Source organism: Rhizobium lusitanum (assembly GCF_014189535.1).
In the GTDB taxonomy this organism is placed as follows: Bacteria; Pseudomonadota; Alphaproteobacteria; order Rhizobiales; family Rhizobiaceae; genus Rhizobium; species Rhizobium lusitanum_C.
The window spans coordinates 801,185-857,521 of sequence record NZ_CP050307.1; the positions used below are offsets into that span (position 1 = coordinate 801,185).

Genomic DNA, 56,337 nt, shown 5'->3' on the forward strand with positions numbered 1-56,337 from the left:
GACATCGGAGAAAGAGGTGCGTGATGGTTAGATTCATTCATCGGAACATGGCGCTCGTCGTGGCGCCGATCATGACGGCAATTGCCATAGTGTCGTACAATGTGCTGAACCTTTTGGTGAGGCATCACCATACAGCAATGCACGACATCTACCACGTTGTCGGTGCACTCTTTGTCTTCGGCGCCTTTTACGGCGTGATTCGTTACATGCAGGCTTTGCCTGACGAAGACGAATAGAATTCAAAGAACCACCGGAGCGGAGCCTCATCACAATCGGCTGGGGCCGTTGCCTGATCTTCGGCCCCCATCCCAATGATCATCTTTGCAGCATGGATATATTGCGCCGTTCAGGCTTCGCGGCCCGAACGAATAACCAAGGATATTGATACGTGGCTGATGTTTGTACGCAGGGTGTGGATACGGGGTTTGTTGCCCTGGGCTATGCGAAGATCGCACTTCTTGGTGTTGTGCAGGGTCTGACCGAACTGCTGCCAGTTTCCTCCACCGCCCATATGCGACTTGTCCCGGCTCTGCTCGGCTGGCAGGATCCCGGTTCGGCATTCTCGGCGGCTATGCAGCTTGCAGCGCTCGCCGCGATCATCTCCTATTTCTGGAGTGACGTTCGCTACGTGACCTTTGGCTCGATCGATGCGATCCGGCAGAGGGATTGGCGGTCGCCCGCGATACGGCTCGCGATTGCCATTGTCATCGCGACGATCCCAATCGGCGTCGCCGGCTTGCTGCTATCGTCGTCCCTGAATGCCTGCGGCACCTCTCTCCGCAGCCTCTGGGTTATCGGGATCGCCTGTCTCGTCATGGGCCTTCTTCTGGCCGCCGCGGAACTCTACAGCCGGCACAGGAAGGACATGGAGCAAATGACCTTGCTCGATGCGCTGTTTGTCGGCATCACCCAGGTCGGCGCTCTCATCCCCGGCGTATCGCGCTCCGGCTCGACGCTGACTGGAGCGTTGTTTCTTGGCTTGAAGCGCGAAGAGGCCGCCCGGTTCTCTTTTCTGCTCGGGCTGCCGGCAATCGCCTTGGCCGGACTAAAGGAACTGTTGACGCTGTATAAGGCGCATATTCCGATGGAGGCATGGTCGGTGCTGCTCGTCGGGCTGCTCGTCGGCTGCATCTCGTCCTTCGTGGCGATCTGGGGCCTGATGCGTTTCCTGGAGCGGTTCTCCACCTGGCCCTTCGTGATCTATCGCGTCGTGCTGGGCGTCGTCATCCTCTTTGGCGTGTTTGCCTTGGGCTGGAGCTAAGCGGGCTCTTTTGCGCTATTCGACCGGTTCGCCGCCTGCTATGTGGCCCAACAGATAAGACATAGCGACGGGATCAAGACGATGGAAGTAAGAGACAGCAACGGAGCAGTGCTTGCCGACGGCGACAACGTGACCCTGATCAAGGATCTGAAGGTCAAGGGGACGTCTGTGACCTTGAAGCGCGGTACGCTAATCAAGGGCATCCGTCTCACCGGCAACGAAGACGAGATCGAATGCCGAGCTGAGAAGATCAAGGATCTGGTTCTCAGAACTGAGTTTCTGAAGAAGGCATGATGTGGTGCCATTGCCATTTTCGTAGAAACGGCAATGGCTTGCAGATGACGGTGACAGCGAAGCTTTAGTGACGCTACCCGAAGACCAGCCCGCCATCCACGATCAGGTTCTGGCCGGTTACCGCTCGCGCCCAGGGGCTTGCGAAAAAGAGGACGGCATCCGCGGCCTCTTCCGGTGTCGTTACACGGCGCAAGGGTGTGTTGGCGGCAATGAGATCGAACACAGCTTCCGGCGTGGCGCTGCTGGCATCGGTGGTGCGGAGCAGGCCACCCGACACCATGTTGACCGTAATGCCCTGTGGCCCGAGTTCGGCGGCGGCCGTTCGTGTCAGTGAGAGCAGGGCAGCCTTGGCGGCTGTGTAGTCATGATAGGGCACGACAGGGTTCTGGAAGAGGTTTGTGCCGATGGTGACGACGCGGCCGAAGCCAGCTTTCGCCATGGAAGGGCGCGCGGCCTGAATGAGATTGAGCGCACCTTGCAGGGCGGTGTCGAGTTGCGCGGCTACTGCCGTCCAGCTCAATGCATCAAGCTTCGGGCGGGCATCGCCGTTGAAGCTGAAATCGGCAAGCGCATTGTGGACGATTGTCGTCGGTGCGCCGAAATGGGCGGTGACTTCTTCCACCAGCCTTTCCGTTTCGTCTCGGCTGCGGATATCCGCCTGAAACGCTTGGGCATGGTCGCCGAGCCGGGCGGCAAGCGCCTCGGCGGGCTCGCGGCTGGTGCGATAATTGATGGCGACCTTCGCACCTTCGCGGGCGAAGGCTGCTGCGATCGCAGCGCCGAAGCCACGGCCGGCGCCGGAGACGATGACGATCTGCTGGTTAAGAGGCAGGCTCATTTCGGTTGTCCTTCTGTGTCTGGCCATAGCGCGTGAAAATGCTGAACCGGCCCGTGGCCGCTACCAACCGAAAGCGTTCCGGCCGCGGCAACGGCGCCTGCGAGGTACTGCTTGGCGGTGGCGACGGCTTCCGTCAGCGTCGCGCCCTTGGCGATCTCGGCGGCCAGGGCACTCGAGAGGGTGCAGCCGGTTCCGTGCGTGTTCTTGGTCGGAACGCGGCTGGCTTCGAACCACATCAGGCCTTCCGGACTTGCCAGCACATCAGGGCTTTCATCGCTATCGAGATGTCCTCCCTTGATCAGAACGGCCAGTGGCCCGAGTTTTGCCAGAGCTTGTGCCTGCCGCGCCATCGTCTCGCGATCTTCGGCGACCGGTTCGTGCAGAAGAGCCGCCGCCTCGGGCAAATTGGGTGTCAGCAGCGTTGCGAGCGGAAGAAGCCGCTGGGTCAGAATGTTAACGGCGTCGGCGGCGAGCAGCGCGGCACCTCCCTTGGCAATCATCACCGGATCAAGGACGATCGGAATGCCTCGATGCGGGGCGAGTGCCTCAACGACGGCCTCTGCGATGCCCGCATTCGCGATCATGCCGATCTTTACGGCGTCAACGCGGATATCGGCAAAGATCGCCTCGATCTGATCGGCGACGAATTGCGGCGGGACAGGATGAACGCAGGACACACCTTGGGTGTTCTGGGCCGTCAACGCAGTCAGCACCGCCATCCCATAGACGCCGCGTGCCGAAAACGCCTTCAGATCCGCCTGGATACCGGCGCCGCCGGACGGGTCGGAGCCGGCGATGGAAAGAACGTTGCGGATCATTGGCGTGCCTCCCTGATAGCTCTCGCGATTTCGGCGGCTGCGGCCTGCGGATCCGAGGTGCCGCAGATGGCGGAAACGAGGGCGATGCCGTCAGCACCGGCCAAAAGGGCGTCTGCCGCATGCACGGCCTTCAAGCCGCCAATCGCAACGGACGGAACGGGGCAGAGATCGATCATGCGGGCAAGGCCTGCAAAACCGATCGGCTGCTTGTGGTCGGGCTTTGTCGGTGTCGCGAAAACGGGACCGATCCCGGCATAGTCCACGAGGTCAGGATCAATGGCGGCAGCAAGCGCCTCTGTTTCCACCGAAAGGCCGAGGATCATATCGGGGCCGATCAGTCGGCGGGCGGTAAGGGCGTCCATGTCGTCCTGGCCGATATGCAAGCCGTCGGCGCCGATCGCGATTGCCGCCTCGATGTCGTCGTTGACGATAAGGCGCGCGCCGGTGCCCGCCAGAGCCTGCTTCAGCACGAGGCCGGTTTCGATCATGCTTGCGGTCGAAGCTTGCTTGTCGCGCAGTTGCACGATGGTGGCGCCACCGGCGACTGCGGCGCGTGCGGTTTCCACCATGCCGATACCGGCGCAGAGCACCGGGTCGAGCACGAGGTAAAGAGAGAGATCGAAGTGCTTCATAGCGAGATGATCCTAGCTTCGCTGTCGATCGCCTTTTCATCGAGCCCGGCCAGTGTATCGAGGAAACGCCATGAAAACGAACCGGGTCCGTCAGCTTCGCGGCCTGCTTGCTCGCCCGCCACTGCGAAGACGGCCAGTGCCGCGACCGTTGCGGCGAACGGTTGATCCGGTCTTGTCGCCGCGAAGGCGCCAACGAGGCAGGTCAGCGAGCAACCAAGCGCGGTCACCTGCGGCATGAGCGGCGAGCCGCCCTCTATGCGGCTGGCCTTGTTTCCGTCGGTGACGAAATCCGTGGCGCCGGTGACTGCAACGACCGTGTGATGCTTTTGGGCAAGCAGGACGGCGGCTTCCTCTGCCAGTTCGACAGGATCCCGGCTATCAACGCCCTGGCCACGGCTGGTGCCGCCGGCAAGCGCAATGATTTCCGAGGCATTGCCCCGAATGACCGTCGGATGCAGATCCAGCAACCCGGCGACTGCCTTTCGCCGGAAGGACGTGGCGTAGTGGGCGACGGGATCGAGAACCCAAGGCTTGCCCGCTTTGTTTGCCGCCTGCGCCGCTGATGTCATGCCGGCGAGCCAGCCGCTGGAAAGCGTGCCGATATTGATCGTCAACGCGCCGGAGATGGCGGCGAATTCGCCGGCTTCCTCCTCCGCATGCACCATCGCGGGAGAGGCACCGGCGGCGAGCATCACATTGGCGGCGATGTTCATCGCGACGAAATTGGTGATGCATTGCACCAGCGGCGGGTTTGCCCGCATGGCCGTTAACAGAGTGCCGGGAGTGGTCGGGTCTTGCATGTCGCCCTTTCGGGCGGGGCGAGACGCGAAGGGAGACGACGCAGCGTGCCGAGACCCCGAGCGACTCCCTCCGCCAGCATGATCTGGTTCAGGTTCAAAGGGTGCTTCTCAGCCCGTCATCGACGGACGCCCCTGTCTCTCATCACCGTCTTTTTCGCAGAGAACGGCTGCGCTGTCACCAGAAAATCGTCGGCCGTATCGTAATCGAGGTGAGCCAAAGCGAGCGGACACCGCGAGGCAGCTCCGCAACCCATGCATCAGTTGCATGGGTGCATTGAGACCTTAGCTATACAATCAACGAGGGTTTCGCACTACATCACTCTCATCGGAGCGGATGGAGCGCCAAGCACGGCAGCTCTGCTTCGAATACCCTAGGAAAGGGGATCATCATGAACGTAGCACGCTCTTTTAATAACTGGCTCAAGTATCGTCAGACGGTCGCCGAACTGGGCCGTATGTCCACGCGCGAACTGCATGACCTCGGCATCGGCCGTAGCGAAATCCGCAACGTCGCTCGTGCGGCCGTTGTTCGCTAACAGCGTAAAACGCTGATCTACAGTCAAAATTCTGCTAGCGCCTGCTTCCTCCCGAGCGGGCGCTTTTGCTTTGTACGCGCCACAGGCGAAGCGCGGCGTTTCCGGGTGAGGGGCTTGCCGCCTGAAAGCCGCCCGATTTTCGCATAATGCATAGCTGCCTTGCAAATAAATGCCTATGAAGTAAGCAGGTCTAGTGTATAGTCATATTCATCGAAGCAATGCACCTCCTCCCGCAGAGCTTCGATGATGCGGGCGCCCTTATCCTCCTCCCAAGGTCGCCTGCGGGAACGGCAGCACTCCTCCTCCCAGCTGCTGTTCGGTTCTTTTCGAAAAGCCTGCCGCACCTCCTCCCGCGGCAGGCTTTTTCGTTTTGGGCCGAGCCGAATTTCTCCGGCGACCCGACTGGGAACCAGTCAGATCCTCACGCGCAAATCCTGACGCCAATGTGATCCCGCCCTCTCGTAAAAATTGATCATGCCCCTATGTGCGTAATAGAGAACGCGCTAGATCGGTCGGTACGTCGCAATTGTATCCGCCGAAAATCAGGAGTTTGAGCATGACCGATTCTGCCGAATACACGCCGCCGAAGATCTGGGTCTGGAACAAGGCGAATGGCGGCCAGTTTGCCAATATCAATCGTCCGATCGCCGGGCCGACGCACGAAAAGGAATTGCCGGTCGGCCGCCATCCTCTCCAGCTCTATTCGCTGGGAACACCGAACGGGGTGAAGGTCACGATCTTGCTCGAGGAGTTGCTGGCGCTGGGCCATAGCGGCGCCGAGTACGATGCCTGGCTGATCAAGATCGGCGACGGCGATCAGTTCGGAAGCGGTTTCGTTGATGTTAATCCAAACTCCAAGATTCCGGCGCTGCTAGATCGTAGCGGCCCGACCCCGATCCGGGTCTTCGAATCCGGTTCAATCCTGACCTATCTCGCCGAAAAATTCGGGGCGTTCCTGCCGACCGAACAGCCGGCGCGCGCCGAATGCCTGTCTTGGCTGTTCTGGCAGATGGGCAGCGCTCCTTATCTCGGTGGCGGCTTTGGCCATTTCTACGCCTATGCGCCGACAAAGATCGAATACGCGATCGACCGTTTCGCCATGGAGGTGAAGCGCGAGCTCGACGTTCTCGACCGCCGTCTCGCCGAAAGCGAATATCTGGGTGGAAAGGACTATACGATCGCCGATATTGCCGTCTGGCCCTGGTATGGCGGACTAGTGAAGGGCTGGCAGTATGGCGCGGCCGAGTTCCTTCAGGTGCAGGATTACAAGAATGTCCAGCGCTGGGCCGAGGCAATCTTTGCACGACCGGCCGTGAAGCGCGGTCGCAAGGTCAATCGCCTGTCCGGCGATCCCGCCGACCAATTGCATGAGCGTCACGACGCCAGCGATTTCGACACCAAGACCCAGGACAAGCTTACGGCCGCTGGCTAAGCAACCTACTCATTCGTGCTTGAGCCCGTCGCCATCATGGCGGCGGGCTTTTCATATTTGCGACTACCGATGCTTTTCCGATCGGCACGTCAGCCTCGCTCCATCTTGTTTGGCCAAATGTCTCATAGACATCGATGCGCGCATTCGAAGTGCGTCGATGAAGGACCGCAAGGGGAATGCCGCGCATGCAAGAGAGCTTTGACGACCGTGCCTCCGGCCCCGCCTCGAGCAGCCAGTTGGACAATGATCGTGATGAGCTTCTCGCTTGTCTGGTGTCCGGCGGAGACGAGAGGCTGGATTGCGAACCCGTGACTGGCCTTAACATGTATGGCCACGGTCCATTGCCCCGGCCGCTGGATCTGGCCTTCGGTTCGTCGACCGCATCGACCATTTCCGCGCCAGCTTTCGCGGCAGTCGGCGCCTATCATGCGCAGCTTCTTCGGGAGATGGAGACGCATGCCGCCGCTGACATCTATGCGCGGGAGATCGCGAGGGTTCGAACGGAGTTGCTGCATCTGCTCGGCCTTGACGACGGCACGGAACAAGTGGACGCCGTCATGGCGACATCCGGTACCGATCTTCATCTTTTCGTCGCCGCGCTGCTGGCGCGCGAGGATAACCGGACATTGATGACCATAACGCTGATGGGCAATGAGACCGGGAGCGGGGTCATGGCTGCCGCTGCCGGCCGGCACTTCATGAACCGCGTCAGCAACGATCGCCCGGTTGCCAAGGGCGAGGAGCTCAGCCCCGGACAGGCCACGCGCAACGCCGCCGTCGCGGTGCGTAACGCGGATGGTACGTTGCGCAGCGACGACGAGGTCGAGAGCGAGTTGAGAGGCTTGATCGAACTTGCCCGCGCCGCCGGTCTCAGATGCCTTCTCGTCGTGACGGATGTCTCCAAAACCAGCTTGCTCGCGCCCGGTCTCGATACGGTCTTCCGCTTGAAAGCACGTTTCGGCGCCATGCTCGATATCATGATTGATGCCTGCCAGTTCCGGGTTTCCGCTGCCACGATCCGCGCCTATCTCGCCCATGACTTCCTTGTGGCGCTGACAGGCTCGAAGTTCCTGGCCGGGCCGATTTTCAGCGGAGCTCTGTTGTGTCCGCCGCGATTGTCGGCTCGACTGAAGCAGCGAGCTTTGCCGGCGGCGCTTGCTGATTATTGTGCGCAAGCGGACTGGCCGGAGGGCTGGGTGGCTAGGGATGAGTTGCCGCATCGCGCCAATTTCGGCCTTCTGCTGCGATGGAAAGCGGCCCTGTTCGAACTGGAGCGTTTCGTGAAGACGCCCGACGAAAAGATAATGGCCGTTCTGTCCGCTTTTGCCGCGGCGGTGCAGGTTCGGCTGGAGCGCGATGGCGCCTTCGAGCAGCTCGATACGCGCGCCATAGCCCGAAATCGTCTAGAGGATCGGCCATGCGGATCGCGTTGGGACGAGATCCCGTCGATCTTTTCATTCTACCTTAGAAACCCCTATCGGGGGGCATTCTGGCGGCGGCGGAGACTGCCGCGGTTTATAAGGACCTGGCAGTCGAAGAGAGCGGCCTTACGCCGGTGCGCCTCGGTCAGCCGGTTCGCTGCGCCGATTTCGGCGATATGCCGGCAAGCGCCTTGAGAATCTGCCTGAGCGCGCCGTTGATCGTGCGGGCCTGCGAGAGCGCGCAAGCGCTGGAGAGCCTGATTGATCAGGCCATGGCGGTGCTGGATCGGACAGCCTTCGTTGCGGCGCAATTGGCACCTCGGTCGGAGGCAATCCGTGCATCGGGCGGCTAAGGACTAGCATCCTCTCGCCGCGATCAGGCGGCGGCGCGATGCTCGTCTCTTGCCGTCGTCCAAACTTCGCGTGCCGCATCGGCATTCATCGCGGCGATGGCTATGCCGACGATAAGGTCCGGCCAGGCCGAATGCCACAGGAATGCCGTCACGATCCCAGCTGCGATGATAGCGATATTGGCGAGCGCATCGTTGCGGGCGGAAAGAAAGGCGGCGCGGGTCAGGCTGCCGCTATGGTCACGGAAACGAACCAGCATCATGGCGCAGGAGAGATTGACGACGAGCGCGCCGAGGCCAGTCAAGGATAATGGCAGCGGCTCGGGGGCAACCGGAACCATGAATTTATGCCAGGCGGTCCAGATGGTCGCCAGTCCGGGAATGAGGAGGATCGCGGCAAGCGCCATGCCGATACGGGCACGATTGCGTATGCTCCAGCCGAGCGCCATCAGGATCAGAAGACTCACCGAGGCGTCTTCAAGGAAATCGATACTGTCGGCAAAGAGCGATACTGAGCCTATGGACAGGGCCACCGCAAATTCGACTCCGAAATAGCCAAGATTCAGCAGCGCAACACGTTTGACCGCGTTGCGGAGAGCAATGTCCGTCATATGTCCTCCATCTTCCTCACCACCCGGGCAGCAAGAGCCGGCAGGCGTCCTTCACGTTTATCTAACGTCGAATATCCGCTTGAACAGATGCACACGTCGAAGATAATCGCCGGCTATCTATAAGCTTTGCTAGTCTTCGCCGTCAAAGCCCGCAAATTCACTCCGGACAATGCCATGGCGCTGAAGTTTGTCGTAGAAAGTCTTGCGCGGGATGCCGAGTGCTTCGATCGTTCGGCGGACATCGCCGCCGTTTTGAGCAAGCGTTTCGCGGATGAGATCCGCCTCATAGCGCTCGACGCGGACGGGCAGGGATAGAGCCGTATCGGCGGAAACAGTTTCACTCGGCTTTACGCCTGCGGCCGATTCCAGACCGAGGACGAAACGCTCGGCGAAGTGCGAAAGTTCGCGAACATTGCCCGGCCAGTCATGGTGCTGCAAGTGACGGCGGACGGTGGCGGAGATGGTTGGCACGTCGCGCTTGAAACGGCTGGCCGCACGCTCAGTGAAGTAGCCGAAGAGCAACGGGATGTCGTCACGCCGGTCGCGTAGCGGCGGGATGGAGATGGTGACGACGTTGAGGCGGTAATAGAGGTCTTCGCGAAAATCGCCGCGCTGGCGCGGATCGCCAAGATCGACCTTTGCCGCCGCCACGACACGAAGATCGATGGGGCGCACTTCATTGGTGCCGAGCGGCGTGACTTCCCGCATTTCCAGCACGCGCAGCAACTGCACCTGTATGGTCGGTGGCATGCTCTCGATCTCGTCGAGAAACAGCGTGCCGCCGCTCGCATGTTCGATGCGGCCGATACGCTTTTTCTGCGCGCCGGTGAAGGCGCCGGGCTCGTGGCCGAAAAGCTCGCTCTCGATGACGGTTTCCGGTAGGGCGCCGCAATTGAGGGCGACGAAATTGCCCTTCGCCCGCCGGCTCCAGCGATGCAGCAGGCTCGCGACCACTTCCTTGCCGCTGCCGGTCTCGCCGGTCACCAACACATCGACGTCGGTATCGGCGATCTGCCGCAGGGTGTGGCGCAGTCGCTCCATTGCCGATGTCTGGCCGATCAGCGGTAGATCGCCCTGCGCCTGTTCGGCGGCAATGCGCAGCGCGCGGTTCTCCAGGACGAGCCGACGCTTTTCCGCCGCGCGCCGCACGCTTTGCACCAGCCGGTCGGTGGCGAAGGGTTTGGCGATGAAATCATAGGCGCCGTCCTGGATCGCCTTGACGGCCATCGGGATATCACCATGGCCGGTGACCAGGATGACCGGAAGATCCGCATCCCGTGCCTTGATGTGATCGAAGAGCTGCTGCCCATCCATTTGTGGCATGCGGATGTCGGAAACGACAACGCCGGGGAAACCGGCTTCCAATGCACCGAGCGCATCCGCAGCAGCCGAAAAGGCGGATACGGAAAAGCCAGCAAGTTCAAGCGTCTGCTTTGTTGCTTTCAACAGATCCTTGTCATCGTCGATGAGGAAGACCGGGGACGCGTTGTTCATGAAGTTGCCTTGCGCAGATGGATGATGAAACGGGTGCCGCTCTCGTTGCTCTCAACCTCGATGCGGCCGCCATAGTCCGTGACGATGTCCTTGGAGATGACGAGGCCAAGGCCGAGGCCCTGTTCCTTTGAGGTATTGAAAGGGGTGAATAGTGAATCGAGGATCGCTGAGGGAATGCCGGGGCCATTGTCGGAGACGGTAACCTCGACGCCATCGGGTGTCTCCCGCGCCGAAACCTCGACCTTGGGCCGGTCGCGCCCTTCCAGTGCTTCGAGTGCATTCTGGAAGAGATTGATCAGCACCTGTTCGAGCCGGATGCGCGTGCCGACGACCGTGAGCCCGGCAGGTGGAAGATCGATCGCCAGGGCATCGAGCCGGCCGGCAAAGCGGCTTCTAAGCAGGACCACGGCACCCTCGATGACGCTTCTGAGTTCCACCGGCTTCGGCGCGCTCCGTCCCTTGCGGGCAAATGCCTTCAGCTCCTCGGTGATCGTGCCGATCCGCTCGGTCAAGGCCGCGATGGAGGTGAGGTTTTCCTTTACCGGCGTGATCTGCTTTCGATCCAGGAAGATATGGGCGTTGTCCGCATAGGCGCGGATGGTGGCGACCGGCTGGTTGATCTCGTGAGCGACGCCGGCGGCGACCTGGCCGAGAATGGCGAGACGGTTGGCTTGCACCAGTTCCTGTTGCACGATCTGCAGCTTGGTTTCCGTCGTCCGGTGATCGGAAATTTCCGCTTCCAGGCGATCGCGGGCTTGGCTCAGATCTTCTGTGCGCTCCAGCACGCGCCGTTCCAACTCCTCGCGCGCCACCCTTCCGACCGCGATCTGCATGGCGGAGACATGACGGCGCCTTAGCAGAAGGGCGGCGATCGCCAGGATCGGCACCAGCACGGTCAGCGCCAGGAAGCGCGTCTCGCGAACGGCGGAAGCAATCGCCTGTTCCGTCGGGATAAGGTAATCCAATTGCCAGGGTGTTGAAGGAACTGGTGTCGTCATGCGCAGATATTCTACAGCGCTGCTGCCGGGCAGGACCGCGCGTACGATCGACACCTCCGGGGCAATGGGGTCCGGGCGGGCGATCGGCAAGGGCGCCAGTGGCGCGTCGCCGAATTGCCGGCTCTTGCGGATGGTTGTGATATCGCCCGACGAAAGTGGCGATGTCGTCATGAAGCGCCACGAGGGGATGCTGGTGATCAGCACGACGCCATGTTCGTCGGTAACATAGGCCGGACGGCCCGCTTCCCGCCAGTCGGCTTCGAGTTGATCGAACTCCATCTTGACGACCACGACACCCAGTGCCGCATCCGCGTCGCCAACGCGGCGGGAAATATAGAGGCCCGGACGATTGCTGACATTACCAAGTACGAAATGCTCGGCGGTTCCTGTCTCCATTGCCCGATGGAAATAATCGCGGAAGTTATAGTCGTTGCCGACGAAGCTCTGCGCCTCACGCCAGTTGCTTGATGCGATCGCTATACCATCAGTACCAATGACATAGAGCACCGCCGCATTGGTGCCGGAGACGAGGTTCTCAAGCTTGCGATTGAGTGTCGCTACGGCAGGGCCCTTTGCGGCCACTAGGGCTTCACGCACCTGCTGATCTTCCGCCAGCAGGAGCGGCAGCGCACGCGGGCGTTCAAGGACAGCCCGCAGCAGCGCGACTTTCAGGTTGGCATCGGTGTGGCCCTGGCCCTGCAGCGCCTCGATTGCGGTCATGCGGCCGTAGAAGCTTGCGCCGTAGAGGGCCGTTGCGATGATGGCCGCGCAGAACACCACAAAGACCATCCAGACACGACGGGAACGTCGGCTGAGTTGCTCTGGTGTTGAAAATCGTTCTGTGACCGGACGCTGCAGCATCCGCATATTGTGCATGATTTCGCGCGCGCTGCAATTCATCTTGTGCGGATTACCGCACAGGTTTAACGACGCGGTTGAGATTGCCCAGGAAAAGCCATTTTTAAATCAAGGCGTTGCCTCGTTTGCTGCTGTTTGGCACGCTCGTTGCTAATAACCTTTAAACAGTCGGAGGCTGTTGAGTTTTAGTCTTTGCCCGGAGGGCCGAGGAATCGGTTGGGCACAACGGAGGACATCATGATTGCTCCCATCGCTGCCGACGCCGAAACGCGCGTCAAACTACCGTTCTACCGGCATCTTTATGTGCAGGTTCTCACGGCCATCGCCGCCGGCATCCTGCTCGGCCATTACTATCCGCAGCTCGGTACATCGCTGCAGCCGCTGGGCGATGCTTTCATCAAGCTGGTGCGCATGGTCATTGCGCCGGTCATCTTCCTGACGGTGACGACCGGTATTGCCGGTATGTCGGATCTGAAGAAGTTCGGTCGCGTCGTCGGCAAGGCATTCATCTACTTCCTGACCTTCTCGACGCTGGCGCTGATCGTCGGTCTTATCGTCTCGAATGTCGTGCAGCCGGGCGCCGGCATGCATATCAATCCGGCAACGCTGGACACGAAGGCCGTCAGCAACTACGCCGCGCAGGCTCATGACGCCTCCGTTGTCGGCTTCCTGATGAACATCATTCCGGACACCATCGTCGGCGCCTTCGCCAAGGGCGATATCCTTCAGGTGCTGTTCTTCTCGGTGGTCTTCGGCATCGCGCTTGGCGCGGTTGGTGATCGCGGCCGCCCGGTTGTCGACTTCCTGCAGGCACTGACCACGCCGATCTTCCGCATGGTCTCGATCCTGATGAAGTTCGCACCGATCGGCGCGTTCGGCGCCATGGCCTTCACCATCGGCAAATACGGTATCGGCACGATCGCCAATCTGGCGTTCCTGATCGGTACCTTCTATGCCACGTCGCTGTTCTTTGTTCTGGTCGTGCTCGGCGCCGTTGCCCGCTATAACGGCTTCTCGATCCTGGCGCTGATCCGCTACATCAAGGAAGAGCTGCTGCTGGTGCTTGGCACCTCGTCTTCGGAAGCCGCACTGCCCGGCCTGATGAACAAGATGGAACGCGCCGGCTGCAAGCGCTCCGTCGTCGGCCTCGTCATTCCGACCGGTTATTCCTTCAACCTCGACGGCACCAACATCTATATGACGCTGGCGGCGCTCTTCATCGCGCAGGCGACCGATACGCCATTGTCCTTTGGCGACCAGATCCTGCTGCTGCTGGTGGCGATGCTGAGCTCCAAGGGTGCAGCTGGCATTACCGGTGCCGGCTTCATTACGCTGGCCGCCACGCTCGCCGTCGTGCCTTCGGTTCCGATCGCCGGCATGGCGCTGATCCTTGGCATCGACCGCTTCATGTCGGAATGCCGCGCGCTCACCAACTTCGTCGGCAACGCCGTTGCGACGATCGTCGTGGCGCGCTGGGAAAACGAACTGGACCAGGCGAAATTCGCGGATGCCATGGCCGGGAAATTGACAGCGGATGTCGAGACGCCCGCGTTGCAGGCTGCCGAGTAAAAACTCTATCGGCGGTTTGAAGAAAGAAGAAGCGGTCTCCCCTGACGGGAGGCCGTTTCAGTTTCGGGAAGTCCCTTCATCTGAGTGCCGCCAGGGCGTGCCACAGCCTGCCTTGGAAGCGCGTGTAAATGCCGCATGGCCCCGCCCCTCATCAACAGTCTCCTTCATGAAACTGTCATGATCACGGCCCAGAGGATGGTTCAAGCCACGGCAGTTTCGAGTAAAGTTGCGTGTGAAGCAGGAGAGCCGCGTGTCGCAGAAAATGGTCGTGAATACGTCCGAGGCGGAGGACCATAAAGGGGTCTCCCGCTCCGCCGTTTCGCGCCCATTCACACCGGTTTCCAGCGTGGGGCGGGAGGTTCTCCGGACAGTATCCGGTGCCTCTGACGAGACGAAGTCATTAAGCCAATCACAAGGCTTTCTCGCAGAGCTAGCTTCCCATGCGGATGCGCTATTTCATGGACCCATCTACGAGCAATATGCGGCGATCTGTTACCGGAAACATCCGGAGTTGGGCATGCCCGAAGTACTCGTCGTCACCAGCCGCGAGAGCGGGCGCTGGATCGTGCCGAAAGGCTGGCCGATAAAAGGCAAGAAGCCGTATGAGGTCGCCGCCATCGAGGCTTTCGAGGAAGCCGGCGTGCGCGGCAAGATCAAGAAGAAGAGGTTCGGCTATTTCACCTATCTGAAGCAGCTTCCCGACGACAGCCACGTTCCCTGTATTGTGCAATTACACCTGCTCGAAGTCGAAAAGACCTTTGAGAACTTCCCGGAACGCGGCCAGCGCCTCAGCGAATGGGTTTCCTTCACCGAGGCGGCAAGGCGCGTGCGTGAGCCGGAACTCAAGAGCCTATTCCTGGAGGCTGACCGAAGGATGCGGCGGCCGAAGACGAAAGATAAGAAGTAGATCCGTCAGCCCGCCTGCGCTCGCCCGCTCATTGCCAATCTGAGTGGGATACGCGTGGCGGCCACTGCCGGCAATGCGCCACCGATGGCGCCAATAATCAACGACAACCAGACCGCCTTCATCACCAGGGGAAGCGATAGCACCAGCTGAAACCCGATCTGTGTGCGGTCAGGGCTCACGGTCGATGCCGTCCAGCCGTTGAGGACGAGATAGGAAAAGCCGACGCCGGCCAGGCAGCCGAGGCAGGTCAGGGCCATCGCCTCGATCCATGTCCCCGCAAAGGCCGCCCGCCGGCTGAAGCCGATGGCGCGGACCGTGGCGATCTCGGTGCTACGATCCGACACGGAACTGAACATGGTCGTCATCGCGCCGACGACGGCACCGGCGGCCATGGTGATCGCCAGCGGCCAGCCGAGGAGAAGGATCAGCTTCGACGTCCGCTCCGCGAGCCCGGCGAAATAATCCTGCTCCGACCGCAGTGTCAGTCCGATCTGCGGCGTTGTGGCCGCCATGGATTGCAATGCGGGTAACGCCTCCGGTTCGGTGAGCTTTATCCTGACGCTCTGGATCAGATTGGGCCGGTTGAACAGCGTCTGCACCACGCCGATATCCGCCAGCATCTCGGATTCGAAGACAGACCCATCGGCGTCGAAGATACCGACGACCGTCCATTTCGATGTACCGAACGTGAGCTGTTCGCCGATCTCCAGGCCCTTATAATCAAGGCTCAGCCGGCGGCCGACGACGATCTCGCTGGCGCCGGGATTGAACATTCGGCCACGCGCTATCCTGACATTCGGACGCACGCTGAGACCGAAGGGACCGATGCCACGCAACGATAGTGTCGAAAGCAGTCCGCCGGTCTTTTCCGGCACCTGCACGGGCACGACCATTTCCGGCGACATGATCGAGGCGCCCGTCGTATCTGTGGCGATGCCGGGAGTATCGTCGAGATAATGAAGCTGGGAAGGTTCGATCCGGCTGCCGAGTTCCGTCGCGGCTCCCTTGCCGAGAGCGATGGCGATGTCCTTGGAACCGGCTTGCAGCAGCGATGTCTGGAAGCCATTCGACATCGCCAGAAAGCCGAGCAGAACCGTGACGACCATCGCTACGGAAAACACCAGCGAGAGGGAAATCCATATCCGGCGGCGGAGCGATTTCAGATTGGATAGGGTGAGGGCCAGGGATTGGCGGGTGATTGTGCTCATGGTCTCATCTTTCTCTCAAAGCGGCGCTGGGCGGCACCCGTATGGCGTTGAAGGCCGGCGCAATGCCCGTTGCCAGCGCCAGCAGGGCTGCGAGGACGATCGCCTGAACAATGATCGGGGGCGTGAGCGTCAGGTCAGGCACGATAGTGCGCAGCGGCTCATGCAGAAGCAGGATGGCCGCAGTGGCAAGGCCGAGACCGAGGCTGAGTCCCGCGGCAAATAGGGCGGAGGTCTCAGCCAGGACATTGCCGAGAACAAAGAGCCGCGAGAAGCCGAGGACCTTCAGCACGCCGATTTCCTTCGTCCGCTCACGGATGGCGAAGAACATGGTGTTGGCGACGATCATCAGGATGGTCACGAAGGCGACGCCGACCACCAGCCGCACGATCGTTGCGATATCGGCGAATTGCGCGATGAAGGCCTTCATGAACTCGGCTTCCGTGCGCGTCCGGGTCTCGTAGGCGGAATTGGCAAAGAGAGTATCGACGGACTTGATGATATCATCAGTACGAACGCCCTTCTTCGGCACAATGCCAAAGCCGGTGACGGTGTCGCGGTCCATGCCACGCTCCGCGTTGATGTAGTCGTACCGCGCCATCACGAAATGTGTGTCGGCGGATTTCTTGCCATCCAATATGCCGACGATGGTGAATTCGAAGTCGGAGCTGCCATCGGTCCTGACGAAACTCGACGTATTCAGCGTGATCGTCTGTCCGAGCGTCCAGCCTTCCTGGGAAGCAATGCTGCGGCCGACAATGGCGCCGTTGCGGACCTCTCCGAAACGGGCAAGGGCATCCGTGGGAATATCGTATTCATCACCCATGAAGGCGGCGAAGCTGCGTGGCTCCACCGCCGTCAGACCCATAAAATTCGTTGGCGTCCGATAGGTCGCGCGGCTGCGCGCCATATAGGTCGCCACGGCGATGTCGGGTAATGCCTGGATCTTGTCGTAATAGCTGATCGGCAAGGGCAGGGCATCGCCGACCTTGTTGGTCACGATCAGCCGTTCCGAAACCACCTCGCCGCCGAGAAAGCCGTACTGGAAGCTTGTCAGGACGAGATAGATGAAGAAGGCGATGGCGATGCTTGTGATCAGCAGGAGGCTGCGCGTCGGTTTGCGTGCCATGGTGCGGCGGAGAAGGGTGTAGCGGTTTATGGTGCTCACGCGGCCTCCCGTTCGACGAACTGGCCCTTGTCCAGACGCAGCACGCGCTTGGCGGAGCGCGCCGCCATATCGTCATGCGTCACCATGACGATGGTCTTTCCGAGTTCTGCGTTGAGGATGCGCAGCATGGCGAGCACCTCTTCGGCGGAAGAGCGATCGAGATCGCCCGTTGGCTCATCGCAGAGCAACAGTTTCGGATCGCTCGCCAGCGCTCGTGCAATCCCCACACGCTGCTGCTGGCCCCCAGAAAGCTCCGACGGCAAATGCTTGCGCCTATCGGTAAGGCCGACAAGCGACAGGATCGTCTCGACCCGCTCCCGACGCTGGCGCGCGGTCAGGCTGGTCAGGAGCAGAGGAAGCTCGATATTCTGCTCCGCCGTCAGCATCGGCATCAGATTGTAGAACTGGAACACGAAGCCGACATTGGCACCGCGCCATTTCGTCAGCGCGCTTTCGCTCATTCGGCTGATGCGCGCATGTCCGAAATTGATGTCGCCGCCATCGGGACGGTCGATACCGCCGATGAGGTTTAAGAGGGTCGATTTGCCGGAGCCGGAAGGGCCGACGATCGCGACGAAATCGCCAGCGCCGATGGTCATGGTCAGATCCGAAAAGATCGTCACGGCGTTCTTGCCGATCCGGTAGTCCTTGCGCACATTATTGATCACAATCCCGTCGTCTGGCGCAGCTGTGCTGTTGTCCATTTCAAAGTCCTCTTTCATTTGCGTTTGCCTGAAGTTCTGGAGCATCCAGAGTGACCTTCGCCGCTATGTTCGGCAGTACGCGTGTGGGCGGTGTCAGGAATTCCAGCCGGGCAGTCACCGTGCCCTTCTGCATTGAGGCCGCCGGCACGATTGTCCGCACACGCATCTTGAATTTCCGGTTGGGGAAGGCGTCGAGAACGGCGACCGCCGTCTGGCCGGGTTCAATGCGCGCAGCATTGGATTGCGCGATATCGACGTCGATGGTCAGGGAGTTCGGGTCGAGAAGGATGGCGATCCCGTCTCGTGGCCCGCCGCCATCCGTGCCGGAGGCAACCATATCGCCGGGGCCAACGAGCCGGGTGACGATCACACCGTCGAACGGAGCGACAATCCGGTGGAGCGCCAGGTTTCTTTCCTGCTTCTCCACCTGTAGCCCTGCGGTTTCGGCCGTTTGTCGCGCGACATCGAGATCGCTGGTCAACTGCACAACGGAGAGGCTATCGTCATCAAGGCTGCTCGCTGCCTTGGCACCGCGTTCGACAAGCAATTTGGTACGCTCCAGGGTCTTGCGAGTCTGTGCTAGCGAAACTTCGACCCGGCGTGCCGCAGCGGCTGTGCCTGCGGCCTGGGATCTGGCGATCCTGAGTTCGATCTCGTCTGTTGTCGTATCCAGCTGCGCGATAACTTGTCCCGCAGCGAAATGGTCGCCGACATCCAACGGCAGTTCGACCACCTTGCCACCGATCTCCGGCCGCAGGGTGATCATCTTCTCGGCCACGACATAGCCAGAGCCGATCACGGTCTGAAGCGGAGGTGTCTGCGGCAGTCGAGCGGGGAGCTGGTCTTGCGCTATCGCGTCAGTTTCTTTTACTGGCTGGGAGATGGATCCCGTTGCAGTGGGCCCCCACAAACTCTCGGCAAGGGGAAGCGACATGTAAGCCGCTGTCGCGAGTGCTACGGCTAAGCCGGTCAGCGCCACCCCACGCATTGGGAGCCGACGGCTCGCGGCTGTATCGGCGGGCGGTGTTCCTTCGCGCTCGATCGACAGCGACCGAAGTCGGTTCGCGATATTCGCTTCTGCATTCATGAGGGGTCTCCAGACGTTGACGGCGTGATTTTCCGCCGCCGGAACGTCTGGCGCGACCTCGATCGTGATTTAGGACGTCGCAGAACGCGATCTAGATCGCCGGAAGCTGCGAGTCAGGCCATAGTGGCGACAAATATGGTTACCCTGGGGAGGGGTCTTATGCTGTTCGTGCCGTTACCCTTCGTCGTTGCTCTCCTGCTTCTTCTACTGTTTCTGACAGTGGTGAGGCGTGACGATGAGCTTGCCGCGAACCGGCCCTTTCTCGTCCTGCTTCTGCTTTGTGCCGTGCAGTCAATCCTCGTCGGGCTGCGCCTGGGCTATGGTCTGCAGTGGATTGGCTATCTGGCGCTGGTGATCCCAACGGTCATGCCGCCACTGGTTTATGCCGGCGTGCGCAGATTGGGCGTGGACAGTCCCAGGCGCTGGCCCGCTCTCCTGGGCTTCTACAGCTTTCCTCCCGTTGTCATTGCCGTGCTGGCCGTTGTCTGGCCCGAGGCCATCGATATCGCGATGATCCTCATTCAAATCGCCTATGCCGTGGCATTGCTCTGGCTTGTCCGGCCGGGCCCCGACGCGTTGCGTCTGGCGTCGTTCGAGGCGGCACAGCCGGCGCATCGCGCGCTTGTCTTTGCCGCTGGCGCGCTGTGTTTTTCGGCATTGATCGACGCGCTGGTGCTGTTTGATTTCGGCTGGACCCATGGCGCGCATGTCGGCTTGATCGTCAGCATCGCCAATCTTGTCGGCCTGCTTGTCCTCGGTACTGCGGCGGCGGCGGCCGCCAGCCGGAATTCCACAGACGCCGAGATGGTGGAGATCCCGCCTGTGCTCGACACAGCCGAAGATAAGGATACCGTCGACAGGATCCATGCGTTGATGCAGGAGAAGAATCTCTATCGGGATGCCAATCTCAACCTTGAACGGCTGGCTCGCAAAGCCGGGATACCGTCGCGTCGCATCTCGGGTGCCATCAACCGGGCCACGGCCAAGAACGTCTCGCAATATGTCAACGATTACCGGATTGCCGAAGCCTGCCGGCTACTGGCCGAGACAGACCAATCGGTGACCGAGATCATGCTTGAGGCCGGTTTCCAGACCAAATCGAATTTCAATCGCGAGTTCCGTCGGGTCACCGATATGACACCTGTCGCGTGGCGCGAGAAGTGCGCCTATTCCGCAAATCCGGCCTGATGCGATGGCGCTTAAGGCTTCGCCGTATATCCGAGGCTGCGACTGATATCGTCGGCTGTCTTGCGCAGCATCGACAGAAGCGCTTCGCGCCGCTCGATGTAGCGGCTGGTCAGCGTACCCAGATTAAGGGCTGCAACGACGTGGCCGGCGGCGTCGAAAACGGGCATTGCGATGCCGGTCGAACCTGTGACGAATTCCTGGTCGTTGACCGCATATCCGTCCAGCCTCACCTTGACGAGGATATCCCGGATCTCCTGCAAATTGGTGTTCGTGTAGGGCGTGTAAGATAGGAACTGTACGCGGGAGAGATAATCCTCCAACGTCTGGTTCGGCGCGTGGGCAAGAAGAACACGGCCCATAGCTGTGCAATAGGCGACGATGGCCGCGTCCAAATTCACGTCATAGCGTATCGGCTGGCGGCTCACGCATTTTGCCAGCCTGCGGACGTCGCAATGGGCGTTCATGGCGCTGAGCAGTACGGTCTCGCCAGATTCGTCGCGCAAGCGCTCCATGAACGGCATCGCCTTGACCACCAGCGGCTCTTCATGGCGCCGGAAAGGGAAGCCGTGCCGGCCCGCCTCGACCAGCATGTAGCGCCCGGTGGAATCCTGCACGAGATGGCCGCGCGCGGCGAGGGTCTGCACCAATCCATGCGCGCTGCTTTTCGGCAGGGTCAGATCCCGAACGATCTGCGACAAGGCAACGGCTTCCCGCCGCCCCGCCATATATTCAAGAATATCAAGGACACGTCCGGCGCTCTTCACTTCCGAGTTCATATATGTGAACGACCTTCCCGTTGTTGGCCAGTCGATCGGCCTGTAACAGTTGTGCCGAGAAAAGCGACAACCGGCAAGGCGGCTGCGATGATGAGCGAAACGAAAAAGCAAGCAGAGGTCAGCGAACCCTGGCTCTGGCCGGACGAAGTCTGGTGGAGCCGCGTCGACAAGGTGCGCGCCGGGCGGTCGTTGCGGCCGGCAAAGTGGAAGAATGGCGCCCGCATGGCGGTGGCCTTGTCCTTCGACGCCGACCACGAGACGTTCGAGTTGCGCAATGGCGGCATTTCGATCGGCCGCATGAGCCAGGGGCAGTATGGCCCTCGTTCAGGCATGCCGCGCATTCTCAAGTTACTCGAAAAATATGCAGTTCCAGCCTCGGTCTTCATGCCGGCGGTGTCGGCGATGATCAATGCTGATGAAGCGCGCGCCGTCGTGGCCTCTGGTCATGAACTTGGCATGCATAGCTGGATCCACGAGTTCAATTCGCGCCTGGACGAAGCGACGGAACGCGATCTTGCGTTGCGGGCTGCCGATGTGCTGGAGCGTATTTCCGGTGTTCGACCGGTTGGCATGCGCACGGCCTCCTGGGATTTCAGTCCGCACACGCTGAAGATCGCCCGCGAGATGAATCTGCTTTACGATTCGTCGTTGATGGCCGACGAGGAACCCTACGAGCTTCTCGAAGACGGCGAGCCGACGGGCATTGTCGAAATCCCGGTGGAGTGGATCCGCGACGACGCTCCTTATGTGGCGATGGACCGTATGACTGGTGCGCGACCCTATAGCAGCCCGTCGATGGTTCTCGATATTTTCCAGCGTGAACTGGAGGTGGCCTATGAGGAGGGCGGGCTTTTCCAGCTTACTCTTCATCCGCATCACATCGGCCATCGTTCGCGTATCTTCATTCTGGAAGAGATTATTCGCCAGGCGCAGGCCAAAGGGGACGTATGGTTCGCCACCCATGCGGAGCTAGCCGCCTATTGCGCTTCGGAAGCCGGTCTGAAGACATTGCACCAATAAATGATGTGCGTCCGGCGGCGCGCGACGACGTTCTTGAATTTCAAAGGGGGTAGTAGATTATGCATTTCAAGTTCTTATCCGTAGTGGCTCTTGCCGCGAGCCTTCTGGCAACGGCCGCCTATGCGCAATCGGCGAAGGATACGCTGACGATCGACCTGCCGAATGATGCGGCCACGCTCGATCCGCATCTTCAATGGGACACGGACAGCTACAGCGTCTATCGCAATATCTTCGACAATCTCATCACCCGCGATACAGCGGGCGCGATCGTGCCGCAGATCGCAACCTCCTGGAAATATCTCGACGACAAGACCCTCGAATTCCAGATTCGCGACGATGTGACCTTCCAGGACGGCAGCAAGCTGACAGCCGAGGATGTCGCCTACAGCGTCAACCGCATTATCGATCCGGCTCTGAAGAGCCCGCAATTGTCGCAGTTCAACCAGATCGTCAAGGCCGAGGCCACCAGCCCGACAGTAGTTAAGATGACGACGAAATCGCCCTATCCGGTGCTGATTGCCCAGCTCGTCAAGCTGTCGATCGTACCAAAGGCCTATGTCGAGAGGGTGGGAGCTCAGGAGTTCAATCTGAAGCCGATGGGCAGCGGCCCCTACAGGCTGGTGCAGTGGCAGAAGGGTGTGCAAACCGAGCTTCAGGCGAATGATCACTACTGGCGCGCAAAGCCGCCCTTCGAGCACGTCGTCTTCCGCGCCGTGCCCGACGTCTCCACCCGCATCGCTGATCTGAAGACCGGGAAGGCCGACCTCGTTCGCGATCTTCCTTCGGATCAGGCGATTGCGCTGAAGAGCAGCGAGGAGGCGCAGGTGCTCTCGGTTCCGACCGAGCGCGTCGGCTATATCTACATCAACGCCCAGGCTGGTGCGACGCAGGATGTCCGCGTGCGCCATGCGATCGCCTATGCCATCGACCGGCAGACCCTGGTCGATGCGCTGCTCCAGGGCTTCGGCTCACCGGTCAACGTCGTCGGTGCCAAACCGATCTTCGGTTACACCGAGAGGGTCGACGGCTACCCCTTTGATCCGGATAAGGCGCGCGCCCTGATCAAGGATGCGGGTGCCGAAGGGGCGAAGATCGAGTTTTTGACTTCGCCCTCCTATGATCGTTCCATGGTGGAAGCCATCCAGCAGATGCTGAACGATGTGGGCCTTGATACGACGATCACCTCGCTCGATCAGGCGACATTCCTGAAGCGTCGCCAGGGAGACGCCAAGGACGCCGGCAGCATGGCTTTCGGTCGCTGGTCCTGCGCCTGCCAGGATGCGGACGGTATCATTTTCCCGCTCTTCCGCACCGGCAGCAGCTGGGCGAAATACAGCAATCCGCAGTTCGACAGCCTCGTCGACGATGCCCGTTCGACGCTCGACAGCGACAAGCGGCTGGAGGACTACCGGAAGGCCTATGAAATCCTGAAGCAGGACGTGCCGGGCATCGGGCTTTATCAGGGCGATGCCGTCTACGGCGCCAGCAAGAATCTGAAATGGCAGCCGAGCCCCAACGAAGCCATGTTCGTCATGGACATGAGCTGGCAGCAATAGGCCGGGCAGATTATGGATTCGGCCGGTGACTGGAGCCTGCCTTTCTGTATCAATAGGCTAGACGTGTCCGACGATTCTGATCCGCCGGACACCATGTCCTCCCGCCTTTGACCTTTCGTTCGGATGGCTTCCATGACCCTTGCTATTTCTCCCGATGATATCGACCAGGCGGCGCTGCTTTTGGAATTGCAGCGTTGGGTGGAGATCGAAACCCACACGCCGGACGCCGACGCCGTGAACCGGCTAGCCGATCGTGTCGAGGCAATTGCCAAGACAGCAGGTCTGGAAACCGAGCGGACGCCCGGAACGCTGGGCTTCGGCGATATTCTGGCGGTGCGTTCTCCTCGTCCTGCCGGCAGCAACCAGAAGAGCACGCTCATCCTGGCGCATCTGGACACGGTTCATGCGGCCGGCACGATCAAGAACCAACTGCCCTGGCGGCAGGAGGGTGACCGCCTCTACGGACCTGGTATTTACGACATGAAGTCCGGCGCCCTGATGGCGCTGGAGGCGATGAAGCTTGCGGTCCAGCATGGCTCCGGCCCCAAACTCCCCATAGATCTGCTGTTCATGCCGGATGAAGAAGTCGGCAGTCTCAGTTCCCGCGCGCTCATCGAGGCCTATAGCCGCAATGCCGGCTACGCTCTGGTGGTCGAGCCCGCTCGTGATGGTGGCAAGATCGTCGTCGCGCGCAAGGGCGTGGCCATGTTCGACATCGTCGTTCGCGGCCGCGCCTCCCATGCTGGCACCCGGCCGCAGGATGGACGCAGCGCCGTCCACGCCGCCGCAAGGTTGGTGCTCGAACTCGAAGCATTGAACGACCCCTCGCGCGGCATCACGGTGACTGTCGGCACCATCCATGGCGGAACCGGACGCAACACCGTGCCGGCGGAGTGCCAGATGCAACTTGACGTGCGGGTGCCCGACGAACCGACGGCGACGGAAATCCTCGGCAAGATCGAGGCCCTGAAGCCGGTCGATCCGGATATCACGCTCGAAATCAGCGGCGGTCTCAATAGGCCGCCATTTCCGCAATCCGAAAGCGGTAAGCGGCTTTTCGACCATACTGCTGGGATTGCCGCCGAACTCGGAATCAAGCTCGAAGGTGTCAGTACCGGCGGCGGTTCGGACGGCAATTTCACCGCAGCTATCGGCGTCGCCACGCTTGATGGGCTGGGTGCAGACGGCGCTGGCGCGCATACGTTTGACGAGTATATCTTCGTTAGCAGCATCGCGCCTAGAACGGCATTGCTGGCCAATCTGATGTTGACGCTCGACGGCAAGGAATGATGCCCGGCAGCGGGTGAGGCGGTGGCTTAGAAATTGAACCTGTGCGCGGCACCTTCGACCGGATTGGCCCAGACCATGGAGCCCGGCGCGAACGGTGTCTCGCCTTCCGCGCGCGCGACCATCTCCCCCATATCGGTGATATCGAGATGGATGATCGCCTCGGCGCCGAGGCGTTCGACATGACGAACCTTGCCTTGCCACTGGCCGTCGGTTTCCGAGAGTTTGATATGCTCGGGCCGGATCCCGTAGGTCTTGCACCCGAAACGTTCGGCGATCTCGCCGCTGTAGAGGTTCATTCTGGGGCTGCCGATGAAGCCGGCGACGAACGGGGTGGCCGGGTGGCGATAGAGCTCCATCGGACTGCCGACCTGCTCGATCGCGCCGCCCTTCAGGACGACGATCTTGTCGGCCATAGTCATGGCTTCGACCTGATCATGGGTGACGTAAATCATCGTCGTCTTCAGGCGGGCGTGAAGTTCCGATATCTCCAGCCGCATCTGGGCTCTGAGCGACGCGTCGAGATTGGAGAGCGGTTCATCGAACAGGAAGACCTTGGGATCGCGCACGATGGCGCGGCCGATGGCGACGCGCTGCCGCTGGCCGCCGGAAAGCTGCTTCGGCTTGCGGTCGAGCAGCTGAGAGAGCTGGAGCGTGTCGGCGGCCGCACGCACCTTGGCCTCGATCTCCGCTTTCGGGCGGCGGGCAAGCGATAGCCCGAAGCCGATATTTTCCGCGACGGTCATATGCGGATAGAGCGCGTAGCTCTGGAACACCATGGCGATGCCGCGCTCGGAAGGCTCGGCATGGGTGACATCCTTTTCGCCTATGGTGAGCGAGCCCGAGGTCGATTCCTCCAGGCCGGCGATGATGCGCAGCAAGGTCGACTTGCCACAGCCGGACGGTCCGACGAAGACGACGAATTCACCGGAGCGCACCTCGAGATCGATCCCCTTGATGACCTCGAGTGCGCCGAAGCTTTTGCGGATCTGCTTCAGAGTGAGTTCAGCCATTGCACTAACCTTTCACGGCGCCGGCCGTCATGCCCGCCACGATCTGTCTGTTGAAGAAGATGAAGACGATCAGGGGAGGGATCGTGACGAGAAGGATATTCATGAAGAGCAGGTTGTACTGGCTCGTATACATACTCTGGAAGTTATAGAGCGTGAGCTGAACGGTGACGTTCTCCTTGCCCGGTAGGTAATAGAGTGGGTTGGTGAAATCGTTGAAGATCGCGATCGACTGCACCACGATGTTGGTGACGGTCACCGGCTTCAGCAGCGGCAGGATGACCCGAAAGAAGATCTGCCAAGGTTTGGCACCGTCGATCCGCGCCGCTTCGTCCAGATCACGCGGGATCGTTGCGATGAACGACCTGAACAGAAGGGTCGAGAAGGAGAGGTTGTAGGCGACCTGAATGAGGATCATCCCGCTGATCGTCTTGAACAGGCCGAGTTCCTGCAGCAGCCCGATCGTCGGCACGACGGCGGGCGGCATCATCAGGCCCATGAAAAGAGCGACGGACGCCACGCTATTCCATCCCGTCTTTCGCCGCTGCATCACATAGCCGACCATCGCCGAGAGCAGAATCAGGATCGTGACCGAGACGACGGTGATCAGCGTCGAATTGAAGTAGGCGAGAACCAGCTGGTAGTCGCGCGCCTTGAACACCGCGACCAGATTGTCCCATAACAGCCATTTCTCCGGCAGGCCGAAGTTCAGCCGGGAGGCCTCGGGTTTCGACTTCGCTGCCTGCAACAGCACAAAGACGAAGGGCAGGACGAAGATCACCATGGCGATGGCAAGAGCGATCAATCCGGTAACATAAGGTCGTATCTTTCTCATTCCTCGACCTCGCGCCGGTTGAACCACAGGGTAAGGGGCAGGATGATGATGGCAATCAGCGCAAACAGGATGACGTTGCCGGCGGTCGACAGGCCGTAGAAGCCCGCCTGATACTGCTTGTAGATCACCGATGCGATGACATCCGACGAAAAGCCCGGTCCGCCACGGGTCATCGCCCAAATGAGATCGAAGGATCTGAGGCCGCCGATGAGCGACAAGGTGACGACCGTGATCATGGCCGGACGCACGAGCGGCAAGGTGATCCGCGAAAATTGCTGGAGCCGCGTGGCGCCGTCGATGCGGGCCGCCTCGTAGTAGTCAGGGCTGATCGCGGCAATACCGGCGATGAAGATCAGGGTCGCGAGGCCTACACCCTTCCACAGGTCAACGAGGGCCACGGAAAAGAGCGCCAGTGCCGGATTGGTGAGCCATCCCGGGCCAGGGATCCCCAGCGTTTCCAGCGCGACATTGATGATGCCCCTGGTTGGATGCATCATCACCGTGAAGGTGATGCCAATGCCGATGGTCGAGACCAGAACGGGGAAGAAGACCAGCGTGCGCAGGAAGCCGCGCGCGAAGATATTCCCGGTCAGCAGCACCGCCAACAGAAGGCCGCATACGGTTTTCAGTCCCGATGTCGTCACGGCGTAGATCAGCGTGTTCACGAGCCCCTGAACCAGGAAAGGCTCGGAAAAGAACTGCCGGAAATTCTCCAGCCCGATGAATTCCGCCGTGCTGAGATCCCAGCGTGTCAGGCTGAACCACAGGGAAGAGACCGTGGGGGCCAGAAACAGCACGCCATAGATGATGGCGGCCGGGATGAAGAACCACAGGGGATAGGGTGATGTGTGCGAGCGCGGGCGTGTCTCAGTCATAGCTCCCTCTCCGATCGGGTGAAACCCCGCCCGCGAAAGGCGAGGTCGATTTTCCCGAAGGGCGCGCTACCAGTTGGGGATGCCGAGTTGCTTTGCCTGCTTGCGCACATCGTCGTCATAGAGTGCGGCGGCGTCGGCCGGCTGGCGGATGCCAGAACCGACTTCGACGGTGATCTGCTCCAGCGACGGCCCCTTGATCGGCGAGGAGAACTCCAATGCCGGCGTCGTCAGGCCTTTTGTCTCGAAATATGGAAGCATGTCCTTGACCGAAGGCGGCACGTCGGCGGGCAAGGGGCAGCCATTGACGAGAGATGGCCCCTGCACGGTATTGGTCGCCATCATGATCTTGCAGCCCTCGACGCTTCCAACAAAGTCCACGAATTTCTTGGCCTCGTCGATATGCTTGCTGCCGGTCGGGATATAGGCGGCCGCCGGCATCCAGACTGTCAGGCCATTCTTCGATGCGTCGTCTCCTGGCTGAGCAAAGAAGCCGACATCATTGAGGTTGTCGGAATAGTCCTGCTTGAGGGCGCCGATCGCGAAGGTCAGCATCGGATAGTGCGCGGCTTCTCCCGTCGCCACCATTCTGAGCCCATCATCATAGCTGGCGGCGCCAAAGTCTTCATTCATCAGGCCGGCGTCGTGTACCTCCTTCAGATGCTCGAAGCCTTTCATGGCGGCTGGTGTCGTGGCGTACTTGATCTTGTTGTTCGTGTAATCCTCGGCGAAATTCGGAACGGCGGCATTGAGATTGTAATAGTCCGCCAGCACGAAGAGCTGAGAGGTCCAGGTATCGCGATAGGTCTGCGCGATGGCCACCTTGCCGGCCGCCTTCACCTTCTCGTTGTTGGCCATGAATTCGGCCCATGTCTTCGGAACGGAGAGGCCGAGCTCCTGATAGATCTTCCTGTTATAGAAAATCCCACCGCCCTGGGCTGTGCCGAAAGGGACGCCATAGACCTTGCCGTCGGCTCGCACGACCGCCTTGAAGCTCTCATTCACGTTCGCCTGCGACGACAGGTTGCTCAGATCGACCAGTGTACGCCCGGGCTTGATGGCCTGCATCAGCGAGCCGGAATTGTAGAGGAACACATCGGACATCTCGCCGGTCGCAAGACGCGTTTTGATGATGTTGTCTCCCTCGCCGCCGCCCGGCCGTTGTTCGATGTCGATCGAGACATCGGGGGCTTTCTTCTCGTAGGCCGCCACCAGCGCGTCGGCGGCCGCGACCGTGTCGGGGCTATTGTCGATCAGAAACGAAAGCTTGGTTTCCGCCTGCGACGGGCCGGCCGCGATCAATGCGGCAAGCGCCGACGCGGTCGCAAAAATGACTCCAATACGCTTTGTCATGACGTTCCTCCTCCGAACGATGAGACATTGAACGATTATGCGGCTTCAGATCTTGGGAAGCGTGAAGACGATCTCATGCGTTCCCGGATCGATAGTCGTCTCCCCTACGACTGGCTTTCCATCGACCGACGGGTTCTGGTGTCGACGCCCCGGTCGGAACCGTCCGACGCACCCTTTCGGCAATGTCAGCCGATAGGTCACCTTGTCGCCGCTCAGCTCCCATGCGGCTTCAATGCGACCCTGAGGCACGTCATGATGGGCGGTAACGGGCGAGAGTGATGGGATAGGCGCCGGATCGATGATGACTTCGGCAAAACCCGGTGCGCTTGGGCTTGGCGAAATGCCGGCGACGCTTTCGAACAACCATTGGCAAACGGCGCCGTAGGCATAGTGATTGTAGCTGTTCATGTCCGGGTCGTAGATGGTGCCGTCGGGCGCCAGCGCATCCCAGCGTTCCCAGATCGTCGTCGCGCCCTGCGCGACCTGATAGAGCCAGCCGGGGACCTCCTGTTGGAGGAAGACCTTCTCGGCAAGATCGTCCAGATCGAGCTTCGTCAGGGCCGGCAGCAAAGCGGGCGTGCCGATGAAGCCGGTGCCGATCTTGTAGTCGGCGTCGATGACTACCTGGCGGAAATGCTGCTTGGCCGCTTCCTGGTGCTCGGCGGGGATCAGATCGTAGAGAAATGCCAGTGCATAGGACGTTTGGTCGTTATGTGCGAGGCGCCCCGATGGAGTGATGAATTCGTGCGCGAAAGCTTCCCTGATCTTGCCTGCGCGCGCCGTCATCCGCTCTTCGAGCCTGTGATCGCCAACGACGGCTGCGATCTTCGCCAGAAGGTCGCTCGAAATGAAGTGGTAAAGTGTTGCCGCGCAATCGTCGCCGATGGTCGGACGGGGCTTGCGGTTGTCGCCGATCGGCTGGAGCCAATCGCCGAAAGTAAAGCCCCGGTCACCCCAGTGGGACGGTGGCCGCACGATGGGGCCGTCTGAGATCGACCAGATAAAATCGACCCAACGCGCCATGGCATCCAGGCATTCCGAGAGAATCTGGCGATCGCCATAATGGGTGTAGAGCACCCAGGGGATGACGACGATCGCATCGCCCCAGCCGGTCGAGCCGGCAAAGCCCGGGAAATTCTCGGGGTGCAGGCGCGTTGGATCCGGCGAGAAGTGGGAAACCGCTCCATCCGGTCGCTGATCGGCCATGACATCGCGCAGATATTTTCTAAGGAACGACTGACTGTCCGTCAGCCAGCATGCCGTTGCCGCAAACACCTGAGCGTCGCCGGTCCAGCCGAGGCGCTCATCGCGCTGCGGGCAATCGGTCGGCACCTCGATGAAGTTGGCGCGTTGCGACCAGATGGTGTTCTGCACAAGCCGGTTGACGAGCGCATTGCCCGAGGTGAAGCCGCCGGCGAGGATGGGGACGGAGGAGATCGGGACCGAGGTGATCGCGACGATTTCCGCCTCGCCCTTGATCGTTATCCGGGCATAGCGAAAGCCCTGGAAGGTGAAATGCGGCGCGTAGGTTTCATCGCCGCCGCCGCGCAGCGTATAGATCGTGTGCGCCGGGGCGGTTCGGTAGTTGCGGTTGTCGAAATAACGATCGGGGCCCAGAATCTCGGAATGTTCGACCTGTACTTCCGCGCCGGCCGTGCCACGAACCTTGTATCGCACATAGCCGCCGACATTCTGCCCGAAGTCATGGATCGTGCGGCCCTCTGCATCGATCCAGCTTTCGATCGGGGCAATTGGCTGCAGTTCCTTCACCGGTGCGGTTTCATGGGCGACAAGCAGCGTCTTGTCGAAGGACAGCTTTTCCGTGCCGTGGCTCTCGGAAAGCCCTTCCTCGCGCGCATCATAGATCTCGCCGAAATAGATGCCGGATTTGCGGATCGGCAGCAGACCGCTTCGCCAGTTCGTGTCCGTGGAAAGAATGATGCCGGCAGGACCGACCAGGTCCACGATCGCTGCCGTCCTGTCGCCCCAGCAGTTGGGAATGGCCTTCCACATTAGCGGGGAGCGGTACCATCCGTCGGCAAGCCAGATCTCGATGCGGTTCGTGCCGGATTTGAGGAGGTCGGACACATCGTAGCGCTGATAGGCAATGCGATCGTCATAATTGGTCCAGCCCGGCGTCAGCAAATCGTCGCCGACGCGCTTGCCGTTGATGAAGCAACGATAAAGGCCGAGTGCCGAGATGAAGAGCTCGATCGGTCCGGTCAGTCCGTCGAGATTGAACGTGTTGGCAATGAAGCTTGCGGCCGTGCCCTGACCTTGGTCCGACAGTGGCGCGATCATCTCGCCAGCCCAATCACGCGAAACCCTGCTGCCCCTAATGGCGGATGGCTGAAAGTTCATCAAATCCTCCCATTTATGTAGAACGTTCTCCGTATAACGTTCTACATTTTTTGCCGATGTGCAATAGAAAATTTGTGAGCGTTCTGTCATGGTGAGCGGACACGTGTCGCGCGACTCGCGGATCAGGTCTGGGAATTTCATGTCAGTCGATAATAAAAAACCGGCGGAACGGGCTGATCGGGTGACGATCCGAACGGTTGCGGCGCATGCGGGCGTATCGGTCGCCGCCGTCTCCAAGGTGATGCGCAATGCCTATGGTGTCAGCGATAATCTTCGCGCCAAGGTGACCGTGTCGATCGAGGAGCTGAGATATCGTCCATCACGGGCGGCGCGAGGGTTGCGCGGGAAAACCTTCACGATCGGGCTGCTCCTCGTCGATATCCGCAACCCGTTTCTTCCGGAGGTGATCGCCGGCGTCAATGCCGTTCTGGCGCCTTCACATTATCAGGCAATGATCGGCGTCGGCGAAGCCCGCATGCAATTGGAGACGTCCCTGATCGAGTCGATGATCGACTATAAGATGGACGGCCTTATTCTGGTTGCGCCCCGCTTGCCTTCCGAGATCATTACGAGATTTGCCGCGCAAATTCCGATCGTTGCGGTCGGCTATCACGACTCGACGGCGGATGGTTTCGATACGATCAATGCCGACGATCAACGCGGCGCGGAAATTGCCGTCGATGCGCTTCTGGAATGCGGCTATCGCGACATCGAAATGCTGACCCAGCTTGCGCGTGCGGGGCACAAGGTTTCCGTCGTCCGCCAGCGCGAGATAGGCTTTCGGCGCGCCATGCAGCGTGCCGGCTTGGGCTCCTCGGCGCCGATCACCAATATCCCCCTCGAATCCCCCAGGCGGGAGGAGACCATCCGCAAGTTCCTGGCTCGGAGCGACAGGCCACGCGCCGTTTTCTGCTGGAGCGATATCGACGCCATCGTGGTGATGAGCATGGCGGCGGAAATGGGCGTGCGCGTGCCGGAAGATCTGGCGGTCGTCGGCTATGACAATTCATCCATCGCCGCCCTCGGTCTCGTCAATCTCGCCAGTATCGATCAGTCCGGCAGGGAGCTGGGCCAGACAGCCACGCGCACGCTCCTGTCGCGTATCGAAGGCCGTAGTGAGGCTGTGCACATCCTGCAGATGCCATCATTGGTGACCAGGCGAAGCTTGGCGGGGTGAGGATCCAGGTGGACGCGATCCAAGGATCACGGGTCGAAACGGCTGACTTCGATCCCCATGCCGACAGGTAACAGCACGCTCGTGATTCCGGCCTTGGCGCGGATGGCCTTGCCATAGGCCTGCACATCCTCGTTTCCGGGGCGTATCATGTTGTCGGCGATGATGATCGCACCTGGATTGAGCTTGGGGTAGAAGGCTTCAAGGCAGGGCACATAGAGATCTTTCCAGAGGTCGACCAGGACGAAATCCACTCCGACCGTCAGTTCGGAGATCATCTGCACGGTGTCACCGACCTTGAAGTCGATGTGGTCGGCAAGTCCGGCCTTTGTCGCCATATCGCGAGCATAGGCTGACTTATAATCATGCAATTCCATCGTGATCAGCCGGCCGCCGGTCGCGCGGGCGGCCTCCGCCAGCCAGATGCCGGAATAGCCGAAGGAGGTGCCGAGCTCGAGGATGTTCGGCGCTGTCAGGCTCTTGGCGATAATGTTGAGCAGGCCACCGGTTTCCGGTCCGACGGCGCGCATCCGGCGATCCTGGCCGCCATCGCGACCGCCTTGCGGCATGTCGCGCGGCTTGCTTTGCTCTTCCCGGATCAGCTCGTGATATTCATCGAGCACCGCCAAGATTTTGTCGTCCATACCCTATCCTCTATCTAGCTGTGGACTGCGGCGCGCACGATAGGAGCGAATGTAGCGGCCGTCGAGGCTGCCAAGCTGAGGATGCGGCTCATGTCACTCTAACGTGATCGATCAAATCGCCCCGTCGACGATCACCATGGGGCTGCCACGAGAACATGTCTCGACGCGGGCATCGATCTTGTAGATATCGCGCAGCATTCCGGTGGTGATGACCTCAGGTGTCGCGCCGCTCGCCGCCATTTTGCCTTGTGCGATGACGATGGTGTTTTCGCAATAACGGAGCGCATGGTTGAGATCGTGCAACGCGATGAGGACGATCATGCCGTCGCGCTTGGCGAGATCGGTAATGAAGCTCAGCACTTCGATCTGCCGGTGGAGATCGAGGGCCGAGGTCGGTTCGTCCATCAACAGGATTTCTGGCCGGCGAATGAGCGCCTGTGCGAGCGAAACGAGCTGGCGCTGCCCGCCGGAAAGCTCGCCAAGGCCGCGAAAGCCCAGGTCTTGGATGTGCAATGCCTTCAGGATGGCATCGATCTCCGCAAGCTCGTCGTCGGCGACCCGCCAGCCGCTGCCTTGCTTTGCTGAAAGCAGGACCGATTCGTAGACCGTCAGGACCGCATTGGCGCCAGTATCCTGCGGCATGTAGCAGATCGAGCGCGATCCTCGTTCCGTACCGGATAGCTCAACCAGTCCCGGCCCCTTGATCAGGCCGGCGATCCGTTTGAACAGCGTTGACTTGCCGGCGGCGTTGGGGCCGATAATCGCAGTGACGCTGCCGCCCTTCAGGTCGCTTAAGGTCACATCGGAAAGCACTTTCGCCTTGCCGTAGGCGGCTCCGACGTTATCGAGTGCCAAGGCTACCATGAGCGCCTCCTGCTGCCGAAGATCAGGATGAAGAAGAAGGGTACCCCCACCAGCGCGGTGATCACGCCGATCGGCAGGATCGCGCCCGGGATGATGATCTTGCTGAGGACGGACGTTGCAGAGAGAAGCAGGGCGCCGCAGACGATCGAAGCGGGCAGGAAGAAGCGCTGATCCTCGCCGACGATCATGCGGGCCATGTGAGGGCCGACCAGGCCGACGAAGCCGATCGTGCCGACGAAGGATACGGGGATTGCAGCGAGCAGGCTGACGAGCATCATCGTCCTCAGGCGCAGCGCGCGCACGTTGACACCCATGCTCGCGGCCTTGTCCTCGCCGAGGCGAAGCGCCGTCAGCGCCCATGCATCCCGCATGAACAATGGCACGATGACGACTAGCATGCCGGCGATGATCGCGACCTTGGGCCAGGTTGCCTTGGTAAAGCTTCCCATGGTCCAGAAGACGATTGCCGAAAGCGCCTGTTCGGACGCCAGATATTCGAGCAGCGACAGAGCCGCGTTAAAGCTGAACACCAGCGCGATGCCTAGCAGGACGATCGTCTCGACGCTGACGCCGCGCATGGTCGAGGCAAAGTGGATGAACATTGCCGCCGCCATTGCCATGATGAAGGCATTGATCGGCACCATATAGGCGACTGCGCCGGGATAGAGCGCGACGCCGCCGACAAGCGCAAGGGCTGCGCCGAAACTTGCCGCCGCCGAAATTCCGAGCGTGAACGGGCTTGCCAGCGGATTGGCGAGGATCGTTTGCATCTCGGCGCCGGCGACCGACAAAGAGGCACCGACGACGACCGCCATCAGCGCGATCGGCATGCGGATATCCCAGATGACGACGCGCAATTGAATGGCCGCGCCGGCGGGATCGAAGATCGCGGACAAAACCTGCCGTAGGGTATAGTTCGCCGGCCCGAGCGCCATGTCGAGCGCAATGCTCATGCACATAGCGACGCCGAGGAGCGTCAGGATTACGATGCGGCGGAAGACGCGGGAGCGATATTGCTCGCCTCCGGTCACGATTGCTTGGAGCGTCCCAACGGACATGACGGCTTGTCCTTCGGCAAAATGCGAGAGGCCGGCTCATGGCCAAAGATCGACCAAGTTACCGGCACCAGGCTCGAGCGGTCGCTCGACGAAAACTGAGACCGTCTATGCTTTTATGAGTAAAGCAGTCAAGTTCATTCTGGCAATGAGCGAGTGTCCGATCAGAAATCGGCAACCTTGCCCCAGACCGAGCCGTTCAGCCGGTCCGGATAATAAGGTTTCGGATCGATGATCGGCTCGGCGCCCGTGACGAGGTCGGCGACGAGATGGCCGGCTCCGGGGCCAATCCCGAATCCGTGGCCGCTGAAGCCTGCCGCCAGAATCAGCCCGGGCAGGGTCGGCACTTCGCCGATCGCCGGGACGCCATCGGGCGTGCTGTCGATATAACCGGCCCAGGTGGCTGAGACCGGTGTCTGGGCAAGTGCTGGAAGCAGCGCCCGTGCCCGCTCCAGGGTCGCTTCGATCTGCTGACGATCCGGGCGGGGGTCGAGAATGCGGTTGCGCTCCATAGGCGTCGGTCGATCCAGCCGCCAGCGCGACAGGGTCTCATGACCGTTCTTTAAGCCTTCCAACCCGCCGGGCGCGAGGCTGCGGCGACGCTTGATGAACATCGGTATAAAGTGGCGCGCGAAACGGAGCTGCTGCAAGGTCGGATCGACGCGGGCGCGGCCGCTGATGGCAAGCGTATAGCCGCCGTCGCTCCTGCGCGTGGCGGAGACTGCGGCGGTATGCAATGCGGCAGGCAAGCCCGTAGCGCCGGGGGCGACCGACAGGATCGAGGAGCGGATTGCTGCCTGTGGAAAGCGGATACCGAGCTGTCGGCAAAAGGACGATGCCCATGCACCGCCGGCCATCACCACCGTTCGGGTGCGGATTGTGCCTGCTTCGGTAATGACCCCGCTGACACGGCCGCCTTCGACCTCCAGGCCACGGGCGGCGCACATCTGATGAACGCTGCCTCCGAGCGCCATGGTGGCGCGGGCAACCACCGGTGCTGCTCGTGATGGATCGGCGGTGCCGTCACTGGGCGAAAAGACCCCGCCCTTCCATTGTCTTCCGGTTGCCGCCCCGAATTCGCTCGCCTTCTTGCCGTCGAGCATGTGGGTGGTGACGCCGACGCCACGAGCAAATTCGCCCCAGCGAGCCCAGCCGGCAAGTTCCGCGTCGTCATTGCTCAGATAGAGCAAGCCGCAGCGGCGAAAGCCGGTATCCTCACCACTATCCTTGGCAAACTCGTCCCAGAGCGCCAGGCTCTTTGTCGCAATGGGTAACTCGCGGGCGTCCCTGTTTTGCTGCCGGCACCATCCCCAGTTTCGGCTGGATTGTTCGGCGCCGATCCGCCCTTTTTCCAAAAGGGCGACCTTCATGCCGCGCCGCGCGAGATAATAGGCGGTAAATGTTCCGACAATGCCGCCGCCGATCACCACGACATCCACTTTCTCGGGCAGAGCAGGTGTAGTTTCAATATGCAGCAGGGGCGCGGGCATGGTTCTCTCCGGTTTTCAGACGACATTCTAGTCGAGCTTTTGTCGTGGAAATGCTGGAGATTGGCGCTGGACAGCATTTCCTTCGGTAGCGTCCGCCTATCGCGAACGCTTGTGCTAAGATGCAGATATTGCGAGGTTATATCGGCATAGCCTGGTTCGATTCCACTTGCTAACCGGGGCTTTCCGCTTAAAATGACGAAAGATTATTCCGTATGGCGGCGTGCCGCTGCCGATAAAAGGGGAGCACGCCGATGAAGCTCGACCGGATCGACATCAAGATTCTCTACGAATTGCAGAAGAATGGCCGCATCACCAATGTCGAACTGGCGGACCTCGTCAATCTCTCGCCAAGCCCCTGCCTGATGCGGGTGAAGAAGCTGCAATCGGAAGGCTATATCTCCGGCTATTCGGCGCAGATCAACATTGCAAAGCTCGGGCAGACACTCACCGTCTTCACCGAGGTCACGCTCAAGAACCATCGCCAGATCGATTTTGCGCGGTTTCTCGCCGCGGTCGAAAAGGTGGACTCGGTCGTGGAATGCCATCTCGTTTCCGGCGGCTACGACTATCTGGTGAAGTTCGTGACCGCCGGCATTGCCGAATACCAGACGACGATGGAACGGTTGATCGACATGGAGATCGGTATCGACAAGTATTTCAGCTTCGTCGTGCTGAAATCGCCGATCGTCAAGGCACATATGCCACTGACGAGCTTGTTTCCGGTCTGAGGTTTCCTCCGAATACGGTTCGCGAAACGCTGGTCAGCGTTTCGCGAAAGTCCGCATCAGCTCTGGGTCCTGTTCCAGGCCGTCAAGCCAGCCCGGGTCGAGCTTCGGCACGGAGGAGAAGAGCAGCTTGGAATAGGGATGCTTGGCGCCGCCAGCGAGATCGGCGGATGCGAGCTGCTCGATCTTCTCTCCCGCATACATGACGATAATCTCGTCGCAGATCGCCTGCACGGTCGACAGGTCATGGCTGATGAAGACGTAGGAGAGGCCGAGTTCGCGCTGCAACTCCTTGAGAAGATCGATAATGGCGGCGGCAACGACCGTGTCGAGGGCCGAGGTAATTTCATCGCATAGAATGAGCTTCGGCTCGGCCGCGAGCGCTCGCGCAAGATTGATGCGCTGCTTTTGGCCGCCGGACAGTTCCGGCGGGCGGCGGTGCTTGGTGGCTCTTGGCAGATGAACCATGTCGAGGAGCTGGTCGATCCGCGCCTCGCGCTGCTTGCCGCCGAGACTATGATAGAAGGAGAGCGGCCGGCCGAGGATCTCTCCGATCGACTTGGCTGGGTTGAGCGCGGTATCGGCGAACTGGAAGACGATCTGCAGCTTGCGCAGCTCTTCGCGCTGGCGCTGCTTGGCATTGGCCGCAAGCTGCTTGCCGTCGAAGATGATATCGCCGGAAACCGGCGGCAAGATTCCCGCGATCGCGCGGGCAAGCGTCGATTTTCCGCAGCCGGATTCGCCGATGACGCCGAGATTGCGGCCGGTTTCCAGCTTGAGACTGACGGATTTCAGAGCTGTTGCTGCTGGCAGGCCGTTCGGCTGGATTGGCCCATAACCGGCGACGATGTCGGTGACCTCGAGAAGGGCAGGCGTTTTTTGCGGATCGGTCGATGCAGGCGAGGCGTAGAGCTTGGGTTCGAAAGCGCCGAGCAACTGGCGCGTATAGGAATGGGAGGGTGCCGAAAGGATCTGCTCGGTTTTGCCGATTTCCTGGACCTCGCCAGCCTTCAGGACCACGATCCGGTCTGCGACCTGGGCGACGACGGCGAGGTCGTGGGAGACATAGACGCCGGCAATGCCGCCCTTCTTCATCACCGATTTGAAGGCCCGGAGAACCTCGATCTGCGTCGTCACGTCGAGCGCGGTCGTCGGCTCGTCGAAAATCACCAGCTTCGGATCACCGATCAGCGCCATCGCGGCCGACAGGCGCTGCAACTGGCCACCGGAAACCTGATGCGGATAGCGCGAACCGATCGTCTCGGGGTTCGGCAAGCTCAATGCCTTGAAGAGCTCGACGGCACGCGCCTTTGCTTCTTCGGCGGGCATCAGGTCATGGATACGGGTGATTTCGATCACCTGCTCCATGATGGTCTGCGCCGGGTTGAAGGCGGCCGCAGCGCTCTGCGGGATATAGGCGACTTCGGTGCCGCGAATGCGAGCTCTGGCTTTTTCCGACAGGCTTGCCATGTCCTTGCCGGCAAGCAGGATTTCACCGCTACTGATCCGGCATCCCGGTCGCGCATGCCCCATTAGGCTGAGCGCGATCGTCGTCTTGCCCGAGCCGCTTTCGCCGATCAGGGCGACGATCTCACCGTCTTCGATATCGAAACTGACGCCACGGATGATCTCCACCAGGCGGCCCGAATCGGTCTTGGCCTCAACCTTGAGGTCGCGAATTTCGACGAGCTTGGCCATCAATTGCTCCGGTCTCGAATTTTCTGGGGCAGGTTGTCGATCAGCAGGTTGACGCAGATCGTCAGGCTGGCGATTGCAATGCTCGGGAAGATTACGGCCGGCGCGCCGAATGGCAGTCCGCCGATGTTTTCACGCACCAGCGCGCCCCAGTCCGCATTCGGCGGCTGGACGCCGAGGCCGAGGAAGGAGAGGCCCGACAGGAGCAGCACGATGAACACGAAGCGCAGGCCAAGATCGGCCATGACCGGCCCGAGGATATTGGGCAGGATTTCCGAGCGGATGAGATAAAGCGCGCCTTCGCCACGAGCGCGGGCGACCGTGATGAAGTCCATGGTGTTGATGTTGACGGCGAGCGAGCGCGCGAAGCGGTAGGCGCCCGGTGTATAAATGACGGCGAGCGTCATGATCAGCACGGGGATCGAAGAGCCGACACCGGCCACGACCACAAGGCCGAACAGCTTGCTGGGGATCGAGTTCAGCGCATCGAGAAAGCGACTGAGCGCGCTGTCGAACCAGCCGCCAGTCACTGCCGCGATCATGCCGAGCGCGACGCCGGTGAAACAGGATATGCAGACGGCGGCAAGCGAGATGCCGACGGTATAACGGGCGCCCATCAGGATGCGGGAGAAAATATCCCGGCCGAGATAGTCGGTGCCCAGCCAGAACTTCGCCGAGATCGGCCCGAAGTAGTCGAAGTCGACGATATCGCCGATCGGGTAGGGGATCAGTAGCGGTGCGAAGATGGCGATAAGCGCCCAGGCGAGGATGACGCCAAGGCCGATCATGCCGACGATGTTGAAGCGAAAGCCGAGCTTGCGGGGAGTGAACGCGGTAAGGGCCATGGTCAGCGCAACCTCGGATTGGACATGATGGCGATAATGTCGGCAATGGTGATCAGGAGCAGATAGACCAGACAAAAAATCATCGCACAGGTCTGGATCAGCGGCAGATCGCGGGTGGCAACGGCATCCACCATCAGCTTGGCGATACCAGGATAGTTGAAGATGGTTTCGACGATGATCACGCCGCCGAGCAGGTAGGAAAGCGAAAGTGCTACGGCGTTGACGATCGGGCCGAGCGCGTTCGGAAGCGCATGCTTCAGCACCATGCGTCGTCGCGAGGCGCCTTTGAGCAAGGCCATTTCCACATAGGGCGTGTTCAGCGTCTCGATCACGGCCGCGCGGGTCATGCGGATCATCTGTGCCGATATCACGAAGCTCAGCGTGATGACCGGCATCGCGAAGACGCGCAGCATCTGTGAAAAGGAGTGAATCTCGTTGGCGAAGGCAAGCGCCGGCAGCCATTTGAGATAGACGGCAAAGATCAGAACGGCCGAGGTGGCCACCATGAATTCGGGTACGGAAATGACGCCGATCGAGACCACCGTGACGATGCGATCGTACAGCGAGCCGCGCAGCATCGCAGCAGTAATGCCGAGCGTGAGCGCGATCGGCACGGAAAACAGCGCCGTGGCGGCTGCAAGCTTCAGCGAGTTACCGAGCCGGGAACCGATGAGGTCAGCGATCGGCATGTTGTTGGCATAGGAAATGCCGAGATCGCCGGTGGCAAGGCCGGCGAGCCAGCGCAGGAAACGCAGGATTGCCGGGTCGTTCAGATGCATCGCGGCACGCAGGCCCGCGACCGCCTCCGGGGTCGCTGCCTGGCCCAGCAGGATCTGGGCGATGTCGCCCGGTAGCATTTCGGTTGCGGCAAACACCGTGAAGGACACGATGATCAGCGTGATCAAGGCCACGAACACACGGCCAAGCACGAGAGAAAGAACGTGGCGGTTCATATCAGATCCCCATCGCGAGAACGAATGTGCCGAGCATACGGCAATGTACCCGACAAGTGGCGTCGAAACACCACCCGCCGGGCACGAGGGTAGGGATCAAGCCTCAAGCCAGACATATTCCGCGAAGGCGTAGCCCATCATGCCGCCGAGCGGGTTGGCTTCCAACCCGTGCAGCTTGGAGGAGATCGCGTCGACGTTGGAGATATAGGCCGGGATGGCTGTGCCGGCATCTTCGGCGATCATCACCTGCATGTCGCCGTATATTGCCTTGCGCTTGGCCTGGTCGAGCGAACCGCGGGCTTCCAGCATCATGCTGTCGAACTTCGCCGACTTGAACTGGCTCTCGTTCCAGGGAGCGTCCGACGAATAGAGCAGCGAGAAGAGAATGTCCGGTGTCGGACGCGGGTTGATATTGCCGAAATGCATCGGCGCCTTCAGCCAGTAGTTCGACCAGTAGCCATCGGACGGCACACGCTGGACATCGAACTTCATGCCGATGTCCGCGCCGGCCTGCTGCAGCACCATCGCCATGTCGATGGAGGAGCCTGCGGCTTCCGAAGCCACCACAGGAACCGACTGGCCGAGCAGGCCCGACTTCTGGAAGTGGAACTTGGCCTTTTCCGGATCGAAAGGTTTCGGCTTCAGATCGGCATTGTGGTAGATGCTGGCCGGCGGTACAGGCTGGTCGTTACCGATTTCGGCAAGGCCGCGCAATGCGGACTTCTGGATGATCTCGCGGTTCAGCAGATACTTGACGCCGGTCACGAAGTCCTTGTTGCTGCCGGGGTTCATGTCCAGGCGCATGTTGAGGTCGGTGTAGTTGCCGGAAGTGGTCTTCGATAGCGCCACGCCCGGCTGGCCGTCCAGAAGTCGCATGGAGCGCGGGTTGACGGCGGCGGCGAGATGGATGTCGCCAGATAGCAGCGCATTGACACGTGCCGAATCGTCGGCAATCGCGAAGAACTCAAAGGAGTCGAGGTGCGGACCACCCCGCTTCCAGTAGTTCTTGTTCTTGGTGGCGACGGAACGAACGCCCGGTTCGAAGACCTCGCAGACGAACGCGCCAGTGCCATTGGCCTTGCTGAAATCGGTCGTGCCGTCGGCAAGGATCATGAAGTGATGCATCGCCAGGATGGTGGGGAGGTCGGCGTTAGGGCTGGCAAGCGTGATTTCGACCGTAAGCGGATCGACGGCTTTGAAGCCGGTCATCTGCTTGGCGATCGCATTGACCTTCGAACCGACGGCCGGGTCGAGATGGCGGTTCAGCGAATAGACGACGTCGGCCGAGGAAAGGGCCTTGCCGTTGTGGAAGGTCACGCCCTTGCGGAGCTTGACGGTCCATACCTTGGCGTCGGTGCTTTCGATGCTTTCGGCGAGTTCCATCTGCGTGACGCCGGCCTTGTCGAGGAAGGAGAGGCGATTATAGAAGGCGCAGCAGCGGACATAGTCCGTGGAGAGCGACGCCTTGGCCGGATCGAGCGTGTCGGCGGTCGAGGAGGACCAACCGGCCGCCTTCAGCGACCCGCCGGAGACCGGGGTGGCAGCAAGAGCTGACGAGGCACGTCCGAAGATCGCGCCGCCTGCAACGGCTGCAACACCGCCGGCGAGCATCATCTGCAGGAGATCGCGGCGGGTGGCGCCACGGCGAATGGCATTTTCGACCATGGCATCGTCTGCGCTGGTCCAATTCGTGATCTTGTCGTTCATAGCGTTCCCCTTGTTGTTAAGGTTGATTGGCTGTCCCGTCTTTTTTGCGGGATCAATTCCGGGTCGTCACAGTTTCAGGCGGCCTTCACTGCCTCCGCTGTATCGGCAAGCCCTGCCATAGAGGTGAAATGGTAGTCGGGCTTGGTGAATTCCTTGGGCTCGATCGTGCCGCCATAGCCGTTCTGGGCGTGGCGCCGCTGGATCCAGCAGTTGGTCATGCCGAGTTGCCGCGAGATGCCGATATCGTGATACTGACTCTGCGCGACATGCAGGATGTCGTCCTTTGAGGCGTCTTCCTTGCCGACAAAGGCGAAGACCTGTTCGAAGAAGGCCGGATCGGGCTTTTCCGTGCCGGTATCGTCGGCGGTGAATGCGGCATAAAACGGATTGCCGAGTTCCTTGGAGAAATGCTCGAAGGCCCAGCGGCGGGCATTGGTCATGGCAATCAACTTGTAGCGCTCGGACAGGCGCTTGAGGGCTTCGGCGCTATCGGGGAAGCCTTTCCAGTCGCGGCAGGAATCGCGCAGGCGTTCGCCATATATCCGCTCTGCCGGCAGACCGAGCTTCGGGGCGATGGCCAGATAGACGCGAACCAGATCATCGGGAAACAGTCCGGCATCGCCGGAATAGCGTTCAGCGCGATAAAGCGCGAGCGCTTCCTCGCCGTCCACGGAGACGCCCTTTTCCGCCGCGATTGCGGCGAGGCAATCCTTGATGCCGCCTTCAAAGTCGATCAGCGTCCCGACGACGTCGAAGGTGAAATATTTGAAATCCGCTAAGTTCTTTACCAACAGTCTGTCCTCGATAGAGTGCGATCAATTCCGATCGCCTCGGCTGAATGCAGAAGAAAATGCTGTTCCCATTCTGCCGAGGATTTTCTTGTTTCTCCCCTAAATCCCGGTTTTTCGGGCTTTGGGCACCTTCAGCCAGTTCAGTTTCGCAGTAAAGGCTCACCGGATTCTCTGAATGGGAGAGCTGTGGCGGCACAAAATTGCGAATATGGCGGCAAAGCGGTATTTCGCTCATCCCGCCGATCGGCCGATGCGATGCGCGCCGGCCGGTGGGAGCAGTCCTGTGTACGCTCAGACAAGAGCCGCGCGTACATCAGGATCTTCCAGCGTCTGATCGAGCGTCTTGGCGGTGCGCTCGACGATCGCGTCGATCTCAGCCTCTGTGCAGCAGAGCGGCGGCGCATAGCCGAGAACGCCATTGCCGAAGGCGCGAATGACGAGCCCATTGTTCCAGGCGCGATCGAAGATCCGCCGCGAGGGATCGGCCGCCGCCGGCAGGGGCGTCTTGCGTTCCTTGTCGACCACCAGTTCGATTGCGGCAAGCATGCCGCGCCCGCGCACGTCGCCGACCAGCGGATGCGAGGAGAGCGATTGAAGACCGGCCATCAACCGCGCACCCGCTTTGACACCGTTTTCCAAGAGGCCGTTCTCGTAAAGGCGCAACACCTCGAGACCGACCGCTGCGCTGACGGGATGGGCGGAATAGGTATAGCCGTGGCCGATCGCGGCCGCACCGGCGCCATCGGCGATTGTCTGGTAGACCTTCTCCGACAGGAAGACGGCGCCCATCGGCACATAGCCGGCGGTCAGGCCCTTGGCGGTGGTCATCAGGTCGGGGACGATGCCATCGTCCGAGCAGGCAAACAGCGGGCCGGTGCGACCGAAGCCGGTGATGACCTCGTCGGCGACGAACAGAACATCGAGTTCTGTGCAGACATCGCGCATCGCTTTCATCCAGCCGGTCGGCGGAACCAGCACGCCGCCGGAACCCTGGATCGGTTCGACATAGAAGGCTGCCACGCGCTCGGCGCCGATTTCCTCGATCTTGGCACGCAGCGCCTTGACCGAAGCGGCAATGATCGCCTGCGGATCTGTGCCGACGGGATTGCGATAGGCGTAATGTGTCGGAATCTTATGCTGCCAGTCGAGCGGCATGCCGAAGCCGGCGTGGAAAACCGGAAGCGCCGTCAGCCCCGCGCCGACGGTGGACGAGCCATGATAGCCCTGTTCGAGCGAGATGAACTGATCCTTCGTCGGCTTGCCCAGCGAATGATAGTAGTAGCGGATGAAGCGGACAGTGCTGTCGACGGCGTCGGAACCGCCAAGCGTGAAGTAGACATGGTTGAGGTCGCCGGGCGTCCGTTCGGCGAGTTCGGCCGCCAGCCGGATGGCCGGCTCGGAACCAAGACTGAAATAGCCGGTCGCATAGGGCAGCTCGCGCATCTGGCGGGCGGCGGCCTCGACGATGCTCTCTTGGCCATATCCGGCATTGACGCACCACAGACCAGCAAAGCCGTCGAGCATCTGGTGGCCAGAGGCATCCGTGACGGTTGCGCCCTTGGCGGATTTCAGCACACGGACGCCCGCCTGCTCATGGCCACGATAGGAGGCGACGGGATGGACGAGGTGGGCGCGATCGAGTTCGACGAGGGAATTGCTCAGCATGATGTCTCTCTTCAGCCCAAGGCCTGGCTGGCCAGGGCAAATGTGTGAACGCTGGGAACGGGTGACGGATTGGCCGAGGGCGTGCGGCGCATGGAGATGCCGCCGCCGACATGGACAAGGCCATGTTCGAGCAGGAAGGCAGCAAGGCCCGTTTCAACGCCGGTATCGACGCGCATGAAGACACCGGGCCGGGCGGTGAACAGGAAGCTGAGAAGATCTTCGGCGGCGCTGGCAGTCTCCGCGACCACTGGGCCGCAGAGCTCGCCGCGGCCGAAAGGCCGCCAGGCGGCATAGCCGCGCAGCGTACCGGCTTCGCGCAGAACCGCTAGCCGGCCCGCGCTAAACAGGGCCCGGATGAGCTGGCTGCGATCCGCGGGATAGGCGATGCGGTCAAGCGCAATGATCTCTTCCAGATCCGCCTTGGTGGCCCATTCGACCGTCGACGGCGCTATGCAGGTGCGCAGCGTACCCTGATACTGGACGATCTCGCCGGTCTTCCTGAAGCCGAGGCTTTCATAGAGGGGCAGGCCGTCGGCGGTTGCCACCAACCGGCATTCGCGTGTCCCTACAATATCAAGGGCCGCCTGCATGATGCGCCGACCAATGCCGCGTCCGCGCATCGATTCGTCGACTATTACCATGTTGATGGTGGCGATCTCATCGCCATAAGGGGTGACAAAGATCGTTCCGACGACCTTTTCGTTTTCGATGGCCACGAGGCCATGGCTGAGGTCATGTAGCATCTGCCACTCCTCCAGCCGATGGGGCCAGCCGGCTTGACGCGATAGCGCCAGCGCCGATTGAAGGTGAGATTGGTCGAGGGGGCGAAGGTCGATCGCGGTTGCCTGCACAGGCTGTGTCTCCCATCCGTTGCTTTTCTTTTTGATAGACCCGCAACGGAAGAAGATCGTCCCGACGAAAGCATTGCGGCAATATCTTCCACCGTTCCCCGGTACGCCCGCCGCATCTTATGCCGGCCATCTGAGACTACGGGGTGCTTTTGAGCCTCTTATTGCCCGGTTATCGGCAATGCTGAAGGGGTAAGTGCGCAACTCTCTGCCAAAGCGGAGCGTGGATACAAAACTTTCTGCTTCGCGGCGGCGTAAATGCGGTGAACCGACGGAGAAAGGCTGCCTATGATGTCTTCATATCATCAACGCCTGCGCGGCATCTGCAAGGATCCAGAGACATGACGACGTTTCGGCCGAAATACATCACCTTCGATTGCTACGGCACTCTGACGAATTTCCAGATGGCCGAGGCCGCCCAGAAGATCTACGGAGAACAGCTCGACCAGCCGCGCATGGCGCAGTTCATCAAGAATTTCGCCGCCTACCGGCTCGATGAGATTCTGGGAGACTGGAAACCCTATAATGAGGTGATCCACAACTCCATCGAGCGCACTTGCCGCAAGAATGGCGTTACCTTCCGCGACGAGGATGCCCGTTCGATCTACGACACCGTGCCGAGCTGGGGGCCACATGCGGATGTTCCGGCTGGGCTTGCCAAGGTGGCCAAGGAGATACCGCTGGTCATCCTCTCCAACGCCATGAACGAGCAGATCATGCACAATGTCGAAAAGCTCGGTGCGCCGTTCCATGCCGTTTTCACCGCGCAACAGGCCAATGCCTACAAGCCGCGCTTCCAGGCTTTCGAATATATGTTCGACATGCTCGGCTGCAATCCGGAAGACGTGCTGCATTGCTCCTCATCGTTCCGCTACGATCTGATGTCGGCCTACGATCTCGGCATCAAGCACAAGGTTTGGGTCAACCGCGGTCACGAGCCCGCCAACCCTTATTATGAATATACCGAGATCAAGGATATCTCCGGCCTGCCCGGCGTTGTCGGGCTCTGACGAGGAGGCCGCCATGCAATTCAAGTCCTACTGGCACGACACCGCCCCTCGCTTTGAGAAGCAGAGCGCTGTACCACTCGAAGGTCACTACGACGTCGCGGTGATCGGTGGTGGTTTTACGGGATTGGGGGCGGCGCTTCAGCTCGCCAAGGCCGGCGCCAAGGTGGTCGTGCTGGAGGCAGGCACGGTCGGCTCCGGCGCGTCAGGCCGCAACGGCGGCCATCTCAACAACGGCCTCGCCCACAGCTTCGTCTCCGCCAAGGCCGAGCTTGGGGTCGAGCGTGCAAAGGCGCTTTATCGGGCCTTCGACGATGCCGTCGATACTGTCGAGCGGATCGTCACCGAGGAGGCGATCGATTGCAATTTCCGGCGCGCCGGAAAGCTGAAGCTCGCGTCGAAGCCGGCTCATTTCGAGGGGATCGCCAAGAATTTCGAAGCGGTCAATCGCGAGATTGATCCCGACACGGCGTTGCTGACGGTTGATGATCTCAAAGCGGAAATTGGATCGTCCTCCTTTCACGGCGCGATGCTCTCCAAGAAGAGCGCCATGATGCACATGGGTCGCTATGCGGTCGGTCTTGCCGAGGCGGCGGTTCGTTATGGCGCTAATATCGTCGAGAATGCTGCCGTGACTGACCGAAAGGTCAATGGTGGCCGGCATGAATTGACGACCGCGCGCGGCAAGCTTTCCGCCGACAACGTCTTTCTGGCGACGGGCGCTTATACGCCCGGCATTTTCAGCTATTTCCGGCGACGTATCATCTCCGTTGGCAGCTTCATCATCGCCACGCGGCCGCTGACCGAGGCTGAGGTCGCGGCCACCATGCCCGGCAATCGCACCTGCGTCACCTCGCTCAATATCGGCAATTATTTCCGGCTTGCTCCGGATAACCGTCTCATATTCGGTGGTCGGGCGCGCTTTTCGGCGACGTCCGATCAGCAGTCCGACGGCAAGAGCGGCGAGATCCTGCGCGCCGGCCTTGCCGAGATCTTTCCGCATCTGGCCAAGGTCGAGATCGATTATTGCTGGGGCGGTCTGGTCGATATGACCAAGGACCGTTTTCCGCGTGCCGGCTATGTCGATGGGCTGTGGTACGCCATGGGCTATTCCGGCCATGGCGCGCAGATGGCGACCCATATGGGCATGATGATCGCCGACGCCATCCTCGGCAAGGCGGATCGCAATCCCGTCAAGGATCTCGCCTGGCCGGCGGTGCCAGGGCATTTCGGCAAGCCCTGGTTCCTGCCGTTGGTCGGGGCCTATTACAAGACGCTCGACCGGTTTCAATAGCCGGAGATTTCCGGAATCACGCCTTCGAAGGGATGCGGGCAATGACCTTGATCTCGAAATCGAAGCCGGCGAGCCAGTTCACACCGATCGCGGTCCAGTTCGGATAGGGCGGCTCGCGGAAAACCGTCTGTTTCACGGCCATGATTGTCGGAAACTGGTTTTCAGGATCGGTGTGGAACGTCGTGACATCGACGATATCATCGAGCGTGCAGCCCGCGGCGCCCAGCGTTGCCTTGAGGTTTTCGAAGGCCAACTGCACCTGGCGTGCGAAATCGGGTTCGGGCGTTCCATCGGAACGGCTGCCGACCTGCCCCGACACGAACAGGAGGTCTCCGGACCGAATGGCAGCGGAGTAGCCGTGCTCTTCATAAAGGGCATGCCGGTTGGCGGGGAAGATTGCTTCGCGTTTGGTCATTTCTGATCTTTCCTCATCGACGTTGATGGCCGACAGACAAGCGCAGTACGAACTGTGAGCTTCACAGGCTGCTGCATCATCTGATATACGGTACGTATGTGAAATAGCCATATACGCCTCGTATGTCAAATTGATATACGAGGCGTATATGAAATTGAGGGCAAGATGGCCAAACGACGTGTCGAGACGATGGAGGAGAACCGCGCCAAGCTGATCGCGGCCGCACGAAAGGCCTTCGCCGAAAAAGGTTATTCGGCTGCCTCGATGGACGAATTGACTGCCGAAGTCGGTCTAACGCGAGGTGCGCTCTACCATAATTTCGGTGACAAGCGCGGGCTTCTGGCGGCGGTTGTCGATCAGATCGACTCAGAAATGGCGTCGCGCGCCCAAGAGATCGGCGTTCTCGCGGGCGACGATTGGAACGGGCTGCTTGCCGAAGGCGCCGCCTATATCGAGATGGCGCTTGTTCCGGAGGTGCAACGCATCGTTCTGCTTGATGGACCGGCGGTGTTGGGCGATCCGTCGAAATGGCCGAGCCAAAGCAGCTGTCTTCAGGCAACCAAGCAGACGGTGGAGCGTCTCATCGCCCAGGAGGCCATCAAGCCGGTCGACGCGGAGGCCGCCGCCCGGCTTCTCAGCGGCGCGGCGCTCAATGCCGCTCTCTGGGTCGCGGCAAGCGATGATCCGCAACATGTGCTGCCCAGGGCTGTCGAGACCTTCCAAGCCTTGGCTTCGGGTCTTCTCATGAAGGCGTGAATTCGTGACGGCGAGGAAGCCGCCGAGATATTCGTGCTGCACATCGATGAGGGCGGCTTTCGCCGCCGCCCCATTCTGGCCGATATGTCAGGCAAGCCCACCGATATGGAAGGTCTTCATCTCGAGATATTCCTCGATGCCATATTGCGAGCCTTCGCGTCCAAGTCCGGATTGCTTGACGCCGCCGAACGGGGCGACTTCGGTCGAGATCGCACCGGTGTTGAGTCCGACCATGCCGAATTCCAATGCTTCGCCAACCGCCCAGGAGCGCTTGAGGCTTTCGGTGTAGAAATAGGCGGCAAGCCCGAATGGCGTGCCGTTGGCGATAGTGATCGCCTCGTCGTCGGTCTTGAAGCGGAAGAGCGGCGCGACGGGGCCGAAGGTCTCTTCGCTGGCAAGCAGCATGTCGGTGGTCGCGCCCGACAGCACGACCGGGGCGGCATATTGGCGGCCTTCCGGCAGGTTCGACGCCTTTGCGATGATTTTGGCGCCCTTTTCGACAGCGTCGCTGACGTGGCGCTCGATCTTGTCGATGGCGGCCGCATTGATCATCGGGCCGATATCGACGCCGGCCTGCGTGCCCGGGCCGACCTTCATGGCGGAAACGCGAGCCGCAAGTTTGCCGGCAAAGGCGTCGTAGACTTTGTCTTGCACCAGGATGCGGTTGGAGCAGACACAGGTCTGGCCGCCGTTGCGGAATTTGGAGGCGATGGCGCCTTCGACGGCGAGATCGAGATCCGCATCATCGAAAACGATAAAGGGCGCGTTGCCGCCGAGTTCGAGGCTCAGCCGCTTGATGTTGTCGGCCGCGCCGCGCATTAGGAGCGCGCCGACGCGGGTCGAGCCGGTAAAGGAAATCTTGCGCACCGTTTCGTTGTGCATCAGCTCATTGCCGATTTCGGTCGGCATGCCGGTGACAATGTTGATGACGCCGGGGGGAATGCCGGCGCGTTCGGCAAGAACGCCAAGCGCCAGCGCCGAATAAGGCGTGAAGTCGGATGGCTTGATGACGACGGTGCAGCCGGCAGCCAGCGCGGGCGCCACCTTGCGGGTAATCATCGCATTGGGGAAATTCCAGGGCGTTATGATGCCGCAGACGCCGACCGGCTGCTTGAGGACAACGATGCGCCGGTCGCGGGTCGGCGAGGGGATGGTCGTGCCGTTGATGCGGCGCGCTTCCTCAGCGAACCATTTGACGAAGGAGGCGCCGTAGCGGATTTCGCCGCATGCTTCGGCGAGCGGCTTGCCCTGCTCGGTCGTCAGGATCAGGCCGAGATCGTCGCAATTCTCGATCATCAGATCGTACCAAGCTTCGAGCAGCAAGGCGCGCTCGGCATGGGTCTTCTCGCGCCACGCCGGGAAGGCGGCATTGGCGGCGTCGATGGCGGCGCGGGTTTCAGCTCCGTCCATATCGGGAACGGTGCCCATCACGGCCTGCGTCGCCGGATCGATGACGTCGACGGTCTTGCCGGTGGCGGCGCCGCGCCAGGTTCCACCGATCAGGCCTTGCTGGCGAAACAGGCTCTTGTCCTTGAGGTCCATTAGTGTCGCTTCCTTGTCGTTCAGGCGAGTGCGTTCAGCACAGCATAGGTGATTGCGTCGGTCTTGTCCTTGCCGGGAACCGTGCCGATACCGGCCTCGGTCGCGGCGGAGATGGCATGCATGATCTCGGCCGCGGCTGTCTTCTCGCCGAGGTGATCGAGCATCATGGCGGCCGACCAGATCGCGGCGATCGGATTGGCGATGCCGAGATGGGCGATATCGGGGGCGGAGCCGTGCACCGGCTCGAACATCGACGGTGCGCTGCGGTCGGGATTGAGATTGGCGGAGGCGGCGAAGCCGAGGCCACCCTGGATGGCGGCACCAAGGTCGGTCAGGATATCGCCGAACAGATTGGAGGCGACGATGACGTCGAGGCTTTCCGGCGCCATCACCATCCGCGCCGCCATGGCGTCGATATGGTAGTTCGTGACGCTGACGTCAGGATATTCGGCGGCTATCCGCGCGGTCATCTCGTCCCAGAAGACCATGGAATATTTCTGCGCATTTGATTTGGTGACGGAGGCAAGCTTACCGCTCCGCGAGCGGGCCTGCTCGAAACCGAAGCGCAGGATGCGCTCGACGCCCGCCCTGGTGAAGATCGAGGTTTCGACGGCGACCTCGTTTGCCGTGCCCTGATGCACACGTCCGCCGGCGCCGGAATATTCGCCCTCGGTGTTCTCGCGAATGCAGACGATATCGAAGTCACGGGCCTTGAGCGGTCCCTCGACACCGGGCAGCAGCCGATGCGGCCGGATATTGGCATATTGCTCGAACGCCTTGCGGATCGGCAGCAGCAGGCCGTGCAGGGAGACGGAATCGGGAACTTCGGCGGGCCAGCCGACCGCGCCGAGCAGGATGGCGTCGAAACCGCGCAGCGTCGCAATGCCGTCGGCCGGCATCATCGCGCCGGTTTCCTTGTAGTAGGCGCAGGACCAGGGGAAACTGGTCGGCTCAAGCCCGAAGCCCGCCTTGGCGGCGACTTTCTCTAGCACCTGCCATGCGGCGGCGGTGACGTCCCTGCCGATGCCGTCGCCGGGGATGAGAGCGATTTTATAGGTCTTCATGTCAGGTCCTCAAATATTGATCAGCACGGACTTGCTGCGGCGATTGGCGAGATAGGCGTCGCGGCCGAGGTCCTTCCCGATACCCGAGCTTTTATAGCCGCCGGTCGGCAGAATATGGTCGCGCGAGCGCCCGTAGCGGTTGACCCAGATGGTCCCCGCCTGGAGCTGGCGCGTGACGCGAACGGCGCGGGAAAGATCGCGCGTGAACAGCCCCGCTGCAAGCCCATATGTCGGATGATCGGCAAGCAAAAGCGCTTCCTCTTCCGTCTCGAAGGTCTGCAGCGTCAGGACCGGCCCGAAAATCTCCTCGGTCACCGCCGGTGATGCCTGGTCGACGCCAGTAAGCAGCGTCGGAGCATAGAAATAACCCGGATGGTCCAGCCGCGAGCCGCCAGTCAGGCATTCAGCGCCGGCGTTGATCGCGGCTTGTACAAGGCTGTCGATCCGCCCGATCTGGCGCTCCGAGATGATCGGCGAATATTGACTTTGCTCGTCCCAAGTGGGGCCAGGCTTGATATTACGCATATGTATCAGGATCGCTTCCGCCAGAGGTTCGGCAATCGAGCGCTCGGCAATCAGCCGCGAGCCCGCGACGCAGGCCTGGCCGGCATTGGAGAGGATGTTGCGGGCAATCGCCTCGGCGGCCAGATCGAGATCGGCGTCGGCAAAGACGACCTGCGGGCTCTTGCCGCCCAGTTCCAGCGTCATCGGCTTCACGCCGGTGCGCGCGATATTCTCCATGATCGCCGAACCGGCCCCCGTGGAACCGGTGAAGCTGATCTTGCCGATGCCGGGATGGCCGGTGATGGCAGCACCCGTGGTCGGGCCGTCGCCGAGGACGATATTGATCAAGCCGGCCGGAATGCCGGCGCGCACGGCGAGTTCTGCCATGTAGAGCGTCGAAAATGGCGTCATCTCGGAGGGTTTCAGCACGATGGCATTGCCGGCCGCAAGTGCTGGGCCGATCTTCCAGCCAGCCATGGAAATCGGGAAGTTCCAGGGCGTAATCGCGCCGACGATCCCATAGGGTTCGGTCATGATCATGCCGAGGCTGTTGCCATCGGTCGGTACGAGTTCACTGCCCTCCTTGTCAGCAAATTCGGCAAAGAAGCGTATCTGTTCGGCGGTGATCGCGACGTCGCCGGCGATGAGCTGTCCGATTGGGCGGGTCGAGGACACTGCCTCCAGGCGGGCAAGCGTCACGGCCTCTTCTTCCATGAGATCCGCCCACCGAACCAATGCCTTGGTCCGCTCACGCGGACGAAGGGTTGCCCAGCCGCTCGTCTTCAGCGCTTTGCTTGCCGCTGCGACGGCCTGATCGACGATATCCTTTCCGGCGACCGGACAATCGGCAAAGACCGCACCATCCGAAGGACGACGCATGGCCATTTCCCCGCGTGCCTGCACATAGCGGCCTTCGATGAAATGTCCGCTTGGAAGTTCGAGCGAATCTGGGTCGAAACTGAGGGTCATGGCTGTTCCTTGCCGCCGGGTCGCTCAAGTCTATCGCCAGCGTCCTGGCAGTTTCCATCGAGTCCTTGCAATGTCGCGATGGAATATCTCGTTTGCCCTTGGTGTTTCAGCGCAAGATTTGGCGCCTCGAAGACCGGGAGGTCCGCGAGGCCCATCATCAGGTGACCGTTACGTAGATCTTGCGGACAGTCTCTATCGTCCGCCAGACGCCCTTGAAGCCCGGCTTCATGACGAAGTTGTCGCCGGCACGATAGGTGACGGGCGCGCCGCCTTCCTCCGTCAACTCAATGACGCCCTGAAGGATATGGCAGAATTCGAATGTTTCGCCCTTGATAGAGTGGGTTTCGCCCGGCGTTGCTTCCCAAACGCCCGTGTTGATCATCCCGTCGCGGGTGTTGTCCTGGGCCCAGGTCTTGAAGGAGGGGTCGCCGGAGATCAGCCGCTCCGGCAGGGCCTTGGACTGCTTGGGCTCGAATGATGGCGTTGGGTCGATGGTTTTCAACAGGGACATGGGATTCCTTTCGCGATGATGATCAGTAGCCGCGGCTGCGGTCGATAAGACCGATCGGGTCAAGTCCGGCCTCGTGGCGGCGAATATTGGCGATGACGGTGTTTGCGGCCGTTTCCGGCTGGGTAACGCTGGCAATGTGTGGCGTCAGAATGATCTTGGGGTGGCGCCAGAGCGCGTGTTCAGTAGGCAGTGGCTCCGGGTCGGTGACGTCGAGAACCGCGCCGCTAAGGTGACCGCTATCGAGTGCATCCATAAGAGCTGCGGCGTCGAATTGCTGGCCGCGGCCGGCATGTACGAGGCTAGCACCTTGCGGCAAGGCCCTGAAGAGATCGGCATTCAGGATGCCCTGCGTTTCAGGTGTCAGCGGCAATAGGCAGACGAGAATATCGACGTCAGCCAGAAACTCGGTCAACTGGTCAGTTCCATGAAAGCAGGCGACGCCTTCGACGGCACGCGGCGAGCGACTCCATCCGGAAAGCGGGAAGCCGAACGGACGCAAGCGCTCGAGGACGGCAAGGCCGAGACTGCCGAGGCCGAGCACGCCGACACGCCGGTCCGGTGCCTGACGGACCGGTCGGGAGGCCCAGTCTTCTGCTCTTTGCTGCTGGATATAGCCCGGCAGGTCGCGATGCAGCGCAAGGACACCGAGCGTCACATATTCCTGCATCATCCTGACAATGCCGTCATCGACCATGCGGACGAGCTTCACCGTCTCGGGCAGTGTCGCAAGCGGAAACTGGTCGACGCCCGCGCCGATCGAAAACAGGATTTCGAGATTGCGATAGCGAGCGAGATCGGCAGGCGCCGTCCAGGTGATCAAGTATCTGACGGCCTCCGGATCGACGCTGGCCGCATCCGTGATGAAGGGGAGGTTGGGCAGTTCGCGTGCAAAGGCCGCTGCGAAAATCTTCGCCCGTTCCGCATCGGAGTTGAATAGAAACGCCATGGATTCCCTTGTACTTGCTGAGGGTATTCTGCCGGGGTTGCCACAGCAGGATACGTCGAAGTGGACTTGATCGACCGCATATCGATCCGATTTTCGATGTTCAGGCGGCGCGGGTAGTTATCGCAATCATCACAGCATTCCCGGCTTTCCAAGATCGGTGCCGTCGATCATGCGTTCATAGCGGAAGGGCGTCGGATCGACCGTGGGTGTGTCGCCTCGAATGAGATCAGCAGCAAGCATGCCGGCCCCAGGTCCGATCCCGAAGCCGTGGCCGCTATAGCCCGCCGAAACGAACAGGCCCGGCCGCGAGGCGATCGAGGAGATGACCGGTATGGCATCCGGGGTGGAATCCACGATGCCGCCCCAGCTTTGCGCCGGGCGAATGCCGGCAAGAGCCGGATAGGTCGACACCAGCCGGTCGATACCGCGCTTGACGAGATGGGCGTCCGGCTGCGGATCGAGCGTACGAATGTGTTCGAAGGGCGAAATGCCGTCCGCTTTCCAGCGGGCGATCGCTTCCGGGCCTTCGAAAAATGAGCGTCCGAAGGCATAGGTCAGGCCCTTTCGCCTGATCTGAAAGGTGCGCCAGAACTCGCGGGCCTGCAGCAGGCCGTAGGGTGTAATCTGCAACTGGCCGAGACCGCTTAGGCCAACGGTATACCCGCCATCCAGACGACGGCGCATCGTTACGTTCTCCATCGCGATGCCACCTTCCGTCACGGCCGCCGCAGCGGTTGTGTAGAACGAGGTGGATTTGACGCTTGCCTGCAGGAAGCGGATGCCATGATGCCGAAGGAACATGCCGCTCCAGGCGCCGCCGGCAACGAGGACGGCGGAGGTGCGGATACAGCCCTTTTCCGTGACAACGCCACTGATGTGCCCGGCTTGCGTTTCCAGCTCGCGGGCCGCGCAATTCTGGAGAATGACGACGCCGAGCCGTTGAGCGGCGCGCGCCAAGGCCGGCACGGCAAGCTCGGGTTCGGCTCTCCCATCGGTCGGGGAATAGACGCCGCCGTTCCAGCGCTGGCTGTTACCGGGAAGCATCTTCGCGCATTCGCTTCCCGTCAGCATTCGCGTGTCAACGCCAAAACCTCTGGCGATGACGCCCCATCGCTCCCAGGTGTCGATGCTAGCCTTCTGCATCGAGGCATAGACGAGACCCGAGCGACGAAAGCCGGTCTCCTCGCCAAGTTCCGAATTGAGGTTCTCCCACCGGTGCAGGGCAAGCTGCGCAAGCGGCAGCTCTCTCGGGTCGCGGTTCTGCTGGCGGCACCAGCCCCAGTTGCGGCTCGATTGCTCGCCGGCGATCACGCCCTTTTCGATGAGGACGACTGACGTACCGCGCTTGGCAAGCTCATAGGCGGCCGCGACACCTGCCATGCCGCCGCCGAGCACAACGACATCGGCCGATTTCGGAAGGTCATGGTTGCTGGCGACGCGGCCGACGGGAGGAGACATCGATGGATCTCTGGGGCAGGTGGAGGGAACGGTATCTCGGGAGCGGGAAGCACTCTCAAGAATAAGGCAGAGGCTGTCTCCTGTCTGCCGAAAGCTCGGTGGCTTTGGTGGAATCTTCTGAATTTACCGGGATTTCAAGCGCATTCTGTTGCGCGACCGCGTCTACAACCGAAG

53 protein-coding genes and 1 riboswitch are annotated in these 56,337 nt (G+C 60.9%); of the genes, 18 read left to right on the top strand and 35 right to left on the bottom strand.

Features of this window, described 5'->3' with window-relative positions; all coding sequences use genetic code 11:
• Positions 1–23 precede the first annotated feature (23 nt).
• The 3 genes from HB780_RS06735 to HB780_RS06745 all read left to right on the top strand — a co-directional run bounded on the left by HB780_RS06735 (position 24) and on the right by HB780_RS06745 (position 1,555).
• On the top strand, positions 24–236 hold the full coding sequence (locus tag HB780_RS06735; RefSeq protein WP_183689259.1) for a hypothetical protein: 213 nt from the start codon (positions 24–26) through the stop codon (positions 234–236).
• Positions 237–388: 152 nt separating this feature from the next.
• Positions 389–1,261, top strand: a complete 873-nt coding sequence (locus HB780_RS06740) for an undecaprenyl-diphosphate phosphatase (RefSeq protein WP_183689260.1) — start codon at positions 389–391, stop codon at positions 1,259–1,261.
• 81 nt (positions 1,262–1,342) lie between these two features.
• Positions 1,343–1,555, top strand: coding sequence for an alkylphosphonate utilization protein (locus HB780_RS06745; RefSeq protein WP_183689261.1), 213 nt, complete (start codon positions 1,343–1,345; stop codon positions 1,553–1,555).
• Between the two features lie 73 nt (positions 1,556–1,628).
• Here HB780_RS06745 and HB780_RS06750 read toward each other — a convergent pair whose 3' ends face one another.
• Genes HB780_RS06750 through thiM form a run of 4 tightly spaced genes read right to left on the bottom strand, consistent with a single transcriptional unit; the run spans position 1,629 to position 4,643 of the window.
• On the bottom strand, positions 1,629–2,393 hold the full coding sequence (locus HB780_RS06750) for a 3-oxoacyl-ACP reductase (protein ID WP_183689262.1): 765 nt from the start codon (positions 2,391–2,393) through the stop codon (positions 1,629–1,631).
• Positions 2,390–3,211: a bifunctional hydroxymethylpyrimidine kinase/phosphomethylpyrimidine kinase gene (gene thiD / locus HB780_RS06755; protein WP_183689263.1), complete on the bottom strand. Its 822-nt coding sequence runs from the start codon at positions 3,209–3,211 to the stop codon at positions 2,390–2,392. The genes HB780_RS06750 and thiD overlap by 4 nt, the downstream gene beginning before the upstream one ends.
• On the bottom strand, positions 3,208–3,843 hold the full coding sequence (gene thiE, locus HB780_RS06760) for a thiamine phosphate synthase (RefSeq protein ID WP_183689264.1): 636 nt from the start codon (positions 3,841–3,843) through the stop codon (positions 3,208–3,210). The genes thiD and thiE overlap by 4 nt, the downstream gene beginning before the upstream one ends.
• Positions 3,840–4,643: a hydroxyethylthiazole kinase gene (gene thiM, locus HB780_RS06765; RefSeq protein ID WP_183689265.1), complete on the bottom strand. Its 804-nt coding sequence runs from the start codon at positions 4,641–4,643 to the stop codon at positions 3,840–3,842. Before thiM ends, thiE begins: the two co-directional genes overlap by 4 nt.
• Positions 4,644–4,691: 48 nt before the next feature.
• Positions 4,692–4,787: riboswitch (TPP riboswitch) on the bottom strand.
• A gap of 245 nt (positions 4,788–5,032) precedes the next feature.
• Here thiM and HB780_RS06770 point away from each other — a divergent pair.
• From HB780_RS06770 to HB780_RS32930, 4 genes are all read left to right on the top strand, one after another.
• The gene (locus HB780_RS06770) at positions 5,033–5,179 is read left to right on the top strand and encodes a DUF1127 domain-containing protein (protein WP_007697761.1); all 147 of its coding nucleotides are present in this window, start codon (positions 5,033–5,035) and stop codon (positions 5,177–5,179) included.
• Between the two features lie 556 nt (positions 5,180–5,735).
• Positions 5,736–6,611, top strand: a complete 876-nt coding sequence (gene yghU, locus HB780_RS06775) for a glutathione-dependent disulfide-bond oxidoreductase (RefSeq protein ID WP_183689266.1) — start codon at positions 5,736–5,738, stop codon at positions 6,609–6,611.
• 185 nt (positions 6,612–6,796) lie between these two features.
• Positions 6,797–8,227, top strand: a complete 1,431-nt coding sequence (locus HB780_RS06780; protein WP_286202986.1) for a hypothetical protein — start codon at positions 6,797–6,799, stop codon at positions 8,225–8,227.
• The gene (locus HB780_RS32930) at positions 8,224–8,385 is read left to right on the top strand and encodes a hypothetical protein (RefSeq protein ID WP_286202987.1); all 162 of its coding nucleotides are present in this window, start codon (positions 8,224–8,226) and stop codon (positions 8,383–8,385) included. The genes HB780_RS06780 and HB780_RS32930 overlap by 4 nt, the downstream gene beginning before the upstream one ends.
• A 23-nt stretch (positions 8,386–8,408) precedes the next feature.
• On the opposite strand, the gene HB780_RS06785 is transcribed toward HB780_RS32930, so the two are convergent.
• The 3 genes from HB780_RS06785 to HB780_RS06795 form a co-directional block, all read right to left on the bottom strand.
• Positions 8,409–8,993 (bottom strand): cation efflux transmembrane domain-containing protein, encoded by a 585-nt coding sequence (locus HB780_RS06785; RefSeq protein WP_183689267.1) that lies wholly within the window; start codon positions 8,991–8,993, stop codon positions 8,409–8,411.
• Positions 8,994–9,122: 129 nt separating this feature from the next.
• A complete protein-coding gene (locus tag HB780_RS06790; protein ID WP_183689268.1) occupies positions 9,123–10,487 on the bottom strand; it encodes a sigma-54-dependent transcriptional regulator in 1,365 nt (454 codons plus the stop codon).
• Positions 10,484–12,346: a sensor histidine kinase gene (locus HB780_RS06795; RefSeq protein ID WP_286202988.1), complete on the bottom strand. Its 1,863-nt coding sequence runs from the start codon at positions 12,344–12,346 to the stop codon at positions 10,484–10,486. The genes HB780_RS06790 and HB780_RS06795 overlap by 4 nt, the downstream gene beginning before the upstream one ends.
• A gap of 234 nt (positions 12,347–12,580) precedes the next feature.
• Between HB780_RS06795 and HB780_RS06800 the strand changes: the two genes are divergently transcribed.
• Positions 12,581–13,912 carry a dicarboxylate/amino acid:cation symporter gene (locus HB780_RS06800; protein WP_183689270.1) on the top strand — a complete coding sequence of 444 codons (1,332 nt, stop codon included), beginning with the start codon at positions 12,581–12,583 and terminating at the stop codon, positions 13,910–13,912.
• A 517-nt stretch (positions 13,913–14,429) separates the two neighbouring features.
• The gene (locus tag HB780_RS06805; protein ID WP_353622953.1) at positions 14,430–14,819 is read left to right on the top strand and encodes an NUDIX hydrolase; all 390 of its coding nucleotides are present in this window, start codon (positions 14,430–14,432) and stop codon (positions 14,817–14,819) included.
• 5 nt (positions 14,820–14,824) lie between these two features.
• Here HB780_RS06805 and HB780_RS06810 read toward each other — a convergent pair whose 3' ends face one another.
• The 4 genes from HB780_RS06810 to HB780_RS06825 are packed head-to-tail and all read right to left on the bottom strand — an operon-like array spanning position 14,825 to position 18,983.
• Positions 14,825–16,027 (bottom strand): ABC transporter permease, encoded by a 1,203-nt coding sequence (locus HB780_RS06810; protein ID WP_183689271.1) that lies wholly within the window; start codon positions 16,025–16,027, stop codon positions 14,825–14,827.
• Between the two features lie 4 nt (positions 16,028–16,031).
• Positions 16,032–17,192, bottom strand: a complete 1,161-nt coding sequence (locus HB780_RS06815; RefSeq protein ID WP_286202989.1) for an ABC transporter permease — start codon at positions 17,190–17,192, stop codon at positions 16,032–16,034.
• The gene (locus HB780_RS06820) at positions 17,189–17,896 is read right to left on the bottom strand and encodes an ABC transporter ATP-binding protein (protein WP_183689272.1); all 708 of its coding nucleotides are present in this window, start codon (positions 17,894–17,896) and stop codon (positions 17,189–17,191) included. Before HB780_RS06820 ends, HB780_RS06815 begins: the two co-directional genes overlap by 4 nt.
• Position 17,897: 1 nt before the next feature.
• Entirely contained in the window at positions 17,898–18,983 is a 1,086-nt protein-coding gene (locus HB780_RS06825; RefSeq protein WP_183689273.1) for an efflux RND transporter periplasmic adaptor subunit, read from the bottom strand.
• Between the two features lie 159 nt (positions 18,984–19,142).
• Between HB780_RS06825 and HB780_RS06830 the strand changes: the two genes are divergently transcribed.
• Positions 19,143–20,171, top strand: coding sequence for a helix-turn-helix domain-containing protein (locus HB780_RS06830; RefSeq protein WP_183689274.1), 1,029 nt, complete (start codon positions 19,143–19,145; stop codon positions 20,169–20,171).
• An 11-nt stretch (positions 20,172–20,182) separates the two neighbouring features.
• Here the strand turns inward: HB780_RS06830 and HB780_RS06835 are convergent, their stop codons facing one another.
• Positions 20,183–20,947 (bottom strand): IclR family transcriptional regulator, encoded by a 765-nt coding sequence (locus tag HB780_RS06835; protein WP_183689275.1) that lies wholly within the window; start codon positions 20,945–20,947, stop codon positions 20,183–20,185.
• Positions 20,948–21,037: 90 nt separating this feature from the next.
• Here HB780_RS06835 and HB780_RS06840 point away from each other — a divergent pair, with 90 nt between their 5' ends.
• The 3 genes from HB780_RS06840 to HB780_RS06850 all read left to right on the top strand — a co-directional run bounded on the left by HB780_RS06840 (position 21,038) and on the right by HB780_RS06850 (position 24,813).
• A complete protein-coding gene (locus HB780_RS06840; RefSeq protein ID WP_183689635.1) occupies positions 21,038–21,967 on the top strand; it encodes a polysaccharide deacetylase family protein in 930 nt (309 codons plus the stop codon).
• A 59-nt stretch (positions 21,968–22,026) separates the two neighbouring features.
• Positions 22,027–23,523 carry an ABC transporter substrate-binding protein gene (locus tag HB780_RS06845; protein WP_183689276.1) on the top strand — a complete coding sequence of 499 codons (1,497 nt, stop codon included), beginning with the start codon at positions 22,027–22,029 and terminating at the stop codon, positions 23,521–23,523.
• A 132-nt stretch (positions 23,524–23,655) separates the two neighbouring features.
• Positions 23,656–24,813 (top strand): M20 family metallopeptidase, encoded by a 1,158-nt coding sequence (locus HB780_RS06850; RefSeq protein WP_183689277.1) that lies wholly within the window; start codon positions 23,656–23,658, stop codon positions 24,811–24,813.
• Positions 24,814–24,839: 26 nt separating this feature from the next.
• On the opposite strand, the gene HB780_RS06855 is transcribed toward HB780_RS06850, so the two are convergent.
• The 5 genes from HB780_RS06855 to HB780_RS06875 all read right to left on the bottom strand — a co-directional run bounded on the left by HB780_RS06855 (position 24,840) and on the right by HB780_RS06875 (position 31,241).
• Positions 24,840–25,823, bottom strand: a complete 984-nt coding sequence (locus HB780_RS06855; RefSeq protein ID WP_183689278.1) for an ABC transporter ATP-binding protein — start codon at positions 25,821–25,823, stop codon at positions 24,840–24,842.
• 4 nt (positions 25,824–25,827) lie between these two features.
• The gene (locus HB780_RS06860; RefSeq protein ID WP_183689279.1) at positions 25,828–26,655 is read right to left on the bottom strand and encodes a carbohydrate ABC transporter permease; all 828 of its coding nucleotides are present in this window, start codon (positions 26,653–26,655) and stop codon (positions 25,828–25,830) included.
• Positions 26,652–27,530: a carbohydrate ABC transporter permease gene (locus HB780_RS06865; protein WP_183689280.1), complete on the bottom strand. Its 879-nt coding sequence runs from the start codon at positions 27,528–27,530 to the stop codon at positions 26,652–26,654. Before HB780_RS06865 ends, HB780_RS06860 begins: the two co-directional genes overlap by 4 nt.
• Positions 27,531–27,596: 66 nt before the next feature.
• The gene (locus HB780_RS06870) at positions 27,597–28,880 is read right to left on the bottom strand and encodes an ABC transporter substrate-binding protein (RefSeq protein ID WP_183689281.1); all 1,284 of its coding nucleotides are present in this window, start codon (positions 28,878–28,880) and stop codon (positions 27,597–27,599) included.
• Positions 28,881–28,925: 45 nt separating this feature from the next.
• Entirely contained in the window at positions 28,926–31,241 is a 2,316-nt protein-coding gene (locus HB780_RS06875) for an alpha-L-rhamnosidase (protein ID WP_183689282.1), read from the bottom strand.
• 139 nt (positions 31,242–31,380) lie between these two features.
• Here HB780_RS06875 and HB780_RS06880 point away from each other — a divergent pair, with 139 nt between their 5' ends.
• Entirely contained in the window at positions 31,381–32,418 is a 1,038-nt protein-coding gene (locus HB780_RS06880) for a LacI family DNA-binding transcriptional regulator (protein ID WP_183689283.1), read from the top strand.
• Between the two features lie 26 nt (positions 32,419–32,444).
• Here the strand turns inward: HB780_RS06880 and HB780_RS06885 are convergent, their stop codons facing one another.
• The 4 genes from HB780_RS06885 to HB780_RS06900 all read right to left on the bottom strand — a co-directional run bounded on the left by HB780_RS06885 (position 32,445) and on the right by HB780_RS06900 (position 36,468).
• The gene (locus HB780_RS06885; RefSeq protein ID WP_183689284.1) at positions 32,445–33,059 is read right to left on the bottom strand and encodes an O-methyltransferase; all 615 of its coding nucleotides are present in this window, start codon (positions 33,057–33,059) and stop codon (positions 32,445–32,447) included.
• A 111-nt stretch (positions 33,060–33,170) separates the two neighbouring features.
• On the bottom strand, positions 33,171–33,923 hold the full coding sequence (locus tag HB780_RS06890; RefSeq protein WP_183689285.1) for an ABC transporter ATP-binding protein: 753 nt from the start codon (positions 33,921–33,923) through the stop codon (positions 33,171–33,173).
• Positions 33,917–34,981, bottom strand: a complete 1,065-nt coding sequence (locus HB780_RS06895) for a FecCD family ABC transporter permease (protein ID WP_183689286.1) — start codon at positions 34,979–34,981, stop codon at positions 33,917–33,919. Before HB780_RS06895 ends, HB780_RS06890 begins: the two co-directional genes overlap by 7 nt.
• Before the next feature lie 161 nt (positions 34,982–35,142).
• A complete protein-coding gene (locus HB780_RS06900; RefSeq protein WP_183689287.1) occupies positions 35,143–36,468 on the bottom strand; it encodes an NAD(P)/FAD-dependent oxidoreductase in 1,326 nt (441 codons plus the stop codon).
• 251 nt (positions 36,469–36,719) lie between these two features.
• Between HB780_RS06900 and HB780_RS06905 the strand changes: the two genes are divergently transcribed.
• Entirely contained in the window at positions 36,720–37,196 is a 477-nt protein-coding gene (locus HB780_RS06905; RefSeq protein ID WP_183689288.1) for an Lrp/AsnC family transcriptional regulator, read from the top strand.
• Between the two features lie 33 nt (positions 37,197–37,229).
• Here HB780_RS06905 and HB780_RS06910 read toward each other — a convergent pair whose 3' ends face one another.
• From HB780_RS06910 to HB780_RS06940, 7 genes are all read right to left on the bottom strand, one after another.
• Complete coding sequence (locus HB780_RS06910) at positions 37,230–38,891, bottom strand: ABC transporter ATP-binding protein (protein ID WP_183689289.1); 1,662 nt, start codon at positions 38,889–38,891, stop codon at positions 37,230–37,232.
• Positions 38,891–39,733, bottom strand: coding sequence for an ABC transporter permease (locus HB780_RS06915; RefSeq protein ID WP_183689290.1), 843 nt, complete (start codon positions 39,731–39,733; stop codon positions 38,891–38,893). Before HB780_RS06915 ends, HB780_RS06910 begins: the two co-directional genes overlap by 1 nt.
• A gap of 2 nt (positions 39,734–39,735) precedes the next feature.
• Positions 39,736–40,686, bottom strand: coding sequence for an ABC transporter permease (locus HB780_RS06920; RefSeq protein WP_183689291.1), 951 nt, complete (start codon positions 40,684–40,686; stop codon positions 39,736–39,738).
• 96 nt (positions 40,687–40,782) lie between these two features.
• Positions 40,783–42,393, bottom strand: coding sequence for an ABC transporter substrate-binding protein (locus tag HB780_RS06925; RefSeq protein ID WP_183689292.1), 1,611 nt, complete (start codon positions 42,391–42,393; stop codon positions 40,783–40,785).
• A 74-nt stretch (positions 42,394–42,467) separates the two neighbouring features.
• A complete protein-coding gene (locus HB780_RS06930) occupies positions 42,468–43,184 on the bottom strand; it encodes an HAD-IA family hydrolase (RefSeq protein ID WP_183689293.1) in 717 nt (238 codons plus the stop codon).
• 291 nt (positions 43,185–43,475) lie between these two features.
• Positions 43,476–44,849 (bottom strand): aspartate aminotransferase family protein, encoded by a 1,374-nt coding sequence (locus tag HB780_RS06935; RefSeq protein ID WP_183689294.1) that lies wholly within the window; start codon positions 44,847–44,849, stop codon positions 43,476–43,478.
• A gap of 11 nt (positions 44,850–44,860) precedes the next feature.
• Complete coding sequence (locus HB780_RS06940) at positions 44,861–45,700, bottom strand: GNAT family N-acetyltransferase (RefSeq protein ID WP_183689295.1); 840 nt, start codon at positions 45,698–45,700, stop codon at positions 44,861–44,863.
• A gap of 338 nt (positions 45,701–46,038) precedes the next feature.
• Between HB780_RS06940 and HB780_RS06945 the strand changes: the two genes are divergently transcribed.
• A complete protein-coding gene (locus HB780_RS06945; protein ID WP_183689296.1) occupies positions 46,039–46,707 on the top strand; it encodes a haloacid dehalogenase type II in 669 nt (222 codons plus the stop codon).
• 13 nt (positions 46,708–46,720) lie between these two features.
• Complete coding sequence (locus tag HB780_RS06950; RefSeq protein WP_183689297.1) at positions 46,721–47,998, top strand: NAD(P)/FAD-dependent oxidoreductase; 1,278 nt, start codon at positions 46,721–46,723, stop codon at positions 47,996–47,998.
• A gap of 16 nt (positions 47,999–48,014) precedes the next feature.
• On the opposite strand, the gene HB780_RS06955 is transcribed toward HB780_RS06950, so the two are convergent.
• A complete protein-coding gene (locus tag HB780_RS06955; protein ID WP_183689298.1) occupies positions 48,015–48,413 on the bottom strand; it encodes a RidA family protein in 399 nt (132 codons plus the stop codon).
• Positions 48,414–48,578: 165 nt separating this feature from the next.
• Between HB780_RS06955 and HB780_RS06960 the strand changes: the two genes are divergently transcribed.
• On the top strand, positions 48,579–49,169 hold the full coding sequence (locus HB780_RS06960; RefSeq protein WP_183689299.1) for a TetR/AcrR family transcriptional regulator: 591 nt from the start codon (positions 48,579–48,581) through the stop codon (positions 49,167–49,169).
• 87 nt (positions 49,170–49,256) lie between these two features.
• Here HB780_RS06960 and HB780_RS06965 read toward each other — a convergent pair whose 3' ends face one another.
• The 6 genes from HB780_RS06965 to HB780_RS06990 form a co-directional block, all read right to left on the bottom strand.
• Entirely contained in the window at positions 49,257–50,711 is a 1,455-nt protein-coding gene (locus HB780_RS06965) for an NAD-dependent succinate-semialdehyde dehydrogenase (protein WP_183689300.1), read from the bottom strand.
• 20 nt (positions 50,712–50,731) lie between these two features.
• On the bottom strand, positions 50,732–51,775 hold the full coding sequence (locus HB780_RS06970) for a tartrate dehydrogenase (RefSeq protein WP_183689301.1): 1,044 nt from the start codon (positions 51,773–51,775) through the stop codon (positions 50,732–50,734).
• Positions 51,776–51,784: 9 nt separating this feature from the next.
• Positions 51,785–53,248: an aldehyde dehydrogenase family protein gene (locus tag HB780_RS06975; protein WP_183689302.1), complete on the bottom strand. Its 1,464-nt coding sequence runs from the start codon at positions 53,246–53,248 to the stop codon at positions 51,785–51,787.
• Positions 53,249–53,405: 157 nt separating this feature from the next.
• Entirely contained in the window at positions 53,406–53,759 is a 354-nt protein-coding gene (locus HB780_RS06980; RefSeq protein ID WP_183689303.1) for a cupin domain-containing protein, read from the bottom strand.
• 22 nt (positions 53,760–53,781) lie between these two features.
• On the bottom strand, positions 53,782–54,705 hold the full coding sequence (locus tag HB780_RS06985) for a 2-hydroxyacid dehydrogenase (protein ID WP_183689304.1): 924 nt from the start codon (positions 54,703–54,705) through the stop codon (positions 53,782–53,784).
• A gap of 129 nt (positions 54,706–54,834) precedes the next feature.
• The gene (locus HB780_RS06990) at positions 54,835–56,163 is read right to left on the bottom strand and encodes an NAD(P)/FAD-dependent oxidoreductase (protein ID WP_183689305.1); all 1,329 of its coding nucleotides are present in this window, start codon (positions 56,161–56,163) and stop codon (positions 54,835–54,837) included.
• Positions 56,164–56,337: the final 174 nt, after the last annotated feature.

What these genes read in the sequence shown, in the direction of transcription:
- HB780_RS06835 (WP_183689275.1), bottom strand. Translation starts at nt 20,947, where the DNA reads ATGAACTCGGAAGTGAAGAGCGCCGGACGTGTCCTTGATATTCTTGAA.
- HB780_RS06955 (WP_183689298.1), bottom strand. Translation starts at nt 48,413, where the DNA reads ATGACCAAACGCGAAGCAATCTTCCCCGCCAACCGGCATGCCCTTTAT.
- HB780_RS06845 (WP_183689276.1), top strand. Translation starts at nt 22,027, where the DNA reads ATGCATTTCAAGTTCTTATCCGTAGTGGCTCTTGCCGCGAGCCTTCTG.
- HB780_RS06895 (WP_183689286.1), bottom strand. Translation starts at nt 34,981, where the DNA reads ATGTCCGTTGGGACGCTCCAAGCAATCGTGACCGGAGGCGAGCAATAT.
- HB780_RS06960 (WP_183689299.1), top strand. Translation starts at nt 48,579, where the DNA reads ATGGCCAAACGACGTGTCGAGACGATGGAGGAGAACCGCGCCAAGCTG.
- HB780_RS06880 (WP_183689283.1), top strand. Translation starts at nt 31,381, where the DNA reads ATGTCAGTCGATAATAAAAAACCGGCGGAACGGGCTGATCGGGTGACG.
- HB780_RS06750 (WP_183689262.1), bottom strand. Translation starts at nt 2,393, where the DNA reads ATGAGCCTGCCTCTTAACCAGCAGATCGTCATCGTCTCCGGCGCCGGC.
- HB780_RS06990 (WP_183689305.1), bottom strand. Translation starts at nt 56,163, where the DNA reads ATGTCTCCTCCCGTCGGCCGCGTCGCCAGCAACCATGACCTTCCGAAA.
- HB780_RS06860 (WP_183689279.1), bottom strand. Translation starts at nt 26,655, where the DNA reads ATGAGAAAGATACGACCTTATGTTACCGGATTGATCGCTCTTGCCATC.
- HB780_RS06910 (WP_183689289.1), bottom strand. Translation starts at nt 38,891, where the DNA reads ATGGCCAAGCTCGTCGAAATTCGCGACCTCAAGGTTGAGGCCAAGACC.
- thiM (WP_183689265.1), bottom strand. Translation starts at nt 4,643, where the DNA reads ATGCAAGACCCGACCACTCCCGGCACTCTGTTAACGGCCATGCGGGCA.
- HB780_RS06745 (WP_183689261.1), top strand. Translation starts at nt 1,343, where the DNA reads ATGGAAGTAAGAGACAGCAACGGAGCAGTGCTTGCCGACGGCGACAAC.
- HB780_RS06935 (WP_183689294.1), bottom strand. Translation starts at nt 44,849, where the DNA reads ATGCTGAGCAATTCCCTCGTCGAACTCGATCGCGCCCACCTCGTCCAT.
- HB780_RS06890 (WP_183689285.1), bottom strand. Translation starts at nt 33,923, where the DNA reads ATGGTAGCCTTGGCACTCGATAACGTCGGAGCCGCCTACGGCAAGGCG.
- HB780_RS06840 (WP_183689635.1), top strand. Translation starts at nt 21,038, where the DNA reads ATGAGCGAAACGAAAAAGCAAGCAGAGGTCAGCGAACCCTGGCTCTGG.
- HB780_RS06770 (WP_007697761.1), top strand. Translation starts at nt 5,033, where the DNA reads ATGAACGTAGCACGCTCTTTTAATAACTGGCTCAAGTATCGTCAGACG.
- HB780_RS06920 (WP_183689291.1), bottom strand. Translation starts at nt 40,686, where the DNA reads ATGAACCGCCACGTTCTTTCTCTCGTGCTTGGCCGTGTGTTCGTGGCC.
- thiD (WP_183689263.1), bottom strand. Translation starts at nt 3,211, where the DNA reads ATGATCCGCAACGTTCTTTCCATCGCCGGCTCCGACCCGTCCGGCGGC.
- HB780_RS06870 (WP_183689281.1), bottom strand. Translation starts at nt 28,880, where the DNA reads ATGACAAAGCGTATTGGAGTCATTTTTGCGACCGCGTCGGCGCTTGCC.
- HB780_RS06795 (WP_286202988.1), bottom strand. Translation starts at nt 12,346, where the DNA reads ATGCTGCAGCGTCCGGTCACAGAACGATTTTCAACACCAGAGCAACTC.
- HB780_RS06820 (WP_183689272.1), bottom strand. Translation starts at nt 17,896, where the DNA reads ATGGACAACAGCACAGCTGCGCCAGACGACGGGATTGTGATCAATAAT.
- HB780_RS06905 (WP_183689288.1), top strand. Translation starts at nt 36,720, where the DNA reads ATGAAGCTCGACCGGATCGACATCAAGATTCTCTACGAATTGCAGAAG.
- HB780_RS06900 (WP_183689287.1), bottom strand. Translation starts at nt 36,468, where the DNA reads ATGCCCGCGCCCCTGCTGCATATTGAAACTACACCTGCTCTGCCCGAG.
- HB780_RS06950 (WP_183689297.1), top strand. Translation starts at nt 46,721, where the DNA reads ATGCAATTCAAGTCCTACTGGCACGACACCGCCCCTCGCTTTGAGAAG.
- thiE (WP_183689264.1), bottom strand. Translation starts at nt 3,843, where the DNA reads ATGAAGCACTTCGATCTCTCTCTTTACCTCGTGCTCGACCCGGTGCTC.
- HB780_RS06810 (WP_183689271.1), bottom strand. Translation starts at nt 16,027, where the DNA reads ATGAGCACAATCACCCGCCAATCCCTGGCCCTCACCCTATCCAATCTG.
- HB780_RS06865 (WP_183689280.1), bottom strand. Translation starts at nt 27,530, where the DNA reads ATGACTGAGACACGCCCGCGCTCGCACACATCACCCTATCCCCTGTGG.
- HB780_RS06825 (WP_183689273.1), bottom strand. Translation starts at nt 18,983, where the DNA reads ATGAATGCAGAAGCGAATATCGCGAACCGACTTCGGTCGCTGTCGATC.
- HB780_RS06885 (WP_183689284.1), bottom strand. Translation starts at nt 33,059, where the DNA reads ATGGACGACAAAATCTTGGCGGTGCTCGATGAATATCACGAGCTGATC.
- HB780_RS06790 (WP_183689268.1), bottom strand. Translation starts at nt 10,487, where the DNA reads ATGAACAACGCGTCCCCGGTCTTCCTCATCGACGATGACAAGGATCTG.
- HB780_RS06945 (WP_183689296.1), top strand. Translation starts at nt 46,039, where the DNA reads ATGACGACGTTTCGGCCGAAATACATCACCTTCGATTGCTACGGCACT.
- HB780_RS06830 (WP_183689274.1), top strand. Translation starts at nt 19,143, where the DNA reads ATGCTGTTCGTGCCGTTACCCTTCGTCGTTGCTCTCCTGCTTCTTCTA.
- HB780_RS06970 (WP_183689301.1), bottom strand. Translation starts at nt 51,775, where the DNA reads ATGAAGACCTATAAAATCGCTCTCATCCCCGGCGACGGCATCGGCAGG.
- HB780_RS06850 (WP_183689277.1), top strand. Translation starts at nt 23,656, where the DNA reads ATGACCCTTGCTATTTCTCCCGATGATATCGACCAGGCGGCGCTGCTT.
- HB780_RS06735 (WP_183689259.1), top strand. Translation starts at nt 24, where the DNA reads ATGGTTAGATTCATTCATCGGAACATGGCGCTCGTCGTGGCGCCGATC.
- HB780_RS06925 (WP_183689292.1), bottom strand. Translation starts at nt 42,393, where the DNA reads ATGAACGACAAGATCACGAATTGGACCAGCGCAGACGATGCCATGGTC.
- HB780_RS06965 (WP_183689300.1), bottom strand. Translation starts at nt 50,711, where the DNA reads ATGGACCTCAAGGACAAGAGCCTGTTTCGCCAGCAAGGCCTGATCGGT.
- HB780_RS06875 (WP_183689282.1), bottom strand. Translation starts at nt 31,241, where the DNA reads ATGAACTTTCAGCCATCCGCCATTAGGGGCAGCAGGGTTTCGCGTGAT.
- HB780_RS06975 (WP_183689302.1), bottom strand. Translation starts at nt 53,248, where the DNA reads ATGACCCTCAGTTTCGACCCAGATTCGCTCGAACTTCCAAGCGGACAT.
- HB780_RS06985 (WP_183689304.1), bottom strand. Translation starts at nt 54,705, where the DNA reads ATGGCGTTTCTATTCAACTCCGATGCGGAACGGGCGAAGATTTTCGCA.
- HB780_RS06785 (WP_183689267.1), bottom strand. Translation starts at nt 8,993, where the DNA reads ATGACGGACATTGCTCTCCGCAACGCGGTCAAACGTGTTGCGCTGCTG.
- HB780_RS06780 (WP_286202986.1), top strand. Translation starts at nt 6,797, where the DNA reads ATGCAAGAGAGCTTTGACGACCGTGCCTCCGGCCCCGCCTCGAGCAGC.
- HB780_RS06800 (WP_183689270.1), top strand. Translation starts at nt 12,581, where the DNA reads ATGATTGCTCCCATCGCTGCCGACGCCGAAACGCGCGTCAAACTACCG.
- HB780_RS06980 (WP_183689303.1), bottom strand. Translation starts at nt 53,759, where the DNA reads ATGTCCCTGTTGAAAACCATCGACCCAACGCCATCATTCGAGCCCAAG.
- HB780_RS06805 (WP_353622953.1), top strand. Translation starts at nt 14,430, where the DNA reads ATGCCCGAAGTACTCGTCGTCACCAGCCGCGAGAGCGGGCGCTGGATC.
- yghU (WP_183689266.1), top strand. Translation starts at nt 5,736, where the DNA reads ATGACCGATTCTGCCGAATACACGCCGCCGAAGATCTGGGTCTGGAAC.
- HB780_RS06915 (WP_183689290.1), bottom strand. Translation starts at nt 39,733, where the DNA reads ATGGCCCTTACCGCGTTCACTCCCCGCAAGCTCGGCTTTCGCTTCAAC.
- HB780_RS06855 (WP_183689278.1), bottom strand. Translation starts at nt 25,823, where the DNA reads ATGGCTGAACTCACTCTGAAGCAGATCCGCAAAAGCTTCGGCGCACTC.